This is a genomic window from Acinetobacter sp. KS-LM10 (assembly GCF_036896575.1).
Taxonomy (GTDB): domain Bacteria; phylum Pseudomonadota; class Gammaproteobacteria; order Pseudomonadales; family Moraxellaceae; genus Acinetobacter; species Acinetobacter avistercoris.
On the sequence record NZ_CP145906.1, the window covers coordinates 2,249,189 to 2,306,859 of the forward strand.

At 37.9% G+C, this 57,671-nt stretch carries 49 protein-coding genes, 1 tRNA gene and 5 pseudogenes; 37 read left to right on the plus strand and 18 right to left on the minus strand.

The features are described from left to right. Window positions 1-194 precede the first annotated feature (194 nt). A complete protein-coding gene (locus V5M36_RS10255) occupies window positions 195-332 on the minus strand; it encodes a hypothetical protein (protein WP_338564280.1) in 138 nt (45 codons plus the stop codon). Between the two features lie 464 nt (window positions 333-796). On the opposite strand from V5M36_RS10255, the gene V5M36_RS10260 reads away from it, so the two are divergent. Together V5M36_RS10260 and V5M36_RS10265 are read left to right on the plus strand one after the other, a co-directional pair. Further along, window positions 797-1,099, plus strand: a complete 303-nt coding sequence (locus tag V5M36_RS10260) for a helix-turn-helix domain-containing protein (RefSeq protein WP_338558635.1) — start codon at window positions 797-799, stop codon at window positions 1,097-1,099. Further along, window positions 1,047-1,517 (plus strand): transposase family protein, encoded by a 471-nt coding sequence (locus V5M36_RS10265; protein ID WP_338558638.1) that lies wholly within the window; start codon window positions 1,047-1,049, stop codon window positions 1,515-1,517. Before V5M36_RS10260 ends, V5M36_RS10265 begins: the two co-directional genes overlap by 53 nt. 84 nt (window positions 1,518-1,601) lie before the next feature. Here V5M36_RS10265 and V5M36_RS10270 read toward each other — a convergent pair whose 3' ends face one another. The 3 genes and pseudogenes from V5M36_RS10270 to V5M36_RS10280 all read right to left on the minus strand — a co-directional run. Further along, window positions 1,602-1,997, minus strand: coding sequence for a hypothetical protein (locus V5M36_RS10270; RefSeq protein ID WP_338558640.1), 396 nt, complete (start codon window positions 1,995-1,997; stop codon window positions 1,602-1,604). 1,064 nt (window positions 1,998-3,061) lie between these two features. Next, window positions 3,062-3,415, minus strand: a pseudogene (locus V5M36_RS10275) (PAAR domain-containing protein); the annotation flags it as partial. 71 nt (window positions 3,416-3,486) lie between these two features. Next, window positions 3,487-3,717, minus strand: a pseudogene (locus tag V5M36_RS10280) (hypothetical protein); the annotation flags it as partial. A 111-nt stretch (window positions 3,718-3,828) separates the two neighbouring features. Between V5M36_RS10280 and V5M36_RS10285 the strand changes: the two are divergent. Then, window positions 3,829-4,761, plus strand: a pseudogene (locus V5M36_RS10285) (IS5 family transposase). A gap of 51 nt (window positions 4,762-4,812) precedes the next feature. On the opposite strand, the pseudogene V5M36_RS10290 reads toward V5M36_RS10285, so the two are convergent. Continuing rightward, window positions 4,813-4,980 (minus strand): annotated as a pseudogene (locus tag V5M36_RS10290) (Arm DNA-binding domain-containing protein); the annotation flags it as partial. Window positions 4,981-5,135: 155 nt separating this feature from the next. Next, window positions 5,136-5,211: transfer RNA gene (locus tag V5M36_RS10295), tRNA-Arg, on the minus strand. 176 nt (window positions 5,212-5,387) lie between these two features. On the opposite strand from V5M36_RS10295, the gene V5M36_RS10300 reads away from it, so the two are divergent. The 8 genes from V5M36_RS10300 to V5M36_RS10335 all read left to right on the plus strand — a co-directional run bounded on the left by V5M36_RS10300 (window position 5,388) and on the right by V5M36_RS10335 (window position 12,424). Then, on the plus strand, window positions 5,388-6,320 hold the full coding sequence (locus tag V5M36_RS10300) for an ABC transporter ATP-binding protein (RefSeq protein ID WP_338558642.1): 933 nt from the start codon (window positions 5,388-5,390) through the stop codon (window positions 6,318-6,320). Further along, a complete protein-coding gene (locus V5M36_RS10305; protein WP_338558643.1) occupies window positions 6,320-7,093 on the plus strand; it encodes an ABC transporter permease in 774 nt (257 codons plus the stop codon). Before V5M36_RS10300 ends, V5M36_RS10305 begins: the two co-directional genes overlap by 1 nt. After that, complete coding sequence (queF, locus tag V5M36_RS10310; protein WP_338558644.1) at window positions 7,093-7,905, plus strand: NADPH-dependent 7-cyano-7-deazaguanine reductase QueF; 813 nt, start codon at window positions 7,093-7,095, stop codon at window positions 7,903-7,905. Before V5M36_RS10305 ends, queF begins: the two co-directional genes overlap by 1 nt. 27 nt (window positions 7,906-7,932) lie before the next feature. Next, entirely contained in the window at window positions 7,933-8,583 is a 651-nt protein-coding gene (locus tag V5M36_RS10315; protein ID WP_338558645.1) for a hypothetical protein, read from the plus strand. A 142-nt stretch (window positions 8,584-8,725) separates the two neighbouring features. Next, window positions 8,726-9,868, plus strand: a complete 1,143-nt coding sequence (gene rodA / locus V5M36_RS10320) for a rod shape-determining protein RodA (protein ID WP_338558647.1) — start codon at window positions 8,726-8,728, stop codon at window positions 9,866-9,868. Between the two features lie 21 nt (window positions 9,869-9,889). Next, window positions 9,890-10,891: a lytic murein transglycosylase B gene (gene mltB, locus V5M36_RS10325; protein ID WP_338558649.1), complete on the plus strand. Its 1,002-nt coding sequence runs from the start codon at window positions 9,890-9,892 to the stop codon at window positions 10,889-10,891. A gap of 284 nt (window positions 10,892-11,175) precedes the next feature. Continuing rightward, on the plus strand, window positions 11,176-11,787 hold the full coding sequence (locus V5M36_RS10330) for a septal ring lytic transglycosylase RlpA family protein (RefSeq protein ID WP_338558651.1): 612 nt from the start codon (window positions 11,176-11,178) through the stop codon (window positions 11,785-11,787). 190 nt (window positions 11,788-11,977) lie between these two features. Beyond that, window positions 11,978-12,424, plus strand: coding sequence for an Mpo1 family 2-hydroxy fatty acid dioxygenase (locus V5M36_RS10335; RefSeq protein ID WP_338558653.1), 447 nt, complete (start codon window positions 11,978-11,980; stop codon window positions 12,422-12,424). 50 nt (window positions 12,425-12,474) lie between these two features. Here V5M36_RS10335 and V5M36_RS10340 read toward each other — a convergent pair whose 3' ends face one another. From V5M36_RS10340 to rpsB, 6 genes are all read right to left on the minus strand, one after another. Further along, on the minus strand, window positions 12,475-12,789 hold the full coding sequence (locus V5M36_RS10340; RefSeq protein WP_338558656.1) for an AzlD domain-containing protein: 315 nt from the start codon (window positions 12,787-12,789) through the stop codon (window positions 12,475-12,477). Beyond that, window positions 12,786-13,547 (minus strand): AzlC family ABC transporter permease, encoded by a 762-nt coding sequence (locus V5M36_RS10345; RefSeq protein WP_338558658.1) that lies wholly within the window; start codon window positions 13,545-13,547, stop codon window positions 12,786-12,788. Before V5M36_RS10345 ends, V5M36_RS10340 begins: the two co-directional genes overlap by 4 nt. A 70-nt stretch (window positions 13,548-13,617) precedes the next feature. Continuing rightward, window positions 13,618-14,445 (minus strand): AraC family transcriptional regulator, encoded by an 828-nt coding sequence (locus V5M36_RS10350; protein WP_338558662.1) that lies wholly within the window; start codon window positions 14,443-14,445, stop codon window positions 13,618-13,620. A 131-nt stretch (window positions 14,446-14,576) separates the two neighbouring features. After that, entirely contained in the window at window positions 14,577-15,080 is a 504-nt protein-coding gene (locus V5M36_RS10355; RefSeq protein ID WP_338558665.1) for a DUF3465 domain-containing protein, read from the minus strand. A gap of 107 nt (window positions 15,081-15,187) precedes the next feature. Continuing rightward, entirely contained in the window at window positions 15,188-16,066 is an 879-nt protein-coding gene (gene tsf / locus V5M36_RS10360) for a translation elongation factor Ts (RefSeq protein ID WP_338558668.1), read from the minus strand. Between the two features lie 137 nt (window positions 16,067-16,203). Then, window positions 16,204-16,956 (minus strand): 30S ribosomal protein S2, encoded by a 753-nt coding sequence (rpsB, locus tag V5M36_RS10365; RefSeq protein ID WP_338564150.1) that lies wholly within the window; start codon window positions 16,954-16,956, stop codon window positions 16,204-16,206. A 210-nt stretch (window positions 16,957-17,166) separates the two neighbouring features. Here rpsB and map point away from each other — a divergent pair, with 210 nt between their 5' ends. The 6 genes from map (at window position 17,167) to V5M36_RS10395 (ending at window position 24,152) form a co-directional block, all read left to right on the plus strand. After that, window positions 17,167-17,991 carry a type I methionyl aminopeptidase gene (gene map, locus V5M36_RS10370; protein WP_338558671.1) on the plus strand — a complete coding sequence of 275 codons (825 nt, stop codon included), beginning with the start codon at window positions 17,167-17,169 and terminating at the stop codon, window positions 17,989-17,991. A 302-nt stretch (window positions 17,992-18,293) separates the two neighbouring features. Next, on the plus strand, window positions 18,294-19,379 hold the full coding sequence (locus tag V5M36_RS10375; protein WP_338558674.1) for an OmpW/AlkL family protein: 1,086 nt from the start codon (window positions 18,294-18,296) through the stop codon (window positions 19,377-19,379). A gap of 912 nt (window positions 19,380-20,291) precedes the next feature. Continuing rightward, window positions 20,292-21,410, plus strand: a complete 1,119-nt coding sequence (locus V5M36_RS10380) for an OmpW/AlkL family protein (RefSeq protein WP_338558676.1) — start codon at window positions 20,292-20,294, stop codon at window positions 21,408-21,410. 277 nt (window positions 21,411-21,687) lie between these two features. Beyond that, window positions 21,688-22,902: an MFS transporter gene (locus tag V5M36_RS10385; protein WP_338558679.1), complete on the plus strand. Its 1,215-nt coding sequence runs from the start codon at window positions 21,688-21,690 to the stop codon at window positions 22,900-22,902. Beyond that, window positions 22,895-23,035 carry a hypothetical protein gene (locus V5M36_RS10390; RefSeq protein ID WP_338558682.1) on the plus strand — a complete coding sequence of 47 codons (141 nt, stop codon included), beginning with the start codon at window positions 22,895-22,897 and terminating at the stop codon, window positions 23,033-23,035. Before V5M36_RS10385 ends, V5M36_RS10390 begins: the two co-directional genes overlap by 8 nt. 160 nt (window positions 23,036-23,195) lie before the next feature. Further along, window positions 23,196-24,152 carry a TauD/TfdA dioxygenase family protein gene (locus V5M36_RS10395; RefSeq protein ID WP_338558685.1) on the plus strand — a complete coding sequence of 319 codons (957 nt, stop codon included), beginning with the start codon at window positions 23,196-23,198 and terminating at the stop codon, window positions 24,150-24,152. A 232-nt stretch (window positions 24,153-24,384) separates the two neighbouring features. Here V5M36_RS10395 and V5M36_RS10400 read toward each other — a convergent pair whose 3' ends face one another. Then, complete coding sequence (locus V5M36_RS10400) at window positions 24,385-25,485, minus strand: AAA family ATPase (RefSeq protein ID WP_338558687.1); 1,101 nt, start codon at window positions 25,483-25,485, stop codon at window positions 24,385-24,387. A gap of 290 nt (window positions 25,486-25,775) precedes the next feature. On the opposite strand from V5M36_RS10400, the gene chrA reads away from it, so the two are divergent. Continuing rightward, the gene (chrA, locus tag V5M36_RS10405; protein ID WP_338558690.1) at window positions 25,776-27,041 is read left to right on the plus strand and encodes a chromate efflux transporter; all 1,266 of its coding nucleotides are present in this window, start codon (window positions 25,776-25,778) and stop codon (window positions 27,039-27,041) included. A 232-nt stretch (window positions 27,042-27,273) separates the two neighbouring features. On the opposite strand, the gene sthA is transcribed toward chrA, so the two are convergent. Continuing rightward, window positions 27,274-28,689, minus strand: coding sequence for a Si-specific NAD(P)(+) transhydrogenase (gene sthA, locus V5M36_RS10410; protein WP_338558693.1), 1,416 nt, complete (start codon window positions 28,687-28,689; stop codon window positions 27,274-27,276). Window positions 28,690-28,900: 211 nt separating this feature from the next. Between sthA and lipA the strand changes: the two genes are divergently transcribed. The 17 genes from lipA to V5M36_RS10495 all read left to right on the plus strand — a co-directional run bounded on the left by lipA (window position 28,901) and on the right by V5M36_RS10495 (window position 52,001). Continuing rightward, on the plus strand, window positions 28,901-29,914 hold the full coding sequence (lipA, locus tag V5M36_RS10415) for a lipoyl synthase (RefSeq protein WP_338558696.1): 1,014 nt from the start codon (window positions 28,901-28,903) through the stop codon (window positions 29,912-29,914). 280 nt (window positions 29,915-30,194) lie between these two features. Then, complete coding sequence (locus V5M36_RS10420; protein WP_338558698.1) at window positions 30,195-31,421, plus strand: acetamidase/formamidase family protein; 1,227 nt, start codon at window positions 30,195-30,197, stop codon at window positions 31,419-31,421. Between the two features lie 422 nt (window positions 31,422-31,843). After that, window positions 31,844-32,989 carry an aldose epimerase family protein gene (locus V5M36_RS10425; RefSeq protein WP_338558700.1) on the plus strand — a complete coding sequence of 382 codons (1,146 nt, stop codon included), beginning with the start codon at window positions 31,844-31,846 and terminating at the stop codon, window positions 32,987-32,989. 448 nt (window positions 32,990-33,437) lie between these two features. Beyond that, window positions 33,438-36,032 (plus strand): acyl-CoA dehydrogenase, encoded by a 2,595-nt coding sequence (locus tag V5M36_RS10430; protein ID WP_338558701.1) that lies wholly within the window; start codon window positions 33,438-33,440, stop codon window positions 36,030-36,032. A 294-nt stretch (window positions 36,033-36,326) separates the two neighbouring features. After that, on the plus strand, window positions 36,327-37,508 hold the full coding sequence (locus V5M36_RS10435) for a thiolase family protein (protein WP_338558703.1): 1,182 nt from the start codon (window positions 36,327-36,329) through the stop codon (window positions 37,506-37,508). Window positions 37,509-37,623: 115 nt separating this feature from the next. After that, complete coding sequence (locus tag V5M36_RS10440) at window positions 37,624-38,010, plus strand: carboxymuconolactone decarboxylase family protein (protein WP_338558705.1); 387 nt, start codon at window positions 37,624-37,626, stop codon at window positions 38,008-38,010. A 317-nt stretch (window positions 38,011-38,327) separates the two neighbouring features. Beyond that, complete coding sequence (locus V5M36_RS10445; RefSeq protein WP_338558708.1) at window positions 38,328-38,687, plus strand: hypothetical protein; 360 nt, start codon at window positions 38,328-38,330, stop codon at window positions 38,685-38,687. A gap of 1 nt (window position 38,688) precedes the next feature. Then, a complete protein-coding gene (locus tag V5M36_RS10450) occupies window positions 38,689-40,425 on the plus strand; it encodes a PepSY-associated TM helix domain-containing protein (RefSeq protein WP_338558711.1) in 1,737 nt (578 codons plus the stop codon). Next, entirely contained in the window at window positions 40,422-40,760 is a 339-nt protein-coding gene (locus V5M36_RS10455; protein ID WP_338558714.1) for a DUF3325 domain-containing protein, read from the plus strand. Before V5M36_RS10450 ends, V5M36_RS10455 begins: the two co-directional genes overlap by 4 nt. Window positions 40,761-40,858: 98 nt before the next feature. Continuing rightward, window positions 40,859-41,377, plus strand: a complete 519-nt coding sequence (locus V5M36_RS10460; RefSeq protein ID WP_338564153.1) for a tetratricopeptide repeat protein — start codon at window positions 40,859-40,861, stop codon at window positions 41,375-41,377. A gap of 208 nt (window positions 41,378-41,585) precedes the next feature. Next, the gene (locus tag V5M36_RS10465; RefSeq protein WP_338558716.1) at window positions 41,586-41,810 is read left to right on the plus strand and encodes a DUF6500 family protein; all 225 of its coding nucleotides are present in this window, start codon (window positions 41,586-41,588) and stop codon (window positions 41,808-41,810) included. A 240-nt stretch (window positions 41,811-42,050) separates the two neighbouring features. Then, entirely contained in the window at window positions 42,051-43,433 is a 1,383-nt protein-coding gene (gene ahcY / locus V5M36_RS10470; protein WP_338558718.1) for an adenosylhomocysteinase, read from the plus strand. Between the two features lie 164 nt (window positions 43,434-43,597). Beyond that, on the plus strand, window positions 43,598-44,434 hold the full coding sequence (metF, locus tag V5M36_RS10475) for a methylenetetrahydrofolate reductase [NAD(P)H] (protein ID WP_338558721.1): 837 nt from the start codon (window positions 43,598-43,600) through the stop codon (window positions 44,432-44,434). 32 nt (window positions 44,435-44,466) lie between these two features. Then, a complete protein-coding gene (locus V5M36_RS10480) occupies window positions 44,467-45,177 on the plus strand; it encodes a 16S rRNA (uracil(1498)-N(3))-methyltransferase (protein WP_338558723.1) in 711 nt (236 codons plus the stop codon). 158 nt (window positions 45,178-45,335) lie between these two features. Further along, window positions 45,336-48,197 (plus strand): EAL domain-containing protein, encoded by a 2,862-nt coding sequence (locus tag V5M36_RS10485; RefSeq protein ID WP_338558725.1) that lies wholly within the window; start codon window positions 45,336-45,338, stop codon window positions 48,195-48,197. Window positions 48,198-48,332: 135 nt separating this feature from the next. Further along, a complete protein-coding gene (locus V5M36_RS10490) occupies window positions 48,333-50,612 on the plus strand; it encodes an NADP-dependent malic enzyme (RefSeq protein WP_338558727.1) in 2,280 nt (759 codons plus the stop codon). Between the two features lie 147 nt (window positions 50,613-50,759). Beyond that, complete coding sequence (locus tag V5M36_RS10495; RefSeq protein WP_338558729.1) at window positions 50,760-52,001, plus strand: multifunctional CCA addition/repair protein; 1,242 nt, start codon at window positions 50,760-50,762, stop codon at window positions 51,999-52,001. A gap of 94 nt (window positions 52,002-52,095) precedes the next feature. Here the strand turns inward: V5M36_RS10495 and V5M36_RS10500 are convergent, their stop codons facing one another. The 4 genes from V5M36_RS10500 to V5M36_RS10515 all read right to left on the minus strand — a co-directional run bounded on the left by V5M36_RS10500 (window position 52,096) and on the right by V5M36_RS10515 (window position 56,374). Beyond that, window positions 52,096-52,728: a LysE family translocator gene (locus V5M36_RS10500; RefSeq protein WP_338558731.1), complete on the minus strand. Its 633-nt coding sequence runs from the start codon at window positions 52,726-52,728 to the stop codon at window positions 52,096-52,098. Window positions 52,729-52,961: 233 nt separating this feature from the next. After that, the gene (locus V5M36_RS10505; RefSeq protein WP_338558733.1) at window positions 52,962-54,122 is read right to left on the minus strand and encodes a winged helix-turn-helix domain-containing protein; all 1,161 of its coding nucleotides are present in this window, start codon (window positions 54,120-54,122) and stop codon (window positions 52,962-52,964) included. A 204-nt stretch (window positions 54,123-54,326) separates the two neighbouring features. Then, window positions 54,327-55,337 carry an EF-P lysine aminoacylase EpmA gene (gene epmA, locus V5M36_RS10510; protein WP_338558735.1) on the minus strand — a complete coding sequence of 337 codons (1,011 nt, stop codon included), beginning with the start codon at window positions 55,335-55,337 and terminating at the stop codon, window positions 54,327-54,329. Beyond that, on the minus strand, window positions 55,307-56,374 hold the full coding sequence (locus V5M36_RS10515) for a 4-phosphoerythronate dehydrogenase (protein ID WP_338558737.1): 1,068 nt from the start codon (window positions 56,372-56,374) through the stop codon (window positions 55,307-55,309). Before V5M36_RS10515 ends, epmA begins: the two co-directional genes overlap by 31 nt. Before the next feature lie 457 nt (window positions 56,375-56,831). Here V5M36_RS10515 and V5M36_RS10520 point away from each other — a divergent pair. Further along, window positions 56,832-57,002 (plus strand): annotated as a pseudogene (locus V5M36_RS10520) (XylR N-terminal domain-containing protein); the annotation flags it as partial. A gap of 6 nt (window positions 57,003-57,008) precedes the next feature. Next, complete coding sequence (locus tag V5M36_RS10525; RefSeq protein ID WP_338564282.1) at window positions 57,009-57,230, plus strand: hypothetical protein; 222 nt, start codon at window positions 57,009-57,011, stop codon at window positions 57,228-57,230. Window positions 57,231-57,671 lie beyond the last annotated feature (441 nt).

Below are 57,671 nucleotides of genomic sequence, written 5' to 3' on the forward strand. Positions count from 1 at the left end.
AATACTCAAATACTCAAATACTCAAATACTCAAATACTCAAATACTCAAATACTCAAATACTCAAATACTCAAATACTCAAATACTCAAATACTCAAATACTCAAATACTCAAATACTCAAATACATAGTACACTTAATCTTACTTAAAATTTAAAGCACGATTTTTTAATAAAATTAAGACTGTTTTAAAGTCTTATTTTAGCTCTTTTATTGGGTTTTCAGGTGCTTCATTCGGTTTCTTCTGAGGCTCAGTATGATGATTAGAATCTTTTTCTCCTTTATCTTCATTTGATTCTTTCTGTGGATTTGATTGTTGTTCTTTCTGACTCATGATATTTACTCCATTTAAATTATATTGGTCATTTTTTTCAAAACGATTAATCATCTAAATTTATCGAAGTATTAATTTATATTCTTTTAGCTTTTGAAGTTATATCGTTGCAACTCTGTAAGTTTCTTAATTCTATTTATTTTACAAAATGTAAGAACCATAAAAGCTTAGAAATAAAATACATAAAGGTTCTATATGAGTTTTTCACTATATTTTTATAGGCTGGACTAGCTAATTTAATTTTAATATTTAGAACTTGGCAAAAACTATATATTTTTAAGGCAATAGACCACTTTCATAACTCAAAAAACAGTCAACTTTTTGGTGATTATATGTACTCTTAACTTTTTGAAATTGATGCATAATTTCAGTATGAAATATATCGACTCAAAAAGCTTTCTGACCCGCAGTTTAAGCGTTATACAGGCATCTCATACTCAACTTTTTATTTAATGGTTGAGCAATTGAAAAAGCATTTACCGACTACGGGTAGCCCCGCTAAATTAAGCTTAGAAGATCAAGTCCTTTTGAGTCTGAGCTATTGGCGTGAATATCGAACCTTATTTCATGTTGCGAACAGTTATGGTGTTTCAGAGCCGACAGCTTCAAGAATTGTTCGGCATGTTGAAGGCTGCTTAATCCAGTCTAATCTTTTTAATATACCGAAAAATTTGCCTGAAGGTGAAGGCAGTGATTGGAATGTTTTCATCATCGATGCAACAGAAATACCCATTCAAAGGCCTAAAAAAACAGAAGAAAAGCTATAGCGGCAAGAAAAAGACGCATACGTTTAAAGTACAAGCGATTATTCATGCTAAAACACGAGAAATACTCAGTGTATGTATGTGTAAAGGTGCAGTACATGATTTTGAGTTATTCAAAAGAAACTTAAATTTAATTCCTAAGCATTCATTTGTATTAGCGGATAAAGGCTATCAGGGCATTTATAATATTTATGCAAACAGTCTACTTCCGTTGAAAGCAAAAAAAGGTTGTACATTAGATCCTGAGCTTAAAAAATACAATCGAGAAGTCAATAAAATAAGAATCGTTGTTGAACATGTTTTTGGTGCGCTGAAGTATTTTAAAATACTTGCTGAACGTTACCGAAATAGAGGAAAAAGACTCGGTTTACGATTCAATTTAATTGCTGGATTTTACAACATGGAATTGAGTAAAAAGTGACTTATGAAAGAGATCTATGCATAATCTTAAAACATCTACTTACCGCCAACTCACCAATATATTGACGAATAGCGTAAATAATTCTTACTTTTTCTCTAAGTAAACCTTATCTAGATCTACTGTAGTTTTTACTTCTCGGGAATTAGTCTTAGGTGTTAACTCATAACCATTATAATTTATTCTTTTCATTTTATAACCTTCAACATTAAACGTTACTAAAGTTGGTCTAGATTTATAAATCGATTCAGCTAAAGGTTTTGATTCAATCGCCTCAACGTAAAAGCGTCCATTATTATCTGTCTTAGCTACATTTGATCCATCTTCTTTTATCATAGTAAATATATTTCCTTTATTCACTATGGGTTGATTAGTTTTTTCATCCAATAACTGACCGCTAATCGCTGGAGCTAAATAAATGGTTTTTGCTGAACAACCTACAGCTAAAAAAGCCAATGATGCAATTACAACAAACTTCGTCATTTAAGACCTCCTATCCAGATTAAACTCTTCACATCTTCTTCACTAGCAACTACTCTATCGTAGAAATTAGTTGTTTGATTATTTTCTACATACTTCATAATGTCAATTTCACCAACCATAGGATAAGAAGTACCTTTTTTAACATTTTGTAAAATTGTTGAAGATCCTTTGTGTGTTTTAGAATATCCAGACCCCCCGCCATATTTCAGTATTTCATGACCTATTTCATGAGAAATTGTTTCTTCAAAAGAGGCATCAGCATTGATTTGGTCTAGATAAGCCCATTGAGTTGAATATTTTAAGTACCCAATATTGTAATAAGTAATTCTTGAGAGCTCCCAATTTCTAGAACGTCCAGGCGATTTATTGGTTACATATATCAATTTCATGTCTGGTAAGGCATCAGATTGGGTATCTAAAACTTGAACATTGACTTGATATTTATCTCCGTTTAAATCTATATCAGTACCAACTAATCTAGAATTGTTCCTACCCCAGTATTTTTTCATACCGGATTCAGCAAATTTTTTTAGATCTGCAAAGCTGACAGTCCTTGTAGCTATAGGTGAATGTCCATAATTAGAAACTATGTAAGCAGGAACTTGAGGGCTATTTTGTAAACCCTCTTCACCGCCATCTGACAAAGAAATTCTTATCGTATAATCTACTTCTTTATTCTTTTTATTAATTTTAGTATCAATCCATTTAACTTTCGAATACTTAAGATCGATGTCTTCAGATAGACTAGACTCTTCCTGACCTGATGCGTAACCCTTAATATTTAGTTTAATCGCACCTTTAGTTATAAACTGTGATGAATCATATATATCATTGATAAAACCATCCCATTCCAATTCAATTTTTGAGCCTGCAGCAAAAGACCCATTTTGGTCTGAAATCATTTGAGATCCAATATTACTTGCGACCTCTACTGATACTCTATCAAAGTTACCTTTTTTTACCTTTAAAATAATTTTTATTTTTTCAGCAGATAATTCTCCTGACACATTTGGCAATCCGAAAGGTGAAAAATGATTATTTTCGATTGTTATTTTATCAAGCGCTAAATCATATTGTTTATTACTATCCACAAAATTTGAATTAAGATTAGAAGACAATGTGCTGACTGGTGCTGACGAACCTGAACTAAGTCCAGTGGCACCCACCACTAGATTTTGCTGTGGTAGTAACTTACACCCACAGGACAGCATATCGTTCACCCTTGCTACTGCTTTTCCATTGATCTGCATATAAGGATCACCAGTTACAATAGTTGCAACGGTGTTGTGTTTTGGACAGCTTGCCTTATCACCTACACAAGCTGCAGGTATACCTTGAACTAGAAAGCTACTATCTCCAGATAATACTTTTCCGCCACCTGTCGTTGGACATCCTATAGTTATGTATGGAGTAGCCATAATTTCATTCTTCTAATAAGTTTATTAATATTTAATAATATTAATATAACAAAATAATCAAGAATTACGAATTATCTATAACATATAAAACCATATCGACTATGCAAAGCAGCCAGTCCACACCTAACATCGGAGCGTGCTTCATTTTGAATACGATCAGTCCTTACCATTTGAGACCAAGACCGACCATAAAAATAACGATCCACAAGCGCACTCATCCAATCATCTAATATTTCAGAATGCCCATGCATATCCAAAATTAGTCGTTGTACTGCTCGTGCTTCATTATCATTGATCTTACAAGCGTTATTTGATCGATTGGTTTTAGGTTTATCTTCAATGGTAAAATAGTTCGCAACGGCTTTGTTGCACAAACCTAGCATAGAAGGCTTATTCAGCAATATAATTTCAAAATGAATAAGCCTACCCCTAAAATTTACCGCACAACCAATTGGTCATATTATAATCGAGCCTTAATCAACCGAGGCAATATTTCCATTTGGTTTGATCCAAAGACCCAGTGGTATGCACAATCACAAGGCAAGCAAGGTCGAAATCAAACCTACTCCGATACAGCTATTTAATGCTGCTTAATGATCAAATCTCTATTCCGACTCTCTTTACGCATGGTCACAGGCTTTGTTCTAAGCTTGATTAAACTTTATGGATTAGATTGGATAGCTCCAGATTACACTACGCTTTGTCGTAGACAAAAACATATTGAAATTGCGATTAGCTATCAAAAAAGTAGTGATGGTCTTCATCTACTCATAGATTCTACTGGCTTGAAGGTTCTAGGTGAAGGTGAATGGAAATGCAAGAAACATGGGGCTGAATATCGTCGCCAATGGCGGTAGCTCCATATTGCTATAGATGCTAAAACCCTTCAAATACGTGCTGTACAGATCACCAAAAATAATGTCAGCGACTCACAAGTACTCGAAGATTTACTTACTCAAATTCCCTTAGATGAGCAAATTGATTCTGTTTATACAGATGGTGCTTATGATACAAAGCACTGCCGACAAGTCATTTTAGATCGAGATGCGCATCCGATCATTCCACCCAGGAAAAATGCAAAGCCTTGGAAAGATCAGCAAACGAGGTCTATAGAGCGGAACAAGTTATTGTAAACGATCAAACGGCTAGGAAGATCGCTTTGGAAAAAGTGGTCTGGTTATCATCGTCGAAGTTTGGTGGAAACCAAGATGCATTGCATCAAATTATTAGGCGATAAATTAACAGCAAGGAGTTTTTCTAGTCAGGTGAATGAGACCCATGCACGCATAGCAGTCTTGAATAAATTCACAGAATTAGGTCGCCCTCATACCCAAGTTGCCACTTAAATTTGAATGGCTTGAGGAAAATTCAGCTTTTGAATGTTTATGCAACAAAGCCATTGGACGCACATAATCATAACGCCAGTAAGTGCCGCCTTTTCTATCTATTAATAAGTATAAACCAACACCATCCGACAACTTTGCTGCCTTATCTGGTGATTTTTTATGCTGTGAAATAGCTGATCTAATCTTTGAGTCTGTAAGGCTTACGACGAATTTTGGCATTTTTACGGTACATTCAAATTAGGTTTTGGGCATATACCGCATAAAATACCGTTATCTTTGCGGTAAAACATGAGAAAAGGTGAGATACGATGAGAATCTATTTTTCTTAGAAATATTATATATCAATGTTTATGAGAAGTTATGATAATTGAATTTGGTGCGCTCAGCGGGACTCGAACCCACGCCACAGGCTTCGGAGACCTGTACTCTATCCAGTTGAGCTATGAGCGCGCGTCGACATCATAACAAAAAAAACAATAAGGTAAAGCAACAATCTATAACTCTCCCACTTTATGACTATGCTTTGTACAGCGGCTTAAAAATGAACGACATAATTACTGAGCTAAACTTGGTTTATTAGGCGTTATCGCTCACAATAGAACAATTATTTATGAATTGAGAACTCTATGACTGAAGCATTGACGTTAAGGGAATTATCCAAAACATACCGAAATGGTTTTCAAGCACTTAAAAGCATAGACTTAAGTGTGCCTGAAGGTGAGTTTTACGCATTATTAGGTCCAAATGGTGCAGGTAAATCTACGACGATCAGTATTATCAGCTCATTAACAAAGAAATCTTCAGGTTCAGTTGAAATTTTCGGTCACGACTTAGACACCAATCCATCTTCAGCAAAGCAATGCTTAGGTGTAGTACCGCAAGAGTTCAATTTTGGTCAATTTGAAAAACCTTTTGATATTTTAGTTACACAAGCTGGTTATTACGGTATTCCTCAAAAAATTGCTGAAACGCGCGCAGAAGAATATTTAGAAAAGCTGGGACTATGGGAAAAGCGTAGTGTACAAGCTCGTATGCTTTCCGGTGGTATGAAGCGTCGTCTCATGATCGCTAGAGCGATGATGCATCAACCTAAATTACTTATTTTAGATGAACCTACAGCAGGTGTAGACATTGAGTTACGTCGCTCGATGTGGGAATTCTTGACTGAAATGAACAATAACGGGACTTCGATCATTCTCACCACGCATTATCTTGAAGAAGCAGAAATGTTGTGCCGTCGAATTGCGATTATTGATCGAGGCGTGATTAAAGAAGACACATCAATGAAAAACTTTCTTAATCAATTAAATGAAGAGACTTTTATTCTTGATTTAGCACACCCTATTGAACCGATTCATCTGGATATTATTGGGGTTAAGTTTAATCTTATTGATCCAGTAACTTTAGAAATCACTCTAGATAAAGCACTAAGTTTAAATGATTTATTTCAGCTACTTGAAGCTCACGGTATAACTGTTTTAAGTCTACGCAACAAATCAAATCGCTTAGAAGAGCTTTTTGTGAAAATGGTTGAGAAAAACCTTGAGGAAACAGTGTAATGAATTTTACTCAACTTAGAATTGCCCTGTTTACCTTGGTCAGAAAAGAAATACGTCGTTTTATGCGTATTTGGCCACAAACCTTGCTACCACCTGCAATTACCATGAGTTTATATTTCGTGATTTTCGGTAATTTGGTTGGTTCACGTATTGGTCAGATGGGCGGGTTCAGCTATATGCAATTTATTGTGCCTGGCTTAATCATGATGGCAATCATCACCAACAGTTATGCAAACGTGTCTTCAAGTTTTTTTAGCGCGAAATTTCAAAAAAGTATCGAAGAACTTATTATGAGTCCAGTGCCTTTACACTTGATTCTATGGGGTTATGTGATCGGTGGTGTCTGTCGTGGTGTTTTAGTCGGTCTAATTGTCACGATCATGAGTCTCTTCTTCACAGATTTAGCAATTCATAATATTTTTATTACGATTTATACTGTTGTCATTACATCACTTCTGTTTTCGCTAGGCGGCTTGATTAATGCTGTATATGCAAAATCTTTTGATGATATTTCAATCATTCCAACCTTTATATTAACGCCACTCACCTACTTAGGTGGTGTGTTTTATGCGATTAGCGCTTTAAGTCCATTTTGGCAAAATTTATCGCTGATCAACCCGATCGTATATATGGTTAATGCTTTCAGATACGGTATTTTGGGTCATAGCGATGTTAATGTGACGCTTTCTTTAATTTTTATTACGACGTGTTGTGGCGTGCTTTATGCCATTGCATATTTTTTACTTTCTCGTGGTTCAGGAATGCGTGAGTAATGAGTGTAGAACAATCTTTATTAGGTAAAGACACCAACTATCCAACAAATTATCAACCGGATGTTTTGTTTCCAATTTCACGTGCGCAAGCACGTGAAAATTATGCACATATTGAAGGCATTCGTCAGGGTAAGGATTGGTGGCATGTTTTTGAAATTTCTTGGCTCAATCATAAAGGAATTCCTCAAGTTGCGATTGGTCGTATTGAACTTCCAGCGACTTCTCCTAACTTAATTGAATCAAAATCTTTAAAGCTTTATTTTAACAGCATGAACTTCACCCAGTTCGACTCTAAAGAAGCTTTTGTTCAGACTGTGGAAAAAGATTTATCTGCCGCTGCTGAGGCGGAAGTAAAACTTTATCTTTTACCTGTAGATGATCTTGCGGTTAGCATACCTCAAGGTGTATGTATTGATGAACTTGAACTAGATCGTCTTGAAGAACATCCTGACAAGTCATTGCTTGAATTCGATCAAAACCCTGAAGAAATTGAAGTTCAGCTTTATTCTCATTTGTTACGCAGTAATTGTCCTGTTACAGGTCAGCCCGACTGGGGAACAGTTTTTATTCGATATAAGGGCAAAAATCCTTGTTTTCGTTCAATTTTAGCTTATATTATTTCCTATCGTCAGCATAATGGCTTTCACGAACAATGCGTAGAACAAATTTACGCAGACCTTTGGGAAACATTCAAACCTGAAAAGCTGATGGTATATGCGACTTATACACGACGTGGCGGATTAGACATTAATCCTTGTCGTGTATCTGACTTAGCATGGATGCCAAGCCCAATTCGATTGGCGCGACAATAAAATGCATAAATATTGAGGTTTTCTAAGATGTCCTATTTTGGTTTTGTTCCTTCTGAGTCTCTCTTAAAAAATATTCAGACAGGAATTGAGAAAAAAAATTCTAACGAACCATTGTACCCTTTGCGTGATCAAACAGCGCTTGCAATAAATGATGAAATTATCGATGCGATTTTGGTTGAACTCGTTCGTCGCTTTCCAGTGAGTGATAAACGTGATACAGCTGAAAAATTAGCGGGTTATATTAAATCTACTGTTGCAATGTTGTTAAAACAGCTCTTAAGCAAAGCACCGAATGATGTCGTTAGACAATCTATTGAGTTTTCTGAAAAAAGCTTGTTTAAGGATCCTCAAGGACAATACCGTGTGGGAGCACCCTTAAAACCTGAATTAGTCGCTAACCTCAAAAATAGCTTCGCTGAAATTCGTTCAGGCAACGATGTAAATCGTGCTTTACTTTCTGAACAGTACAAGCAATTTGGTGAAGCTGCTGTGCGACACTTTATGAATGACTTTAATAAGACGCTTGATCTTGGCATGATCAAGCGTAAAGCGTCTGATATAGGTTCAGCTGCTGTCATTAAAGCTGTGCATATTGCGATAGATAAATTGATTCCAAATTTCACCAAAGAGGAATTACTGGCTGCAGCAGAATATCACGATACGCTTTTCATCGAATAATCTTTGTTTGATCCTAGAAAAAGCCCAGTAATACTGGGCTTTTTCTATTTTAGTATCTGAATATTCGTAGTCTTAAAGTCGAGATGGTGTTAGCATCTTTCACGATAAGACTATATTAACCAGAAATATATATTTCACGCATATGCCTCCAAACTCCCAATATAAATTTCTCCGTCACGCACCAAGAGATGGTTTAAGCACTGCTCATATTCCTTCAAAATGGCATCAATTTCATATTGATCCTTGGTTATGCTTATTTTTGCTGTTTAACGCCATTATTGGACTAACAGCACTCTATAGCGCTTCCGCACAAGATGTGCTCTTGGTGTCTAAACAAGCCATGAGCTTCGGCATTGGCTTTATCGTCATGATCGGCTTTGCTCAAATATCACCCAAAGTGTATCAATCACTCAGCCCTATTGTTTATATCATCGGTGTTGTCTCATTGATTGCTGTGATCTTTATTGGTGAAGTTAGGATGGGTGCACAACGCTGGATTGATATTCCTGGTGTTGGGAGTGTACAGCCCAGTGAATTTATGAAAATTGGCATGCCGATGATGATCTCGTGGTTTTTATCGAAATACTCTCTTCCTCCAACACTTCCTCGAATTTTCATTAGTTTGGTGCTGATCACTATTCCCTTCCTCATGATTGCAGAACAACCTGACTTAGGAACATCCGCACTTATTTTAGCAAGTGGCATGTTTGTTCTATTTTTAAGTGGTTTGCCTTGGTGGCTCATTGGTGGCGCATTAGGACTCATTGCAATCAGTATTCCAATTGCATGGCAGTTCTTATTGCATGAATACCAAAAACAACGCGTGATGACTTTATTTGATCCAACTGCAGATGCGCTTGGTTCTGGCTGGAATATTATTCAATCTAAAACAGCCATCGGCTCTGGTGGACTCACGGGGAAAGGTTTTTTAGAAGGTACACAATCGCATTTACATTTTTTACCCGAAGGTCATACAGACTTCATTATTGCAGCTTATTCTGAAGAATTTGGACTACTCGGGGTATTTGTACTGCTCCTGATTTACTTTGCCATCATTATTCGAATTTTATTCATCAGTTTAAATTGCTTCCACAACTATGGACGATTACTCGCTGGCAGCTTTGGCATGGCATTTTTTGTGTATGTTTTTGTGAACGCTGGTATGGTCAGTGGTATCTTACCAGTAACAGGTATTCCCTTACCTTTTATGAGTTATGGCGGTACTGCAATTATAACTTTAATGGCAACTTTTGGCATCGTTATGTCTATTCACACTCATCGATAATAATTTTGGAACATTTTAAATATGTTAAAAACACTTATATCTAGCAAATTTAAGCGTCTCTCTTTAGCTTTAGCTACTTTTACAATGACCAGTTTTTGTCAAGCCAATGATTTTTCTAATCATCCTAGCTATAACAATTTTAAAAATAAGACCATGCAGACCTATGGTCTAAGTGGTGAGCAAATTGATTGGGCAATGAATGGCTCAAAAAACTTACCTAATATTATTAATATTATGAATCGTCCAGGGGAAAGTAAGCCTTGGTATGAATATAAAACTAACTTCTTGGCTGAAAGCACCATTCAAAGAGGTGTGCGCTTTAAAAACCAATATGCAGACACACTCAATAAAGCAGAGCAACAGTTCGGTGTACCCCAAGCTATCATCTTAGGTATTTTGGGTGTAGAGACTGGTTTCGGTAGCAATAAGGGTAATTTTATCACCCGTGATGCATTGGCGACTTTAGGCTTTGGCTATGAACGCCGCGCTCAATATTTCCAAGATGAGTTGAGTGCATTAATTGCATGGTCATATAAAGATGGAATTCCTGCCAATTCTGTAGTCGGATCATATGCAGGCGCTGTCGGCTATCCTCAATTTATGCCGAGTAATATTCCAAAATATGGCGTGGATTATGATGGCAATGGTCATATTGATTTAAGAAATTCTGCGGTCGATGCGATTGGTTCAATTGCAAATTACTTAGCTCAACATGGCTGGCAAAGAGATCAACCGATTGCATTCCCAGCGCGCTATAGCGGTAATAATCCAGAATCTGTGATTGCTAAAGATTTAACCCAACCTACACCATTTGGAGTCATCAAAAATCAAGGCATTTCTCCAATGAATCCCATTGTGAAAATTGATGACTTGGATCTGGTAAATATCATTCAACTTCAAGAAGATTATGGATCAATTTACTATATTACTTACCCTAATTTTCAAGTGATAACGACCTATAATAGAAGTCGAATGTATGCCACTGCTTTATGGCTTTTAGGCACAGAAATTGCGAGTCGATAAAGACCTATCTTAAATACATTCACAAATGTCAACATATTTTTATAGCCAATTGAGCGAAAAACGCACGTTTTAAATTAATTGTTACAATATTGATTATATTTTGATCAGTTATTGTGGTAATTTGTGGTTTTTGCAACTAAACATAAAATAGTACTAGACACTTTTGTATCTGCATGAATATTATCCTCTACCGTTAAATGCAGTTGCATTAGTGAATTTACAGACCTTAAAGCTTAGCTTTCATCAACTTAGAAAGTGAATTTGGGGTTCCCAGGAGTTAAACGATGCATGCTTCGCTTAAATTATTATCATTTTTAACCATAGGTTTGAGTTTATCTCAAACTCATGCTGAACTTGTTCAGTCATCATATTTAAACAATGATGCTGAAAATTCGAGTTTAGCGTCTAGAGTTGTCAGCAAAGATACAACCAGTTTTAATTCACATTTTTCAAACTTAAACAGTTTAGCAATTACTGAACGTTCAGGTGATAAAATTCGCCGTGAAACGATTGCTGCAAAAATTCAAATACCCGTTGAAGAACCTTCAGTCATTGATAAATTAAACGATGTTGCTTCAAATACTGTTCGTCGATTCAGTCAGACAGGTGTCGCTTCTTGGTATGGTCGTCAGTTTCATGGTCGTAAAACAGCCAGCGGCGAAACATTCGACATGAATGCAATGACAGCTGCGCACCGTAGCCTACCGTTGAATTGTTATATCCGAGTTACAAATAAATCAAATGGTAAGAGTGTTGTTGTTAAAGTAAATGATCGTGGACCATTTCATGGTAACCGCGTAGTTGACTTGTCTTATGGCGCGGCTAAAAGCCTCGGTATTACCAGCGATGGCACAGCTCGTGTAAGCATCGAACGAGTGGATGGACCTAACTCTTAATCATTGTGTTTATGCATTTGACGTTAAAGCCACTTCAAAAGTGGCTTTTTTAATGCGTGAGTTTTATAAGCGCTATTGATCAACACAATGAAAAGCACTTGCTTTACAGCCAATCCAATTGTTTTGACCTCAGTTATAATCTGGTCTATATTCAGCTTGAATGATCCAAAAACAAAGACAAGGATTTCGAATGAAAACAATATCTGAGTGGTTAGATGAGTATAGCGAAAGTCATCAAAATGCAACCAACAAATCTATTCATTGGGTATGTGTACCTGCAATCCTTTTTGCACTTATTGGCATTCTTGCCCACTTCAGTGCCCTCCTCACTGCATTAGTCGTCGTACTGACTTTGGTTTTTTATGCACGATTAGACCTCGTATTGGCTGTTGCAATGTCTGCTTTAATTCTCATTATGGCGTGGCTGATCTGGATTCTACCTGTCGGTATTGGCTTTTACATTGGTGTTTTTATTATCGCTTGGATTGGCCAGTTTTATGGCCACAAAGTGGAAGGTAAAAAGCCTTCATTCTTTAAAGACCTCCAATTCCTTCTCATTGGTCCTGTATGGTGCATGGATGCCTATTTAGCTAAAATCATACCTAAATGGAAAAGACGTCAACCAGAAGCGCTTTAAGGCCATTTTAGATAGGCTAAGTATTTTTTAAATATTTAGCCTAAATTTAATCAATGCAAGAAACAACTTAAGAGATAAAAAGCGCATAAACTCAATAAAAGATTCACAAGTATTTTCTTAAATAACACCGCAAAAATAATGCATAAAATGGCTGTTATTAAATAAGGATCTAAAGGCAGTGAACGTAATTGATCGCCATTAAAAAAGATAATCGGTGTGCAAATTGCCGTAAGCAAACAAGGCGCTGAATAACTCAACATCTGTTGTACAAATTTTGGCAATTCAAAGGACACGTTTGGTTCTAGAAAGAAATAGCGATTGAAAAACACAACCACAGCCAATGTCAGCAATAGAATCCAATTCATGATTTTTGCCCTAAAGATTTACGCTGCAATGATTTATGCTTCAAGAGTCTTGCTGTAGACATTGCGGCAAACATCCCTAACAATCCAGCAAGTACAGTGCCCGCCTCTATACGTAGATGATGAAAAACCAGAGCTGATAAAAGTGTCGTCACCACCCCAATCAAAGTTGCTGCGTTTTTAATCATGGGTACAATAATGCAAATAAAAACAGCGACAATTGAAAAGTCCAAATGCAATTGATCCAAATTAGGAATCACATTGGCAAGAAATATTCCAATTAAGCTAAATAAACACCAAGCGAGATAAAAGCATGATCCCGCTCCAAATAAATAGGCAAAAGAACGCTGTGCCTTCTGCGTTATCCCCACTGCAAATAATTCATCTGTCAGTAAGAAACCAAGCAGTACACGCTTCCTTAAAGGCAAACTCATCACATCTTGCCGAAAATTTAAAGCGTAAATAAAATGTTGAGCACTGATGAAAAACACGGTGATGACGATTGTATAAAATGAAGCGCCAGACATCACCAAACCCAAACTGACCAACTGCGCTGCACCAGCAAAGAGAACAGCGGACATCGCGAAAGCTTGTGCAACACTCAGTCCAGCATTGACCGCCATTGAACCCGCTAAAATCGCCCAAGGTAAAACAGCAATCGAGAGCGGTAAAATATCTAAAACACCTTGGTAAAATGCTTTCTGATGAAATGATTTATGGGTTGAAGGATCATCATCCAATTTTTTAATTTCTAGCTGCATGACATACACATAGTTTTAAGAATAAATACGAGTGTCATGATCTTTCAAAAAAGAAGCTTGGATAAAATTGCTATGTAATGATTTTAAAGTTCAGCATATATTGCGAAGGAGTCACTCCCATGGCTTTTTTGAAGTGTCGATTAAAATGACTCTGATCTAAAAAACCACAGCTTTGCGCAGTCATTGTTATATTATGACCCTGCTTCAATAACTGTCTCGCTTTTTGCAAACGCAGCTGCACTAACCAACTATGCGGTGGCAAACCTGTATATTTTTTAAATTCTCTCAAAAAGTGCCAAGGGCTTAACCCTGCATAACTCGCCAACTCTGTCAAAGAGTAGTCATACTCGGGCGTTGCACTTAGTAAATCTTGAATTACTTTAATTTTTTGTTGTGCTTCTGGTAACACCAAATCTGTTAACTTAGCTTTTCCATAGCGACTGATTAATCTCGCGAGAGTCGATAAATACATACTTTCTTTAAGTAATGTATTTTCTTTTTGTTCTAATAAATCAAAAAGTAAACTGAGTTGTTGCGCCAAACCTAAATCATGGATAACCGCAGACGGAAACCATGGCGCACTATTTTTTAACGTAAAAAAATCCTGACTAATATCTAGCAACATCTCGGGTGTAGGATAAATAGCACGGTAGCCCCAGCCTGACTCTACTGCAGATGAGCCTGTATGAATTTCATCAGCATTGACCAAGATAATGTCGCCCTTCGGTGCAGTATGTAACTGCCCAGTGCGGAAAAAACTTTGAGCACCTTCCTCAATCACACCGATGCAATAGCCTTCATGCACATGCTTAGAAAATTGCTTTTGGTGATAACGAGCTTTAAGTAGCTCCAAACCACCCAATTCTCTTACGTGTAAAAAGTCAGCCTGCTCCAACATTTTATTATTCAAATTGATTTAACATTTTTCAAAATACCACGATTGAAAAATTCGTATAGAACAAAATTGCTGTGCTATCGATTCATAAATTTTATCTAAATAAGGAGCTTTTATATATAGCCAAGCTAAAATTATTGATAAATCTTCCCACTGTGCTTCAACCATCCACCCACATGCCGATTTTGTGGATCATGATGCGTCCAATGAATCACACCTCCTTTTTCGCTGTACTCATATTCACCATAAAATTCAACAGTATCACCTTTTCTTAAATTCTCAATTCTTGGCGCTAAATCAATATTATGTGCAACCAGCACGGTCAATCCATTGTCTAAATTTAAAATGAATTTTTGATGTCTTGAACCTTGATTATCATCTGCAAGTATCGCTTTCACTTGCCCCAAAGCTTGAACTTGTAAATCACTTTGCTGTCGATCATACGCTTGACGTATCGATTTCAAACCGTCTTGCAAGTTTTGACCAGAAGATGGTGATCCATCGCTGTGCTTAACCTGAGCACTTTGTGCCACCGAGGCATTTTGCTGGCTTTGCTGATCCTGAGTATTTAAATCTAGACCAAAATATGCAGCGATCAAAAGCACAACAACAGTCACAATACTTATTTTTTTATTCATCGGTTTACTCGGTTATATCTTTCAACATAATTTCATTCATAACTAATCTAAACATAAAAAAAGCCCCAAATGGGGCTTTTTTTAATCTTCACCTATTCAGGCAAAAATTATTGTGCAGCAGCAGCTTGAGCAGCAGCAACTTCGTCAGCGAAGCTCATTTCTGCTTTCTTCTCAATTCCTTCGCCTACTTCGAAACGAACGAATTGAGTCACAGTTGTAGCTGTCGCTTTAAGAATATCAGCAACTTTCTTGTCATTGTCAATTACGTACATTTGACGCTCAAGTACAACTTCATTCAAGTACTTTTCAACAGAACCTGTCACCATTTTTTCAACGATGTTTGCAGGCTTACCAGATTCAATTGCTTTAGCTTCAGCAATTTCTTTCTCTTTAGCGATAAGCTCAGCAGATACGCCTTCAGCTGTAACAGCAACTGGATTGAACGCAGCAACGTGCATTGCAATACCTTTACCAGTTGCAGCATCACCATTGAAAGCAACAACAACACCGATTTTTAAACCGTGTTTGTAAACTGCAAGATTCTCACCTTCAACGATCGTCGCACGACGAACTTGAATGTTTTCACCGATTTTTTGAACAAGTGCAATACGCGCTTCTTCAACAGTAGAACCATCTTCAAGTTTCAATTCAACGATTTTAGCAGCTTCTGTTTCATTTGCAGCTAACGCAGCAGCAGCAACTTTAGCAGAGAAACCAGCAAAGTTTTCGTCTTTAGCAACGAAGTCAGTTTGGCAGTTTACTTCTAAAAGAAGTGCTTTGTTGCCTTCTTGAGCAATTGTGATCGCGCCATCAGCAGCAATATTACCTGCTTTTTTAGCAGCTTTTGCTTGACCAGATTTACGAAGGTTGTCAATTGCTAGCTCAACATCACCATTTGATTCTGTTAACGCTTTTTTGCATTCCATCATCGCTAAACCAGTACGGTCGCGTAATTCTTTTACCATGCTCGCAGTAACTGCAGTCATGTTGTTCTCCTAAATACGGTAGAAAATGAATCTGTTCAACAAAAAACGGCCCAAAGTGTTCTCTGGGCCGTTTTGCTTTTAACGCTTACTTTGCCACCGTTACGTGTCGCAAAATGACAATTCGGCGTCAAATCGCATTAAGCCTCAGGAGCTTCTTTAGCAGGTTCTTCAGCTTTAGCTTGAGCATTTGCTTGAGTTTGAGCATATTCTTTACCAGCAAGAATCGCATCAGCCATAGCAGAAGCATAAAGTGTAACAGCACGGATCGCATCGTCATTACCAGGAATAACGAAATCTACGTTATCTGGGTTAGAGTTTGTATCAACGATACCGATTACTGGAATACCAAGGTTCTTAGCTTCTTTGATCGCAATTGCTTCGTGATCAACATCGATAATGAACAATGCGTCAGGTAAACCGCCCATGTTCTTAACGCCGCCTAAAGAACGTTCAAGTTTATCCATCTCACGAGTACGCTCTAAAGCTTCACGTTTAGTAAGCTTAAGGAAAGTACCGTCTTGAGATTGAGTTTGAAGATCTTTCAAACGATTGATCGATTGACGAAGTGTTTTCCAGTTCGTCAACATACCACCTAACCAACGGTGATCTACATACGGTTGACCCGCACGTTGAGCTTGTTCACGAATGATGTTAGAAGCGGCACGCTTAGTACCAACGAACAATACTTTGTTCTTTTTGCTAGCAAGATTGTTAACAAAGTTCAAAGCATCATTTAACGCAGGAACAGTATGCTCAAGGTTGATGATGTGAATTTTGTTGCGCGCGCCGAAGATGTATTCGCGCATTTTTGGATTCCAAAAACGTGTTTGGTGACCAAAGTGTGCGCCTGCTTGAAGAAGGTCGCGCATGCTTACGTTGTAATCTGCCATTTTCTTTACCTTAAAGTTTTGGGTTAGGCCTCCATATGTCCGCATTATCCACCCCAAAGGGCACCCAGAGTAATGTGACGACATATGTGCGGATTTAGTTGCCCCAGTTTCAAACAACATTCGTGCATTGATACACGAAAAAGCATTTGATAAATTGGGCGGCTATTTATACCATAGTCACACACAAATTTCCAAAAGTTTTTAAAGATCATGAACAGTACTTACGAGGCTCCACGTCGACTTATTAAAACTGCTGACGAAATTGAAAAAATGCGTGTAGCAGGACGACTTGCAGCAGAAGTTTTGGATATGATCAAACCGCATATAGTTCCTGGGGTAACCACCTTAGAACTTGATACGATTTGTCATGACTACATCGTCAATAAACAAGAAGCGATTCCTGCTTGTTTAGGCTACGGTGCAGCTCCAGGCCGCCCTGCTTTTCAACACGTGATTTGTACCTCGGTCAACCATGTGGTTTGCCACGGCATTCCATCTGATGCGAAAAAATTAAAGAAAGGCGATATCCTGAATATTGATGTGACTGTGATCAAAGACGGATATCATGGCGACACCAATATGATGTATGTGGTTGGTGGCGAGACATCTATTCTTGCGGAACGTCTATGTAACGTTGCTCAAGAAGCGATGTATCGTGGTATGGAAACAGTAAAACCGGGCTCTACCATTGGTGATATTGGTCATGCCATACAGCAATATGTTGAAAGTGAGCGTTTCGGCGTAGTTCGTGAATATTGCGGTCATGGTATTGGCACTGTTTTCCATGACGAACCACAAGTATTACACTACGGTCAGGCTAACTCAGGCATGATACTTGAGGAAGGTATGACCTTTACCATCGAACCAATGGTGAATGGTGGAGATTGGAAAACCAAGTTACTTGGTGACAAATGGACGGTGGTGACTAAAGATCATAGTCTGTCTGCACAGTATGAACACACCATTTTAGTTACCAAAACTGGACTTGAAGTTTTAACAGCGCGTCCAGATGAAGATTTGTCTCGTTTTAGCTAAAATCTCTGCATTTAATTTTAATTAAAAATTGAATGCCCTAAAAAAGACTCATTTATGGGTCTTTTTTACAAAATAAATATTAGACACTATTTTTCTGTTCAATGATTCGAGTCACACTAAGCACAACATCCTCAAAATACAGCTCAAAAAAACCATCAAAATAATTACAAATATCAATCAATCACTGTACAAAATCCAAACAATCATTTTTGCAAAATCTTTGAATATCAATGGGTTTTGCGAATACACTCTAAGATGAAAATATAAAACAAAAAACTTATGACCGGACAGGGAGTCCATCAATGAACAAAAAAATTTTGTTGTGTTTAGCTGCGTCGATAGCTTCACTTTCATTTCACAGCCAAGCAGAATCTTCATTTTTCAGTTTAGATCCGAATGCAGATTTCAAAAGATTTTCGATTTCTGTAGGTGGTTTACATGTAATGCCACAAGGAAAAGCTCAAGCACCTAAAATAACTACAGCAGTTAAAGAAGGTGAAGTTGCAAAAAACGGCGACATTACCTTAAGTACTGTCTATGAAAACCTTGACCCAAGCGTGGATCAGCGAGGGCTTGAGTCCGCACTAAGAGTATTAGGATTTGTAACAGGCGGCACCCTACCTGGTGCAGTCAGCGGTTCATCCGTAGTAAACGATATATCCGCTTGGACAATGGATGGTGCAGGCATGGAAGCTGAAGATGTCACCACACTGGGTATTTTGATTAACTACTACTTTAATGACAATATTTCACTTGAAACCAAACTCGGCATTCCACCTAAGGTGGATATCAAAGGTGTGGGCAATATTACCGCCCCATTTACTGCTGTAGCTACACCTGCTTTGGCTGGATTACCGCTAGAGTTTCTAAACATTAAGCTTAAAAATGATCTTCAAATTTCAAATTTAGAAGGCCATGGAAAAGTTGCTGAAGCTAGAGCATGGACGCCAATGTGGGAGCTTCAATATCACTTTGGTCAATCTGGGGTAAATAAGTTTAGACCTTATCTCGGACTCGGCTTAATGGTTGCCTATTTTAATGAACTTGAACTTACACCTGGACTTGAAAAAGATCTCATTAGTGCGGGACATAAAATTGCCAATATGAAAACCGGTGAAGGTGGTGCAGCACTGGCTGGCAAGCTCAGCTCGGCTAATCCAGTTATTGATCTCGAAGCCGATATTAGTTTTGCTCCAATAGCGACTTTAGGCTTCACCTATGATTTAAATCCGAACTGGTTCGCTGTTAGCTCTATCAGCTATGCTCACTTAACGGGTAAAACCACCATTCAAGTTAATGATGCAAAACTAGGAACGCTTTTTGCCTCAGATGTAAAACTGCAGATTAATCCAATTATTGGATATGCAGGTATTGGTTACCGTTTTTGATTTGGTGAGATGTTCATAAAAAAGCGATCTAAGATCGCTTTTTTTGTATAGCTTTTTTTATAGTTTTTTTTGTGGATCAAACCAACGAATATTTTTAATTATTAGAATACTTTTAGAATTCATTATTCACACACCCTACTCATTATGAGTATTCCCTCACCCTAAAATTTCTTCCCAAGGAAGAAGGGATTTTTATAGATCAATTGATTGCTACTCGATGATCATTTTTAAAATTATCAAAATGTTCAATTGTCATTACCTAAGAATCAAAAAAATATTTCAAAAAATAAAAATATTAATTACATAATATCTAGCCCATATGTATCTAAAAATAAGGAAAACCCCCAATTTAACCATTCATTAACAAAGACTAAGATACATCATAAAATCTATTTTATTACAAAATCTCAACCGCAACTGATTGGCTTTTATAACAAGACGATTAAAGAAAACAATTCAAGAAAAGGATTTATTAAAAAATTTAAGTCACTATGCCTAAAGTTTAGTTCTTAAATTATTTTATAAAAATGTACGATAACCTAAGACGAAATAGAGCTCAGCAGATTTTTCCCATCAATTTTAATGAAAATAAGACATCGTTAATTAATTTTAAAATCGATTCAATATTTAATTCAAAATTAAAATTCACTTTATTTAATTCTTATATTTTTTTTAATTCTGTGAGTGCTTTCGTTTGTACAGCATTTATAATCACTAAAAATAATGAGTGATATGTTGCTAGGTTTGCATTACAAAAAGCCATCATTTTGGCAAACAAAATACTACATATTTCCAATATTATTTTATCACCAATATCCAATACTCTGTTTGGATAAATAGTGTGATTTAATTTACTTTTTTATCAGCTATATAAAAACAAGTAATCAGATTGAATGGACATGGAGTCCCGTAATGAAAAAAACTGTGCTTAATACAGCAATGACAGCAGCTCTTATTTCCCTACCGTTAATGAGTCATGCCGACTCACCCTATTTTAGTTTAAAAGATGGTGATGGCTTTAAGCGTTTTTCTGTTTCTGTAGGTGCTTTACACGTCATGCCACAAGGTAAGGCACAACCCATTAATATTAATACAGCTGTTAATGAAGGGCAGAAAAGTAGGGTCGGTGATGTCAAAGTCGATTCAGTATTAAATGCAATTGATGAGTCTAAAGAAGGTGCTACTGCAAAAAAAGGCCTCCTTAAAACTGCTGTTGATTTAGATATATTAGGACTAATTTCCTTTAACAAGGATGGTGATAAGTATTTAAAATCAAATGTTGCAGGTGAGGCTACTTTAACAGGTTTATCAAACTGGCAAGCACAAGGCACTGGCTTAGAAGCAGATGATGTCACTACACTTGGAATTTTGACCAATTACTTTTTTACAGACAATGTCTCTTTGGAAATCAAGGCAGGGATTCCACCAAAAGTTGATATACAAGGTAAAGGTCAGATTTTCGCCCCTCTCTCAGGTGTTGCCTCACCCGAAGGTATAGGTCAAATTGTGGGGGATCTACCGCTTAAAAAAGATATATTTATTACGGACTTATCAGGTCATGGTCAAGTTGCTGAAGCACGTGCATGGACTCCTGCTTTCGAATTCCAATACCACTTCGGTAAAACGGGTGTTAATAAATTCCGACCTTATGTGGGTCTTGGTTTGATGTACGCCTACTTTAACGACCTAGAAATGAATCCTAATCTTGAGAAAGATTTAATTGCCGCAGGTCACAAAATTGCCAATATTAAAAATGGTGCTGCTGGTGCTGCTCTAGACAACAAAGAAAGTACAGCGAATCCAAAAGTAAGTCTTGAAGCAAGTGATGCTTTTGCGCCTGTTGCCACCGTTGGTTTTACATATGACTTCAATGATCGCTGGTTTGCTGTCGGTTCTGTTTCCTATGCGCACTTAACTGGTGAAACGACAATCACTGTCAGAGATGAACAACTGGGTGAACTCATCAACGCCAAATCAGATATCGAAATTAATCCAATATTAGGTTATGCCGGTATCGGTTATCGTTTTTAAAGTTAGCTCTAACTAAATCACAATCTACATAATCTCGATATATATAATCTCAACCTATACCTCATATACAGATAAAGCGACCTCAGGGTCGCTTTATCAATCTTACATTAACAACGAGTTATATGAGCAAAAAGTTTCATTGCCAATGAGTGAAGTGACAAATGCATAACATCAACTTTGGTATATAAGTATTATTTATCAGTTGATAAATGATTATTCAATCGTCATGCTATTCCTATTCTTTTAAAATACGTATAACAACGAAAATGGATAGGACATGTCTGATACACGTTTTTCAAAACCCTTAATTTATATGTTGATTGGTAGTGCTTTTATTCTGGCGCTTTCTTTAGGGGTTAGACATGGTTTTGGACTTTACCTCGTTCCCATGAGTCATGAGTTTAATTGGAATCATGGTGTATTCAGTCTGGCTATCGCTTTACAAAATTTATTATGGGGAGCCGTTCAGCCCTTTACAGGTGCATTAGCCGATAAATACGGCAGTAAAAAAGTCGTTGCAACTGGTGGCATACTGTATGTGATCGGTCTCGTGCTGATGGCTTTTAGCTCAACAGGTTTATTGATCAATTTAAGCTTAGGATTAATCATTGGTTTAGCCTTATCTGCGACTTCGTTTTCAGTGTTACTGTCTGCGGTCGGTCGCGCCGCACATCCAAGTAAACGTAGTATGGCCATGGGTATTGCCAGTGCAGCGGGATCATTTGGTCAATTTATCATGCTTCCGACCACTTTAATTTTGTTGCAAAATTTTGGCTGGTCTGCTGCTCTTTTAATTACTGCCATTATGGTTGCATTAATCGTCCCTTTATCTCTCATGTTAAAGGCACCGATGTATCAAGCCCCGACTGCTATTGAAAATGTGAATAAACCAAGCTTGGGATTCAAGCAAATTTTGGTTATTGCAAAAAATCATAAACCTTTTATTTGGTTAGCACTCGGATTCTTAGTTTGTGGTTTTCAGGTGGTTTTTTTAGGCATACATCTGCCTGGATATTTAACCGATCACGGTTTTACAACTGCAACAGGCACGATTTTTCTGGCTTTAGTTGGGTTGTTTAATATAGTTGGCACCTATACCGCAGGTTGGCTTGGCGACAAATATTCAAAACCAAAATTACTGATGTGGCTTTACGGTTTACGGGGAGTTGCGATCATCGCCTTTCTGAGCTTACCGCTAAGTATTTGGACCATTTACAGCTTTGCTGTCATTATGGGTTTACTCTGGTTGTCTACAGTACCGTTGACGAATGGTATTGTGGCCAATATGTTTGGCGTTAAATACCTCACCATGCTCAGTGGTATCGTGTTCTTTACCCATCAAATTGGTTCATTTTTTGGCGGATGGTTAGGTGGTTTAAATCATGATATAACGGGTAACTACAACATCATTTGGGGTCTTTCAATCGCGCTCAGTATTTTCGGTGTTTTCGTTCATCTCTTTGTCAATGAGGAGCCTATCGTCCATGACTAATACAATGAGTCCCTACTGGTTTAAAGCAGTTATCGCATTTATTATTTTTGCTTTTTTAGCACTGGCTTTAGTCCTTTGGAGCCAAGTCCCTGATCTTTTTATTTACTTTAATCAGGCTTTCTGTGCGCATTAAGCTAAAAAGTGAATAATATTGATCAATTTTATTAAAAGCTAATCATACAAATACTTATGGAAGTCTTTTTTAATTTCATAAGTTTAGAATTATAAATGATTTCTGCGCTTGGCTATTTTCTCTTAGATTATATTCAGATCAAAAATGAGAGAAATAGACCATGACCAGCTTAACCCAGCTATCGCAGGCCATTCATGATGCGCCTCGTTGGCATCAGGCAGATCAATTTCAAAATCCTGCTGATATTGAAATTTTGCCACTTGAGAATGAAGCGCTTGGTGCCGTGGTGATTGGTCTAGACGCACGCAAAGCACAATCTGGGGAAACCATTTTCCGGTTAAAACAAGCATTGGCAGAACATTTAATTCTTATTTTTAAAAAACAAAGTTTGGATGATTTGCAGTATTTGGCTTTTGCCAGTTATTTTGGTGCACTTTTTAAACCCAGTGCAGACAATCCTGTTTTAGCGACTCAATCCGATACAGGTGCTCCACCTGATGTGGTTCCTGTTTCCAATGCAGTGGGACAAGGCGACTATACTGGCCATGGTGAGCTATCACCACATGCAGATCATCAATGGACGCCAACACCATCTTTTGGCTCTATACTCTATGCCATTGAACTCCCTCAGAATGGTGGTCAAACCACATGGTATAACACGATTAAGGCCTATGAGGGCTTGGATCAAAACACCAAAAATCATATTAATTCGCTGCAATTAATTACCTATAACCCCTTTGTTCGCGCCAATAGCAACAAAGGTACGGACAGCTATAACAGCACGCCTTATTATCGTTTTAGTGATCAACCTATTATAGGTCATGCGTATCCACATCCTTTGGTGCGCACACATCCTGAATCTGGACGTAAAGCTTTATGGCTAAATACACGTTCTGAAGTGGAGTTGGTCAATTATGCTGATCAAGCAGGGAGCCGATTGATTTCCGAACTTCGTGAGCATATTTTAAAACCTGAATTCCGCTATGAGCATCATTGGGAACAAGGCGATATCGTATTTTGGGACAATCAAGTCACCCTACACTCACGTACACCCTTTCCTGCTGAGCAACGGCGTTTACTTAAACGTATCAGTCTTGCGGGTGGTCGACCTTATTAGTTATTCCGCTAACTCTATATTTTCCACTAACTCTATATTTTCCACTAACTCTATATTTTCCACTATCTCTATATCAGTCGAGCTTTATGCCGCGGTTATATAAAAATCGAGAAGCGCTTGATGGACACCTATAAAAAATCGATAAAGTTCAGCAAGCGGATGGCTCGCATTAACATGAAAATAATCTGAATTTTTCTCGTTTATATTTTAATTTAATATGTCTAGCTTATTTTTAGTTCGAGATAGAAGTCACGATGGTTTCACCATCTCGCTGATCTAATTGAAAATGTGAAACCTCACAATAGGATTTAATCATTTCAGCCAAAACCACAGAATGACTGGTCACCCAAAGTTGAGTATAACGACTGGCTTCAGCAATCAACATCGCTAATGCAGGCAATAAATCGGGATGAAGGCTATTTTCTGGCTCATTTAAGGCCATAAATTGCGGTGGTCTAGGACTAAGTAAAGCCACGGTTAAACATAAAAATCGGAGTGTTCCATCGGATAACTCTGAGCTATCTAAAGGTCGCAATATGCCCTCTCGTTGCATCATCATTTGAAAACGCCCACGAGACTCTTCTACAAAAAATTGATTATTGGGAAATGCTTTTTCCAGCACTTCATATAGCGTTTCTGTTTGGCCACGTTCTCTTAATGTCTCAAACGCAGCAGCTAAATTACTGCCATCATGCGATAGTATAGGTGAACGAATTCCAATTTGAGGGACACGGATAGGCGAATTTGAACTGACTGAAAACTCATGATAAAAACGCCAATTTTTCATACTTTCGCGAACTTGTGAAACTTCAGGATACAAATGCGGATCTGACAATTGTCCAAAAATTGAGTCTTCTTGTGTCAGCGCCATCGGATAGCTCAAGCGTTCACCATCAATATTTTTTAAAAATGCAGCTTGATTAATACGTTCCATTAATTCGCTCATTTTCCTGCGCTGATAACCTCTTAGCCAAATTCCTTCTTTTTTCACCAGTGGATCTAGCCCGAATAAACTATTTAATGGTTCTGGAAATCCAATTTCAAGTTGATATTCATAATATTCCATTTCAACGGCAAGAATCATCCGTTTTGGATCCTTAGCCCGATCGCCTGCTCTACGTCCACCCGCCCACATGGCTTTCTGAATCCCGCCTTCGTCTGCTAGAGCTTGCGACAATTGTCCTCTTGCTGCTTCATGCAATAAGCGTACAGCTTTATATAAATTTGATTTACCACAACCATTTGCACCGCTAATAATATTCAGCTGTGACAACGGTAATGTGATGTTTCGAACTGAGCGAAAACCTTGAATATGAATAGAATGAATAGCCATCAATGTTCCAAACTTCAAACTTAAATAATGAAGAAAAAATGACTGATCACTTGATCGTTGTCCTACAGCAATCAATCAAATGCTCAAATCGTTCTAGTTATGGTTATAAGATTTATTTTCCAAAAAGTGATCATATCTTATGCGATCTTCTATTTCCAAATCTGCAATAGACTGAAGCAAGATAAAAACTTTTCACACACTCCAACAAAATATATTGATATCTGAATTTATTCAATACAGTGTCACACAGCATGTATAAGATCACAGGATATTAATCATCTTTGTCTCATATGAGAAAATCCCAAGCACGCTTCCCTCATTTAGAAATTTTCTTTATTTTTCTAAAATTAGGCTGTATCTCCTTTGGTGGTCCTGCGGCTCATCTGGTTTTCTTTCATCAAAAATTTGTTAAGCAACTCAAATGGATGACTGAGTCTGAATATGCGCAGATGGTGGCTTTGGCTCAAATATTACCTGGTCCGAGTAGTAGCCAAGTGGGGATCGCCATAGGCTATTTACATCAAGGTTACCGCGGCTCAATCTCAGCTTGGCTAGGCTTTACACTACCTTCATTTATATTCATGACACTGGCCGCAATGCTTGGCCAATACTTTATACAGTATCTCTCTGCACAATTTTTTCATGCGATTCATCTTATTGTTTTAGCGATTGTCATTTGGGCTTTTTGGCAGATGCTACAAAGCTTTTGTAAAGAAATTTGGCAATATATTCTGATGCTCTGTAGCGCCTTTTTTATTTACTCAAGTTCATTGGATTACAATCAAGTCATTCTGATTGTCTGCGCTGGTATCGTAGGTCTGCTGTTCTCAAGCAAGCCCAATCTTAAAAAATCAAAACGCTCAAATGCCAAAAATATTTTAGCCAAATCACAAAATAGCGGTCTACCTGAAGAAACTGAGCTAAAAGTTCAACCTCTTAAAGTTAAAAAAAATAAAGCATATCTTTGGCTACTCTTATTTGTACTGCCATTTTTAATAACACCCATTATTCAAAACTATGCTCCAAGCGAATTGGCTCAAAGTATCCAAGGATTTTATCAAAGTGCTTCAATGGTCTTTGGTGGTGGACATATTATATTGCCTTTGCTTTATCAGGACTTTGTCAGTACAGGACTCATTTCAAATCAGCAATTTGATTTAGGCTATGCCATCGCACAATTAATGCCAGGTCCTTTATTTAGTTTTGCCAGCTATTTGGGTGCTTTACTGAATTTCACTGACTCAATGTTCGTCAATGCCATGATTGCGACAGTGATTATTTTCCTGCCCTCATTTTTCCTCATTTGGGGCACATTACCCTACTGGACATGGTTAATGCGGCAGCACAAAATCAGTCAAGCCGTGATGGGGATCAATGCTGCTGTCAGCGGATTATTACTCTGCCTCGTTATTCAAATGTCTGAGAAAAGTGTATTAAGCTGGATGGATGTCATTTTTGTAGGATTGGTCATCTGCTTGTTTAAAACCAAACTTCCCATCGCGATGACCCTGTTGATGAGCTTCTTTGTATATTATGGAATTTTACTGTTTTTTTAGATTATCGTTCTTAGATTATCTATTTAAATTAAGGAATATCTAAGATGGCTTTTTAAGATCAACCTGTATTGAATGAAATATCCATAGCGTTTTTTAAAACAGTAAAGATCTGAAACCAGCAATAAACACATAAAAAAACCCGCAAGCATTTCGCTTACGGGCCGACAAAATCTTGGCTTGGCTTGTTTTAAATTAATTTAACTTAATTTAACTTAATTTAATTTAATTTAGCTTAGAACAAACGGTTCATCCCATTTAATGTCGCAACACGATACGCTTCTGCCATCGTTGGATAGTTAAATGTGGTTTCGACGAAATATTTAATCGTATTGTTCGGGCTATTCATCACAGCTTGACCAATATGAATAATTTCCGAAGCATTATTACCAAAACAATGCACACCTAAAACTTCTAAAGTTTCACGATGGAATAAGATCTTCAACTCACCCATCGTATCACCAGTAATTTGAGCACGCGCCAAATGACGGAAAGACGCTTGACCCACTTCATATGGAATCTTTTCTTCAGTCAATTGTTGCTCATTTTTACCAATCGATGAAATTTCAGGAATGGTATAAATACCTGTCGGGATATCTTTGACTGGAGCAACGTCAAGTTCACCAGTCATATTTGCACCTGCACAGCGACCTTGGTCATATGCAGCTGAAGCAAGAGATGGCCAACCAATCACATCACCCGCAGCGTAAATATTTTCCACTTCAGTTTGGTATTGATCATTCACTGTGAGCTGACCACGGCTGTTTGGTTTAATACCCACATTTTCCAAACCTAAACCATCGGTATTCCCCGAACGGCCGTTACACCATAAAATAGCGTCGGCTTTGATTTTCTTACCACTTTCTAGATGCAGAACCACGTGGTCATCAAAGGTTTCTAAATGATCAATTTGTTCATTATGACGAATCAGTACACCTTGTTCACGTAAGTGATAAGACAAAGCGTCGGCAATTTCATCATCTAAATAACTCAGCAATTTATGCTGTGTGTTAATAAGATCAACTTTGTGATCGAGTCCAATAAAAATTGAAGCATATTCACAGCCAATCACACCAGCACCGTAAATAATAATTTTTTGAATCGAAAAATCAAGATCCAAAATTTTATCTGAATCAAATACACGTGGATGATTAAAGTCGAGAATACTTGGACGATATGGACGACTACCTGTCGCAACCACCAATTGTTTAAATACAATCGTTTCTTGGATGCCATCTGCTCCAAAAATGATGACTGTATTACTATCTTGAATGTAAGCACGACCATAATAGATATCTATACGATTACGGTCATAAAAACGTGAATGCGTATCCACTTGAAGTTGGATCACTTTATGCGCGTGACGTAGCACTTGCTTCATGGTGAATTGTTTCCAATCGCCCACTTTTTGAAACATTGGATCACGCTGATAACGAATAATACTTGATACGGTTTGACGTAAAGCTTTACTCGGAATAGTCCCTACATGCGTACAGTTACCACCCAGTTGATCTCTTACATCTACCACTGCAACACGCTTGCCTGATTTAGCAAGCTTCATTGCTGCGCCTTCTCCAGCTGGTCCAGAACCTAATACTACAGCGTCATATTTAACAAAGGTTCCACTCACGACCTCTTTCTTACGCGGCATGCAATGCTCCTATTCTCTCGTATCATTTCATTTATATTTGCCTATTATGAACCAGTTTAAAGGAATTTACCGTATTTCAATATCATATATTACTTGATGACCACATTTTTTAAATGAATATCGTTTTTGCCCTATTTAAGCTTAACTTCGCTATAATAGTGCATATATTTATTGGTTATCTCCCCCGTCTCAAACAGTGGATTAGTTGAATATGTCTGAAAACCGTAAACCAGTACAGGGTGAAAAACTTCGCGGCGCTGAAAAAGTTGCACGTATACCTGTAAAAGTTATCCCTACGGTTGATACGCCACGAAAGCCAGATTGGATTCGGGTTAAAATGGCTGCGCCAGACGAAGTTCAGCGTATTAAAACAACTTTACGCGCGCAGAAATTACATACTGTATGTGAAGAAGCAGCATGTCCAAACCTACCTGAATGTTTCGGTGGTGGTACAGCAACCTTTATGATCATGGGTGACATTTGTACACGTCGTTGTCCATTTTGTGATGTGGCACATGGTCGTCCCAATGCACTTGATGCAGATGAACCACGCCATATGGCAGAAACCATTTCGAATTTAGGTTTGAAATATGCGGTTATTACTTCGGTCGACCGTGATGACCTACTGGATGGTGGTGCACAACATTTTGTCGATTGTATTAAAGAAGCACGTGCATTAAGTCCAAATACTTTACTTGAAATTTTGGTGCCTGACTTCCGTGGTCGTATGGATATTGCATTACGCATCATGACGGAATGCCCACCAGACGTGTTTAACCACAATATTGAAACTGTGCCACGTCTGTATAAAGCCATGCGTCCAGGTTCAGATTATCAACACTCTTTAACACTATTAAAAATGTTTAAAGAATACTGCCCTGAAATTCCAACCAAATGTGGTTTGATGGTCGGTCTTGGTGAAACTGAAGAAGAAGTATTGGCATTACTAGACGATTTAAGAGCACATGATGTGGATTACATTACCATCGGTCAATATTTACAACCGTCAAAAGAACATGCGCCATTAGATCGCTTTGTGACACCAGAAGAATTTGAGCGTTATACCGCTCACGGTCAAAAACTCGGTTTCCGTAATATCTGGGCTGCACCAATGGTACGTTCAAGCTATTTCGCAGATCGTCAGTATTACGGCGAACCTGTTCCAGCTGTACGTCGTAAAGCTGATCCTGCTAAAAAAATCGCAGTTCAAGCCATCGAAGCTTAATCATTCAAGATTCAAAACATGGTTAAAAACAACATTAAAAAAAATCCCTCATACGCATGAGGGATTTTTTTTGTACTGTATTTTTGCTCTGTGTTTTGCAATCTTGTACCGCACTATACTTTTGCACCATGTTAAAGCATGGTGATATTTTAACGTGTTAAATCCTGCTCTTTTACACAAAAAAATTGAACTTCATAACATAAAAAATCAACAATACAATGTGGCATGTAATTTGCTAAGTATCTATTGATTATCAATTTTTAGTTATTTGGGAATTAATATGTTCAAGCGATCTTTTCTTTCTTTTCTCATTTTGGGTGCTTTGTCTTCTACACAATCTTATGCAGAAGAGTTTAAAGTCTTAAATCAGATTCACTATAAACCCACACTACTTAAAGAAGGAGAATATAAAGGTCACTATTATGTTCCCTCAACTTTAGAGACAATTACATGGGGTTATTTACCCAACAAAAATAGTCAACCTGTACTGACTGTTCCTTCAGGCAGTGTCGTGACATTCGATACAGTTTCACATGAAGGCTTATTGGAAGATCAAGGACGTAATGCTGAAAAATATTTTAAATCACATCATGTTCAATCGAGTCATATTTTAGAAGAAGCGAAAATCATTACTCAATCTAAGCTCAAACATGATTTTCATAAAGATGGCCCACATATCATCACCGGCCCAGTTTTTATTGAAGGCGCGGAAGCAGGTGATATTTTAAAAGTAGAGGTCATTAATGTTGCCCCTCGCGTTCCTTATGGCGTGATTTCCAATCGACATGGAAAAGGTGCATTACCGGGTGAATTTCCAAAACGTGTAAAACATGCAGATGCTTCACCAGAACATCCTGAAAAATATGGCAATGTTTCTGTATTCACCCCCATCGAAAAAAATAGCCAAGGTGAATATGAAGGTGTCATTAAAACCGCTTCTGGAAAATCCATCCGCTTCCCTTTATTTCCTTTTATGGGTGTGATGGGCGTCGCTGCCAATACTGCGGATCCAGTTCACTCAGTACCACCTTCATTTTATGGCGGTAATATTGATATTAATGAATTAGGTGCAGGGGCAACCGCGTATTATCCGATTCAAGTTAAAGGTGCGTTGTTCTATACAGGTGATAGTCATTTTGTACAAGGGGATGGTGAAGTTGCTCTTACTGCACTAGAAGGCTCAGCCCGTGCAACCTTAAAACTTAGCGTTTTAAAATCGGGTAAAGATAAAATCCCAGGCAAAGAAATCAAGCAACCTTTGGCTGAAAATGCTGAGTTTTGGATCACACCCGGCTTGGATGAAGATTTAGATGAAGCGATGAAAAAATCTACACGTGAGGCAATTCGTTTTCTGGTAGAAGAGTATGGGATTGAAGAAGAACTCGCTTATGCTTATTTAAGCGCTGCGACTGATTTTCAAGTCTCACAAGTGGTTGATAAGACCAAAGGTATTCATGCCATGATTCGAAAAGCAGATTTTAAAGAGTTTAAGTCGGATACAAAATAATCCTTAATGCCATATGACTTAAAACATACCAGTCACTTAAAACATGCCAGTCAGTTAAGTCATTGACTGGCATCTTATTGGGCATTTCTATGCTTGTATTTCACAAGCGTTAAAACAATTCTTTTTCTAAGCTACCTCAATAAATACTTATAGACCTGTAATAGACTGATTACACTCAGCGCTCTACTTCAATTCATTATCTGCTCTAGAAATCAACAACGTATATGCAACGTACAAGCAATTAAAACCATTCTTTAGCGCGTGCAGCGCACGTATTTCTGAATTATAAAACCCTTGCAGTCTACAATGGCGTCATTTTTAGAATTTACGCTATATAATACCCTTAACTTAATCTCCCCATCCTTCCTCGTTAATCACCATCAAAATTTGGTGATCATCTCCACACATCATAAGGTTTTATTATGAAAATCAGCACCCAGACCCTGTTTGGCTTATCTATTCTTGGTATCAGCATTTCACTGAGCCACGCTGCAACTATTTCAGAAAAAACTGTAGCAAAAATGCCCAATGGCGACAATATTAAAGAATATACCCTCAGCAACAAAAATGGCATGACGGTCAAAATCTTAGATGTCGGTGCAGTGATTGCTCAAGTGATTGTTCCCGATCATGAAGCTAAGCTTGAAAATGTGGTACTAGGTTTTGCCAATCCTGCTGATTATGCAACTTTAAATAAATCCAACTTTGGTGCTGTAGTTGGGCGTTACGCGAACCGGATTGCAAAAGGTCAATTCACTATCAATGATAAAACTTATCAATTACCCATTAACAATGGTGAAAACAGTTTACACGGTGGTTCACCTACTTTTGCTCAAGATTTGTGGCAGTCTAAAATTGTAAAATCAAAACAAAAAGACACTGCCGCAGTTGAGCTTAAATATCTATCGCCGAATGGACAAAATGGCTTCCCAGGAAATTTAACCACAACATTGGTTTATAGCTTAAATGACGCCAATGAATTAGCCTTACACTACACCGCTAAAACTGATCAAGACACTGTGATTAACTTGACCAACCACAGTTATTTCAACTTGGCTGGCGAAACCAGCGGTTCAGTTGAAGACCAAGAAGTTCAATTATTAGCGTCACATTTCACCCGAACTGATGCAGCATCAATTCCTACTGGTGAAATCACACCTGTTACAGATACCCCAATGGACTTCCGCAAGATGAAACCGATTGGTCAAAACATTCGTGATCAATATGACCAACTGCAAAATGCCAAAGGTTATGACCATAATTGGGTTCTCGATAACTACAAGCCCAATGCCACTCAACCCGCTTTAGCAGCCAAAGCATTTGATCCAAAAACAAAACGTACCCTTGAAGTTTATACTACTCAACCAGGTATTCAATTTTTTTCAGCGAATGGCTTTAACGGCACTGTCATAGGCACATCAGGTAAGGCTTATCGTGCAACTGACGCATTTGCTCTGGAAACTCAACATTTTCCGAACTCACCTAACACACCAAACTTTCCTTCGACATTATTGAAGAAAGGTCAAACTTTTAATCAAACTACAATTTATAAACTTGGTGTGAAATAACCCATAGATCTTTCGCTATAGATTTATAAACTGAAAGTCAGTTCACCAAACGAACAAAATGAGTGTATGTAAATACGCTCATTTTTTTAACCTAATTTTAGAGATTGAGTCGGATACGAAATAATACAGCAATACAAATCATATAAAAATATCATTTTTATGGTCACATAAATCCCTCATAGTTTTGAGGGTTTTTTTCTAAAACATTAAAAAAATTCATTACTTAAATTCACATTTCTTTTCTTGATCACTCTTGAAATGCGTTTATTAATCAACCAATCTAAGAACACAATATTAGATTAATTTAGCGCTCTTTTGTTTTTCCGAGCATATCTAGCATACTTTCTTTACATATTGAGCCACGCTAAATCGCTAAAAAATTAACTACATTTTAATTCCATAGGGTTTTGAAGGTCTCAAGAATGTAAGTCACTGGAGCAATATAATAATGTTATTCATCCTCAGTGTACTTTTGATTTTATTCACTGTTTGGGCGGTTTTCTTTTTTGAACTCAACCGTAGTACTGGTGCAATCGTCAGTATCATTGCTGCCATCGTTATTGCATTTATAAGTCCATGGTCTCTTATTTTAGGCATTCCATTAATCGTTATTAGTGTAATCCTAATGATTGATTCTTTACGAATGTCAATCATCACCAAGCCTGCTTATAAAACTCTTGCCAATGCTATGCCGACGATGAGCACTACGGAACGAGAAGCTTTAGATGCAGGCACCAGTTGGTGGGAAAAAGAATTATTTATGGGTGCTCCGAACTGGGAAACCTTTGATGAATATCCATATCCAGAATTATCTGTAGAAGAACAAAGCTTTTTAGACCACGAAGTTGAACAGCTCTGTAGTATGTTAGATGAATGGGAAATTCATCACCATCTCAAAGATCTTCCACCTGAAGTTTGGCAATTTATTAAATCCAAAGGCTTTTTAGGTTTAATTATTCCAAAAGAATATGGTGGTAAAGCCTTTAGTTCATTTGCGCAAAGTCGAATCATGAGCAAAATCGCCTCACGTTCTTTGACCACTGCGGTGAGCTGCATGGTGCCTAACTCGCTTGGACCGGGTGAATTACTTCTACACTACGGCACCGAAGAACAAAAAAATCAATATTTACCCGGCCTAGCCACTGGTGAGGAAATTCCTTGTTTCGGTTTGACCAGTCCTGAAGCTGGCTCTGATGCTGGTGCCATTCCAGACACAGGTGTGGTTTGTTACGGACAATTTGAAGGTCAGGAAGTACTTGGCTTACGCATGAATTTCTCAAAGCGTTGGATCACGCTTGCACCTGTCGCAACAGTGGTCGGCTTAGCCTTTAAACTCTATGATCCTGACGGCTTGCTCGGAGATAAAAGCAAAACAGAATATGGGATTACCTGTGCACTCTTACCTGCAACACATGAAGGTGTTGAAGTTGGTGCACGTCACAATCCAGGTTCCCCGTTCATGAATGGTACGGTGGATGGTAAGGATGTTTTCATTCCACTCGATTGGATTATTGGTGGCGTGGAAAATGCGGGTAAAGGCTGGCGGATGCTCATGGAATGTTTAGCCGTTGGTCGTGGTATTTCTCTGCCAGCATTGTCTACTGCAGCGGGTGAAATGAGCTATTTAACGGTCGGAGCATTTGCAAAAGTTCGTCAGCAATTTAAAATTTCAGTGGGTAAATTTGAAGGTGTTCAGGAAGCAACCAGTGATATTGCAAGTGATACTTATATGCTGGAGGCGTTCCGTTATTTAGTTACCTGTGGTTTGAATCAAGGCGGTAAACCCGCTGTTATGACTGCAATGGCAAAATACTATGCGACTGAAACCATGCGTAAGGTCGTGAATCATAGTATGGATGTTGTCGGCGGTCGTGCCATTCAAATGGGACCACGCAACTTCTTAGCACTGATCTATCAGGCAATTCCCGTTTCTATCACAGTGGAAGGTGCAAATATTCTGAGCCGTTCATTGATGATTTTCGGTCAAGGGTCAATGCGTTGTCATCCTTATCTTTTTGAAGAGTTACAACTCTTGCAAGCGGACAATAAAGAAGATGCGCTAAGCACCTTCAATGAGATGCTGTATCAACATTTAGGTTATACCTTTAACCGTACAGCGCGCTCATTCCTGTATGGTTTTACAGGCGGTTCGAGTGATGCATCCCAACATGCGGATGATTTTACTCGCCCCTACTTCAAAGTGATTAATCGTCTAAGTGCCAATTTTGCACTCACTGCAGATATGTGTTTAGGTCTACTGGCTGGAGATATTAAACGCAAAGAAATGCTGTCTGGACGTTTAGCTGACATTCATGCGCATTTATTTATCGCAACAGCAATTTTAAAATTCTATAGCAAAGGCAAAAAAACTGAAGCGGAACAAGCGCATGCTCAATTGGCGTTGGATAAAGCTTTATTTAATGCCCAAGAAGCATTCTATGGATTGTTTGATAATTTCCCAATGGGCGTCGCGGCTGGCTTAGTTAAATTCATTTGTTTCCCATTCGGCCGTCCGGTGAAGAAACCAAGCGATCAGCTTAAGTTGAAAGTCGGTGATTACTTCATGGAAGAAAATGCATTCCGTGATCAATTAAAACAACACGTATTTTATAATACTGATCCAGAAGATGTGACTGGTCGTATGGAATCTACATTCTTAATGCTGCTAGAAGTAGAGGAGTTATGGAATAAGTTTAAGAAAGCCGAATCTAAAAACCGCTTCAAAGGTCTAACTTTTGAAGAACATATTCAAGATGCGCTTGATACGAACTTTATTGATCAACATGAAGCAGATCAGTTAACTCGCTATAATATTAAGCGTTTTGACAGTATGTTAACGGATATTTTTGATACTCAACTTGATCAAGCTTTAGATTTAGAAAATCCACACCAACAAAACTCATCTACGTCACAGCATGATCCATTAGTTGAACAGAGTGCTGCAAATATTGATCAAGAATCTGTTTCATCTTCTGATCTTGGTGAAACAGAAATAAGTGAGACAGATCCAGTTAAGCCTTCAAATGATCCATTTCGAAGTTAGGCATTTCTGTTCCCATTGATCATCAATCTCGAAACAAGGCGCATAAGCGCCTTGTTTTTTTTATTATAAAAACATCATGGTATGGACAAAGGTTGAATAGACCTGAGTTAAAATCGTGAGAAAATAAATGAAGTTTCAACTAATCAATAGTTTAAATTGTAGATTGAAACTCAACATATAATGGTGTTATTAATGATCACAGGACGTTGGATCATTTGTTTAAACATCGAATTTTAAAAAGCCGATTAAAGTAATCAACATCAATCACATAAATGATTAAACAGGGAAATAATAATGAGTCAGGATATCGTTTTAGTTGCAGGAAGCCGCACCCCAATGGGAAGTTTCCAAGGTGGATTAGCAAGTCTTTCAGCGCCAGAACTTGGGGCTGTCGTGATCAAAGAATCACTAAAACGTGCCGATATTGCAACTGATCAAGTCGATGAAGTCATCATGGGCTGTGTTTTGCCTGCGGGTTTAAAACAAGGCCCTGCTCGTCAAGCAATGCGTTTAGCCAATCTTCCTGATTATGTCGGTGCGACAACGATCAATAAAATTTGTGGTTCTGGTATGAAAGCTGTGATGCAAGCAGCAGATGCGATCAAAGCTGGTTCAGCAAATATCGTCGTTGCTGGTGGTATGGAGTCGATGTCGAATGCGCCTTATCTTTTGGATAAAGCTAGAGCCGGATATCGTATGGGGCACGGCAAAATAACGGATCATATGTTTCAAGAAGGCTTAGAAGACGCAGAAACGGGTCTTTCTATGGGTGTTTTGGCACAAGAAATGGCCAATAAAAAGAATTACTCTCGTGAACAGCAAGATGACTTTGCGATCCGCTCTTTAACACGTGCCCAAACTGCAATTCACAATGGTGATCTTAAAGAGGAAATTATTGCGGTAACGATTAATAGTCGTAAAGGCGAAGTTACTATCGATCAAGATGAAAATCCATTTAATGCAAAGATTGATAAAATTCCCACTCTTCGACCTGCCTTTGCAAAAGACGGTACGATTACTGCAGCAAATTCCAGCTCCATTAGTGATGGTGCTTCGGCATTTGTTTTGACATCAGTACAATATGCACATGAAAAAAATCTTAATCCATTGGCATTGATTAAAGCTTATGCCTCTCATTCACAGCATCCTACAGAATTCACTATCGCCCCTGTGGGCGCGATTGAAAAAGTGTTGAAGCAAACAGGTTGGAATGTCGCCGATGTTGACCTCTGGGAAATCAATGAAGCCTTTGCGATGGTCACTATGGCTGCGATAGATGCATTTGATTTAGATGCAGAGAAGGTCAACATTCACGGTGGTGCATGTGCATTGGGTCATCCGCTAGGTTCCTCAGGTTCACGTATTATTCTGACCCTGGTTTATGCTTTGAAACGTTTGGGTAAAACCAAAGGTATTGCAGCGCTGTGTATTGGTGGTGGCGAAGCAACTGCTATCGCCGTTGAAATTCCTGCTTGAACTTTGCAACGCATTTGAAGATGATGTAAATCTGTAGAAAAAAGGTCTCAATCTGTTTGAGTCCTTTTTTTCTAAGCGAAAGTCTAATTAAAATAACCTAAAAAATGAGTCAACAATGTCAGAACAAAATTATGAAAATGGTTTAAAAGTTCGTAAAGAAGTCATGGGTGAATCTTTTGTTCAGCGTGCCCAAGACAATACCGTTCCTTTTACGCAACCTTTGCAAGATTGGATTAATGAACATGCGTGGGGTTCGACTTGGCAACGTGAAGGTGTATTGCCACGTAAATATCGCTCACTCATTACCATTGCATTTTTAACGGCGCAAAAGAGTCCAACTGAATTGAAAGGCCATGTTCGTGGCGCTTTGAATAATGGTGCAACAGTTGAAGAAATCCAAGAAGTCTTGCTCCATAGTCTTCCCTATTGCGGAGCACCAGCGACACAAGAAGCTTTCAGAGCTGCATTAGAAGTGATTAATGAGTATCAAGCAACGAAATAAAAACTCAGGCAGTAATGAATATATTTTATTGCTGCTTTAATTCCTCAAACCAATTCATAAATTTTTCACATCAATTCATATTTTAGAATGTAGCACTTTATAGAACGTGACACTAATCACAGAATAATTAAGTTTCGAGTTCTTATCTTATTTTTAAGGTCATTAACAATACGTTCATTTTCTTCAATTTAATTTTGCTAACTTCATTATTTTTTTAATTATTTTCAAAAAATGATCATTCCTTGTATTTCAAACTGTAATAATAATTGTTATCATTTGCATTAATAACACTTCATTTACATATTGAATATCCGACTATGTCTAGTACTGAATTTGACATGCAGGCTGCTGCCTCCATAAGCAATGCGAATGCTCGCGCTAAGAAAAAACCTATAGAAAAATCCACAGTACTGGCTTATAGAGTCATGATCGCCTATCGTTTTTTACTGGCGACCATGGGTGGTTATTTACTGGCATCACTCTGCGCAATCGTAATTGGACAGTATTTTGTCGAATATCGCTCAAGTGCTGCTATGGCAGCCACGCTTGTGGCTTTTTGCCTTCATTGCGCTGCTTTTATTTGGGTCTTTATGGTGAATAAAACCTTAAAAGCGAGTCTAGGCATTCTTGTTCCCTGCTTAATCTTATTCATTATTTACAAAGTCATGGGAAATTAAGATGAGAGTCGATGCAAAAGTTGAAGGCCCTCGTCAATCTATGTCTTGGTTACACACCTGGGCAAGTTTAGTCCTCGGTTGGCTGCTGTATGCCATTTTTTTAACAGGTACACTCAGTTTTTTTCAAACTGAAATCACCAATTGGATGAAACCTGAGTTTCATCAATCCGTTCCAAGTGATTCACAAATAGAGCAAACTCAAGTCGCTTTAAATTATTTACAAAAAAATCATCCCAATGCAGGCAGTTGGACGATTCAACTTCCAAACTCACGCCAAAACACCACGCAATTAAATATCCGTAAAGAAGGTGAAGATCCACGTGCAAGACGTGGTGGTGAACGTGTGACCATTGATAGTTCAACAGGTGAAGTTCTTGAAGCACGTGAAACTCGTGGCGGTGGATTTTTATATCGTTTCCACTTTGAACTCTATGGTATGCCACGCATTTGGGCACGTTGGATTGTTGGTTTAGCCACCATGTTTATGTTTGTTGCGATTATCAGTGGCGTGATCACACACAAGAAAATATTCAAAGATTTCTTTACCTTTCGCTCAGGCAAAGGACAACGTTCTTGGTTAGATGCACATAATGCCACTGCTGTTTTTGCACTTCCCTTTCACATTATGATCACTTTAAGTGGTCTGTTGCTGTTGCTCTTTACACTGATGCCTTGGGGAGTCAATCAAGTCTATGAAAGTCGCGGTCAGTTCTTACAAGATCAACGAAAATCATTAATTGAAGCGCCGACTGAGGATTCAAACTCAGCTCGAGGTCAAGGTGGTCAACGTGGTGAAATACAGGGACAAGCACGTAATGAAGCCCGTGCTGAACGCGGTGAAGGACGTGGCAATCGTGGTGAAGGTCGTAATAAACGCCCCGAAGCTCAAGCCGCACCAATGGCTGACTTAGCACCAATTCTGGCTCAAGCAAAAGTCGAATGGAAACAAAACCCTGTAGCCAATATTAGTATTGTGGCACCCAACACAGATCGAGCAACTATTGAATTACGTGCTTTAAATGCTGCAAGTGTTGCACACCGTGGTGTTTATGAAACTTTAGACTTTAATGGCGTCACTGGAAAAAATATAACCGATGATTCTGCGTCTTTACGTAATCCATCTATTCCCAATGCCATCTATAACATCACGACAGTACTGCATGAAGCACGTGGTGTTGATTTAGCCTTACGCTGGATTCTGTTTTTATCAGGTGTGATGGGTACGATGATGATTGCTACTGGTCTAATTCTATGGTGTGTGAAACGTGCACCTCAACAACAGAAACAAGGCTATAAATCATTTGGTTATCGTCTGGTTGAAGTCACGAATATCGCGGCAATCATTGGTTTACCGATTGCATGCGCAGCCTTTTTCTACGCCAACCGATTTATTCCAGCGGACATGGAAATGCGTTTAAATTGGGAAATCCGTAGCTTCTTCATCGTTTGGGTACTCACTTTAATTTACGCTATGTTTAGAACACATCGACAAGCTTGGTTAGAGCTGTTGATGTTTGCCACGATCGCTTTCGCACTGTTGCCGATCATTAACCCACTCACAGGCGGTCAAGCTTTGTGGAATACCATTGCCAATGGTCAATGGGTCATCGCAACCTTCGATTTAGCCATGTGGGTTTTAGCGATTATTTTCTACTTTGCTTTCCGCAAAGTAAAAAATCATAAAGGTTTAACGCCAAAAAAAGCTAAGGCACAAGTCGTACAGGAGACTGAAGCATGATTTTTTTCATCTTAGTTTGGTCACTGACAGCCCTTGCCTTTTTTGCTTTGGCAAGTTCAATCGCTAAACATCAAAAACAAATCTTTGGCCATGAGTTACTTGCTAATCAAACACGCTTAGCGACTATTTCAGGTTGGCTATTGTTAACCATTTCAGTGATTATTTGCATGCTGAATGGTCAACTCAGTAATATGATCAGCTATTGGATCGGCACATTGTCGTTCTCCGCGTTATTTGTTGGTTTATGCTTCAGTTATTTTGAGCGTAAAATTCGTAAGATTGCGATAGCCATCGCCGTGATCTTTCTGATCAGTCTTATCTTGCATCTCATGTAAATCTTAGATTCTCAAACGAAATGCAAAAAAGCCAATCTCTCGATTGGCTTTTTTGTGCCAAAGCTTTAGGCTATACCCAGTTATTACTTGGATATATTATGTCTGAATCTCCGCAAATCCCAACAGAATTGATAAACCGTGCAACAGCAGGTAATGCTGAGGCGCAATTCGCCTTAGCTGAACTGTATATGCAAAGCGAAAATGAAGATGATATTGAACATGCTGAAGAATGGGCACTGAAAGCAGCTGGGCTAGGCTATGTCGAAGCGATGTATTGGCTTGGTGAAGGCTATGCTGTCTATGCTAAAGATCTTTTAGAAGAAGATCCTGAAGAAGCCAAAACTTATTTCGAACATGCTCATAATTGGTTAAAACAAGCCAGCGATTTAAAGCATCCTACAGCGCTTTTAGAACTTTCCAGTTTCTATCGTCGTGGCTATGTCGTAGAAATTGATGTTGCAAAATCAATTGAGTTGTTACAACAATCTGCTGAATTGGGGGAAGTTCAAGCGATGCGTGATTTAGCTTGCATCTATGAACATGGTTTAGGGATCGATGTCGATGATGCGAAAGCGGATTACTGGAATTCTAAAGCACAAGATGCTGAGAAAGAATAATCTAGTATTTAAGCCCATCGTTTGATGGGCTTTTTGCTCACTCGTTTATTCATTTCGTTGTTTATAAAAAGGTGTATTTCAATCAAAATAGCCTGTAGATATACCTTTTTTTAAACTTGGCAACGCAAGCAGGCCTAACTGTAAAACCATTATCAAAGCATTCTAAACATCCGTTAAAATAAGTAAAATCTAGAAGAGCAACTCAAAAATGAGAACTGAACTCCAGCAAAAAATTATAAAAATTTGTGATGAAAAAATTCAGAAAAAGGGGAAAAACGTTGGACTTTCATTTTATGCTTTCTTTGCAAATAAAAATGATGATCCTGAATGCCTGATGGAGATGGCACATTGGTGGATTATTAAACATCAGTTCGATCATTTTGAAAAAGCAGAAAAGATCAAAAAAATAGCATTAAAAGAATTCAAACTCTAAATCTTCTTTTTCTGTAAGAAAAATAAACAACTCACCATTGGAACCTCATCTATTTACCAGTACAATATCCGACTAGTCGAGGGGTGCTGCGACTTTCTTACACGCTGATTGTCAAAACAGTAAATGTAAGATCGCTAGGCTCGACCATCGGTTCATTCATTTCAGAAGAACCAAAAACGGCATCCGCGAACATCATGATCCTATCTAATATTATTGTTATTAAATAACAAGGAGATCCTAATGAACGCGGTTAATGCTTCATTCACAGATTATAAAGTTGCAGATATCACTTTAGCGGACTACGGTCGCAAAGAAATCAAACTTGCTGAAGCAGAAATGCCAGCACTTATGGGTTTACGTAAGCGCTATTCAGCAGCTAAACCACTTGCAGGCGCGAAAATTCTCGGCTGTATTCACATGACCATTCAAACTGCAGTTCTAATTGAAACGCTAGTTGAGTTAGGCGCTGAAGTTCGTTGGACGTCTTGTAACATCTTCTCGACTCAAGACCACGCTGCTGCTGCAATCGCTGCTTCTGGTGTTCCTGTTTTTGCTTGGAAAGGCGAAACAGAAGAAGAGTATTTATGGTGTCTTGAACAACAAATCAATGTGAATGGTACGCCTTGGGATGCCAACATGATTTTGGATGATGGCGGTGATTTAACAGCTGTTGTGCATGAACAATATCCAGATTTGATTGCTAAAATCCACGGTATTACCGAAGAAACAACGACAGGTGTACAACGTCTTCTAGAAATGTGGAAAGACGGTTCACTCAAAGTTCCAGCAATCAACGTTAACGATTCTGTGACTAAGTCTAAAAATGACAATAAATATGGCTGCCGTCATTCACTGAATGATGCGATCAAACGCGGTACGGATATGTTAATGTCTGGACGTCGTGCGCTCGTCATTGGTTATGGTGATGTGGGTAAAGGTTCTGCTCAATCGCTTCGCCAAGAAGGCATGATTGTACGTGTAACTGAAATTGATCCAATATGTGCGATGCAAGCATGTATGGATGGTTACGAAGTCGTTTCTCCTTACAAAAATGGCGTACAAACAGGTAAAAAAGAAGATGTGAATGCAGATCTTCTAAAAAATACAGACTTGATCGTTACGACTACAGGTAACTACCATGTTTGTGATTCAGCAATGCTAGATACCTTAAAAGCAGGTGCGGTTGTATGTAATATTGGTCACTTCGATACTGAAATTGATACCAACTATTTACGTGGTTACAAATGGGTTGAAGTTAAACCACAAGTTCATCAAGTCTATCGTTCAGAAAATGAAAATGATTACCTGATCCTGCTTTCTGAAGGTCGTCTGGTTAACCTAGGTAATGCTACAGGTCATCCTTCGCGTGTCATGGATGGTTCTTTCGCAAACCAAGTATTAGCGCAAATGCATCTTTTCGCTGAAAAATTTGCTGATCTTCCTGAAGATCAAAAGCAAGCAACGATTCGCGTTGAACTTCTTCCGAAGAAACTTGATGAGGAAGTTGCTGCGGCGATGGTTGTTGGCTTTGGTGGTGTACTCACTCAGCTTACTCAAGTTCAAGCAGATTACTTACGTGTTCCTGTTGAAGGTCCATTTAAGTCTGAGACTTATAAATATTAATTGATATTTCTCCCTTTCCCTCATGCTCTCCTTTACGGAGAGAACATTCAAGATCATTTATATTCTTGATCTTGAATGTTTTCGAGGCGAAGACCTCTCCTTTGTGGAGAGGTCTTCGTAAAGGGAAATCAAACTTTACAGTATTTATAAAAAGGATTTGAAAAATGACCAAGCGTGTTCCTATTTCTTTTGAGTTTTTCCCGACCAAAACTGATGTTGGTGCTGAGAAACTTAAAGTGGTGCATCAAGAACTACAACTACTAAATCCTGAATTCTTTTCAGTGACTTATGGTGCGGGTGGTTCTACACGTGAACGCACATTGTCCGCGATTAATGATTTTAATGGTAAAGGTACCCCTGTTGCACCTCACCTGTCTTGTATTGGTGATGACAAAGCACGAATTGCTGAACTATTAGATTTATATAGATCACAAGGGATCAATCGTATTGTCGCATTACGCGGAGATTTACCTTCAGGTCAAGTCGGCTTAGGTGAGCTTCCTTATGCATCTGACTTGGTGGCGTTTATTCGCGAACATTCAGGTGATCATTTTCATATTGAAGTCGCTGCTTATCCTGAAATGCATCCTCAAGCGGATAGCTTTGATAAAGATATTCAAAATTTTATTACTAAAACAAAAGCCGGTGCAAATGCCGCTTTGACTCAATTTTTCTTCAATCCAGATGCGTATTTCTACTTTGTTGACCGTCTTCAAAAAGAAGGGATTGATATTCCAGTTGCGCCAGGTATCATGCCGATCACCAATGCGAGCAACTTAATTCGCTTTGCCGATGGTACGGGTGCTGAAATTCCGCGTTGGATTCGCAAACAATTGGCAACCTATGGTGATGATTCTGCAAGTATCAAAGCCTTTGGTCATGAGGTCGTTGTTAAACTGTGCGAACGCTTAATTGCAGGTGGAGCGCCAAGTTTGCATTTCTACACCATGAACCAAACTGAACCAAACCGTAAATTGGTCTTAGATTTAGGTTTAGCTTAATTTCAACTTGCTTTTTGCTATGAGTAATACGTATGCCCCGTTTTTTTATTGAAGCTGATTTAACCGTCGATACAGTGACTGAACTGACTGAGACTGTGTTTCATCATTGGGTAAAAGTATTACGTGCTAAAGTAGGCGAAACTGCCACCTTGTTCAATGGGCAAGGTGGTGATTTTCAGGTTGAACTCACGGAAGTTAATAAAAAAACGGCTTTGGTTAACGTCCTTAGTCATAATCCAGATAACCGCACTCCTGCTTTTAAAACGCTACTCGGTCAGGTCATGAGTAAAGGCGATCGTATGGACTATGCCATACAAAAAGCAGTAGAACTCGGCGTTTCTGAAATACAACTACTGACCTCTGAACGTTGTGAAATGCGTTTAAAGTACGATCGAGATCAAAAGAAAATAGAGCATTGGCAAGGAATTGCAATCGCGGCTTGCGAACAGTGCGGTATGAATATTGTTCCTAAGATTCTTGCACCATTAAGCTTACAGGACTGGCTTGCATCAGCTTTACCTGAAACCAAACTTGTATTGGCTCCTAATAAAGATCAAGCCAATATTTTAGACAATGCGACAGCAGATATTGCTTTGTTAATTGGACCTGAAGGTGGTCTCAGTGAAAGTGAAATTTTGGCTGCGAATCAGGTCGGCTTTATCAATTGGTGTATTGGAGCACGGGTGTTACGCACAGAAACGGCACCGATTGTCGCGCTGTCTATATTGAATTTCCATTTTTAAATCAAAATAAAATGTAAACTGCATCACATAAATCTTGATTTTTATGGTGATTAGCAGTAATTTATGAGTTATAAGTGATGAATAATATTTAGTTAAGTTTAATAATTTTAATCAATATTTTCTAAAAACCATAATAACACGCACAGGTACTCACCACTATGAATGACGTTCCAGAAGAGCATCTTTCTCCAGGTGAGAATGTGTTACAAATTGAAAGTGCAGCATTCTACTTACGCTTTTTCCTGATTTGGGTGGTGTTTGCAAGTTTTTATAATGTCATTATGTACCATCAATATTTTGATGATTTTTCTAATTATTATAATATTTGGTTTTTAGTCAACAGCATTATTAATATTTCAGCTTGGGTATTCACACAAAATTTTCTTGATTCTAAAAATAATCGTTTATTCAATCTTGATGCTTGGTGTCAGTTAATATGCTTGATTAATGGTATTAGTATCGGCATTGGTGTTTTAATCATTAACCACTTTCTGATGGTTGAAAATGCTCAAATTACGGGCATCAATGTTGTGCTTTCAAGCCTCATGACGTCTAGTATTTATATCATTGGTATTGTTTATCTGACTCAAAGATTACGATACTTTCTGTTCATGTTTATTCCTTCGATCCTACCGATTATTTTATCAAAATACATTTTTGAACCTGATGCTCCAAATGTCTATTATTATGTGTTTTATGCATGGTTTATCGTGGTTTTCACTAGTGCAATTTTAATGCATAAAATTCATCTTCGATTAAATCGTTTGAATGTGCATAATCAAACTTATTTGGAACAATCAAAACAACATATAGATGAATCGATTATCTTACAAAATAAACTACAGCGAGAAATCGATAAAAGTAAATATATTGAAAATGAGTTGCAGCTTAGTAATCAGCTCTTAGAACAAAAAGTAAAAGAAAGAACTTACGATATCAATAAAATCAAAGATCGACTTGAAAATCATCAAGCCAACCTAGATTTCGCCCATGAAGTTGCAGGTATTCATTCATGGTTATGGAATATTGAAAAAAGAACGGTCGAACTCTCTGGTGTAAAAAATGGTATTCAAGTTTTGCAATATGAAAATGCAACTGAGCAATTGAATGCTTATATTCATCCAGATGATCAACCGCAATATAACCGCTTGCTCAAGCTTCATCTACGAGGTGAAACTGATCGTTTTGAAGCCATTTACCGAACGCGTAAAAATGATCAATGGTTTTGGATTAAAGACGTTGGAAAAGTTATTTCTAGAGATCCCGTCAGCAAAAAACCTTTAAGAATGGTTGGAATACACCGCGATATTGAACAAGAAAAAAAGGATCAAGAACAACTGAAACTAGCTGCAAATGTATTTAAACAGGTCGCACAAGGTGTGTTTGTTCTGGATAATAATTTATGTTTTTTAGAGGTTAATCCTTATTTTTGTGAATTGGTGGGTCTGTCTTCAGATCAAATTATCTCTAAACATATGTTCGAAATTACAATCAATTCACTATTCGATTTACGTGAAAGACATAAAGATATCACGCAAAAAGTTTTTCTAACGGGTTCTTATGATTCTGAAGTCACTGAAGATTTTATTTCTGGTAAAAGACTGACAGTCTGGCTTCACATTAATGCCTTAAAAGACGAAAAAAATCGTGTACTTAATTACGTAGGTGTGATTTCCGATTTAACTGAACGCAAGCATCATGAAGAGCGTCTTGCTTACTTAGAGAACTTTGATTTACTTACAGATCTTCCTAATCGTATTTATTTTAATTTACAGCTCCAGCAATATCTATTGAATAAATCGAAGCCATTGAGTCATTTTGCAATCATTCGACTCAATATCGATCGTTTTAGGCATTTTAATGAGTTTTTAAATCAACAAGCTGGGGACGAAGTTCTTAAAGAAGTGTCTAAGCGCCTAAAAATGGTGTGTTCGGATGCTTTATTGATTTCATATTTTAATAATAATGACTTTGCCTTGATCTATAACTTAAGTCACCCTCGCCCCCCGATTCACCAAACCGTGAACTATATTCTAAATACCTTTGAAGATTTCTTCGTGATTCAGGAGCAAGAATATAAAATCAATATTTCATTGGGTATTGCGATTTATCCAGAACATGGACGTCAAATTGGCAGTCTTAGTAATCATGCAGAAATTGCTTTGGCTGAAGCAAAAAAACTGGGTGGAAATACGGCATATTTCTATGCCAACAAACAAGATTCAGTTTTTGAAAATGATATTGAACTTGAGCGTGACTTAAAAAATGCACTTAAAAACAACGAGTTTGAAATTTATTATCAAGCCAAAATTGCTCATCCCACAATGAGCTTATACGGTTTTGAAGCCTTAATTCGTTGGAATCATCCTAAATACGGCATCATCACTCCGGATCGTTTTTTACCGATTGCTGAAATTACCAGTTTAATTTCAGATATCGGGAATTTTGTTATTTTTCAAGTGTGTCGTCAAATTCAAATCTGGAAAAAACTGGGATACCATAATATTCGAGTCGCCATAAACGTGGTTGCTCAACAAATTTTACGTGGCGAATTATTAAATCAAATCAATCTAGCTTTGGCTGAATATCAACTGCAACCAGATTGCATTGAATTAGAACTTACCGAGTCTTCTTTATTAGATAAATCTACTCAAGTGATTGAGTTATTACATCAAATTAAAAATAAAAACATCAGAATCGCACTGGACGACTTTGGGACAGGCTATTCATCATTGGCCTATTTGGCAGACTACCCGATAGATACACTGAAAATAGATCGTGCTTTCATTTCCAAAATTGGATCAACCAAGGACAATGCGATTGTTTATGCAATTATTGCCATGGGCAAAGCAATGGGCATGAAAATCGTGGCTGAAGGTGTCGAGCATTGGACTCAAATTCAATACTTGCAAGAACTCGGTTGTGACTATTTCCAAGGCTATTATTTTTCAAAACCGCTGAACGCTGAAGACACCACTCAATATATACAAAATCAGAATCGGCTGATTCTTTCTCATTAATTTAATGATTGAAATTCCAATATAGTGCAATTTTTCAACTTTTTGACTGTGCTCAAGCCTTAAGTAGTGGTATATTCAAGCAAAACTAGTCACCACAAAGCCAGCATGCTGGCTTACGTAATAATTGGGATTCTGATGGACGATCAATCTTTAAAAGAGCAAGCACTTTATTATCATGAATTTCCAACTCCTGGAAAAATTAGCGTAACGCCAAGTAAACAACTCATTAATCAACATGATTTAGCACTCGCTTATTCACCCGGTGTTGCAGCGCCATGTTTAGAAATTGAAAAAGATCCGTCAAAAGCGGCACTCTATACAGCACGTGGTAACCTAGTCGCAGTCATTACCAATGGTACAGCTGTTCTTGGTTTAGGAAATATTGGTCCACTGGCTTCAAAGCCTGTGATGGAAGGTAAAGGCGTTCTCTTCAAAAAGTTTGCTGGTGTTGATGTATTCGATATCGAAATTGATGAAAATGATCCAGATAAAATTGTCGATATTATTGCGTCTCTAGAACCAACGTTTGGTGGAATCAATCTAGAAGATATTAAAGCGCCGGAATGTTTCTATATTGAACAGAAACTTCGTGAGCGCATGAATATTCCTGTATTCCATGACGATCAACACGGTACGTCAATCATTGTGGGTTCTGCATTATTAAATGCGCTGCAATTAAATGGTAAAAAGATTGATCAAATTAAAATTGTAGCATCAGGTGCAGGTGCTGCTGCTCTTTCATGTTTAGATTTACTTTGTGCTTTAGGCGCGAAGAAAGAAAATATTATAGTTGCAGACTCTCGTGGTTTGATTACGACCAAACGCCAAGGTTTAGATGCGTCTAAACAACGTTATGTTCGTGATATTGAAGCGTCACAAATTGCCGATGTTATTGCTGGTGCAGATATGTTCTTAGGACTTTCAGCAGCAGGGATTTTAACCAAAGAAATGGTTAAAGTGATGGCTGAAAATCCAATCATCTTTGCTTTGGCCAATCCTGATCCAGAAATTCTTCCTGAACACGCGCACGAAGTTCGTGATGATGTGATCATGGCGACAGGTCGCTCTGATTATCCAAACCAAGTAAACAACGCACTTTGTTTCCCTTATATTTTCCGTGGTGCTTTAGATGTTGGTGCAACCACGATTAATGAAGAAATGAAAATTGCATGTGTCTATGCAATTGCGCGTATGGCACATGTAGAAGCAGATGCTGCTTCTTATGGTGAGAAATCTGCAACATTTGGTCGTGATTATTTAATTCCACGTCCACTCGATCAGCGTCTGATTCTTGAAATTGCACCAGCGATTGCTCAAGCCGCGATGGACTCTGGTGTTGCAACGCGTCCAATTCTAGATTTTTCTGCATATCGCCAACGTTTGTCTGAATTTGTGTATAACTCAGCATTCATCATGAAGCCTATTTTTGCGCAAGCAAAATCTGATCCTAAACGTATTGTCTATGCGGAAGGTGAAGATTTACGCGTATTACGCGCTGTGCAAATTGTGATTGATGAAGGTCTAGCTAAACCAATTTTGGTCGGTCGTACAGCAGTCATTAATGCGAATATTAAGAAATTAGGTTTACGTCTTCAAGACGGTGTAAATATTACGATTGTCGACCAAGAAGCAAATCCAAATTACGAAAAATTTGCAGATGATTACTACACGATTATGCAACGTAAAGGCGTTACGCCTGAGTATGCACAACGTGAAACACGTCGCCGCTCTACGCTAATCGCAGCAATGTTACTTAAGCATGGTTTAGCTGATGGTATGTTGTGTGGGACCTATTCAAGCTATGACATTCATTTAGACTTCGTGCGTAATATCATTGGTCAAAAAGAAGGCATGACCAATTTCTTTACCTTGAATGCGCTCATGCTTGAAGACCGTAATATCTTCATCGCAGATACTTATGTAAATACCAATCCTACTGCTGAACATCTTGCAGAAATGACGATTTTAGCAGCAGCTGAAGTACGTCGTTTTGGTATTACACCACGTATCGCTTTGCTTTCTCATTCAAGTTTTGGTTCTGACCAACATGATCCAAGCGCTCAAAAAATGCGTAAGGTTTATGAAATCTTAAGCAAAATTGCACCTGAATTAGAAGTTGAAGGTGAAATGCATGCAGATGCAGCATTAGATGAAAATATTCGACATTTTGCATTCCCAAATTCACGTTTCAAAGGGCCTGCAAACTTGTTAATTATGCCGAACCTAGATGCGGCTAATATTTCATTTAACTTGTTGAAATCAACCTCTGGTAACAATGTCACCATTGGTCCTATTTTATTGGGTGCTGCGAAGCCTGCTCATATTTTAACCCCAACGGCAACAACTCGTCGCTTGGTTAATATGACTGCTCTAACCGTAGCTGAAATTCAAGAATATGAGAAAGATTCACTTTAATTAAACGAACAAACTGTACTTGGCTCAAGCATGTTTTGAGTACATTATTAAGTTCTATTTTTAGTTTAAAGTTATCTAACTCACATCTTGTGACTTGAGAAAACCTCTATTCTGTAGCATGATTGCTTGAAGAATAGAGGTTTTTTCATGCAAGTTTATTTAGTAGGCGGAGCCGTCAGAGATCAATTACTCGGTCATCCCTATCACGAAAAAGATTATGTCGTTGTGGGTGCAAAGCCCGATCAACTTTTGGCTCAAGGCTATCAACCTGTTGGGAAAGATTTTCCTGTCTTTTTACATCCTCAAACCAAAGATGAATATGCTCTTGCACGCACTGAGCGCAAGTCTGGTCAGGGCTACCATGGCTTTGAATTTTATACGGACATCAGCGTCACACTCGAAGATGACCTCATTCGTCGTGACCTGACGATCAATGCGATGGCTATGGACGATGAAGGAAATATTTATGATCCTTATCATGGTCAAAAAGATCTAAACGATAAAATTCTTCGTCATGTCTCTGATGCTTTTGCAGAAGATCCTTTACGGGTATTACGTGTTGCACGTTTTGCTGCGCGCTATCATCAGTATGGTTTTAAAATTGCAGAAGAAACGCTTATATTGATGCAAAAACTTTCTGATTCTGGCGAGTTACAAGCGTTAACGCCAGAGCGCGTATGGAAAGAAACTTCACGTGCTTTAATGGAAAAAGATGCGGATATATATTTTGAAGTATTACGCTCATGCGGCGCTTTAAAGGTATTATTCCCTGAAATTGATGCCTTATTCGGCGTTCCACAACGTCCTGAATATCACCCAGAAATTGATTGTGGTATTCATACCTTAATGTCGCTTCAACAGGCATGTAGAGCAAATTATTCTCTCGAAGTACGTTTTGCCGTTTTGGTTCATGATTTGGGTAAAGCACTTACACCTAAAGATGAGTTACCACGTCATATCATGCATGAAGAACGGGGTATTCAACCTGTTACAGAGGTCTGTGATCGCTTAAAAGTACCGACCAATATTAAGCAATTGGCATTGGCTGTATGTAAGGAACACTTAAAGAGTCATCAGGCTTTTAGCTTGAAAGCAGGCACATTATGGCGATTACTACAGCGTTTAGATGTACTCCGTCGTCCTGAACGTGTGGAAGCATTTATTCAGGCCTGCGAATGCGATGCTAAAGGCCGACTGGGTTTAGAGGACCGTGATTATCCGCAAGCGCGTTATTTATTAGATGCGATGCAACTGGTTCGTGGAATTAAAGCATCAGACTTACCATCAGATGTGAAAGGTCCAGATATTGGTGAGATGCTCATTCAAAAACGGATTGAAGCTTTAGGTGAATTAAAAAAACGCCAAATCGAAAGTTCAGTTTCTCAATAAACGCTGTCTATAAATAACAAACTGATTCCTTCCTGACTTTAAAACGAGGAAGGAATCAGTATATTCTTTTGTGCTTATACTTCGCTTCACTTAATTAGAGATAATTCCGAATCGTTAAGAAAAATATAAATGAATCTTTAATCGGTTTAAGCACAGACAACACCAATAATATTGCCATTACAGTATTAAATGTTTTTATTTTCTTATCATCATGAATATACTTCTGCAATTTTTCTCCGAGAAAAGCCCATACACCTGTGCTTGGAATTCCGATTATTCCATAGACAAATCCTATAATTAAATACCAATAGAATTCACTATTTGCAGCCAAATAAGTCGTCACCGCACCCATTGCCATGACCCAAGCTTTAGGATTTACCCACTGAAACATCGCTGCTTGAATAAATGAAAGAGGCTTAACCTGAGTAGGTTCTGTGTTTACAGAACCTACCTGATAAATCTGATAAGCCAAATAAAGTAAATAGCCAATACCTAAAACCTTTAATAGTTCATAGAGGATGATATTTGAACTGAGTAATGTGCCAACGCCAAGCCCTACAATCGAAACCATAAAGCCAAAACCAAATCCAATACCAAGAATATGAGGTACGCTCCTCTTGAATCCAAAATTAACACCGGATGCTGCCAGCATAATATTGTTAGGTCCTGGTGTAACTGATGTCACAAAAGAATAAATCATGAAAGAAAAAAATACTGCCAATGTCATTTTTAAACCTTGTTATTTCTAGTTTTAAATTGAAATTTAATATTGATATTTTTTAATCTAAGAATTTAAAAAAATACTCATATTCTAAATTTTTGAATAATTTTAATCTTCCAAACAATGAAATCGCTTCTCAAAAATCAAGCTAATTAGATTCTTTCAATATATTTACTCTATTTTTTATTAACTGAAAATTGTAAATAAAAAATAACTTCGAATCGATTTTCACCCTTGATTCAAACTAAATTTTGCAAAGATTGAATTGAAATTTTATGATTTAATTCACATTGGTTAAACTTAGCAAACCTTTGTAATTCTTGGTACAAATTCAAAAAAAATGTCTCAACATGAGTGATATTTTTTTCAAGATGTATGCTTATAACATCTAATTCTTTTTTCATGCGATATGCCTTACAGTTTACACGAGCGACCAGTTGATCTCCGAATAGAATCGGCAAACTAAAATATCCGTATATCCTTTTTTCGAGTGGCACATAACATTCTAAACGGTATTCAAAATCAAATAATAAGCTCATCCGATCACGATGAATCACAAAATTATCAAAAGGAGATAAAATTTTCACGCACGGAGTGATCGTGGCTTGATCTTCTAAATTGGCACAGTTGACATAAAAAGTCTGTCCATCTAAATCTACGTAAGTTTTGATTAATCCTGCTTCAATTTGCTCATCAACAGCTTTACGCATCGCAGCACGGATTTCAGCACCAACTTTCAAATGGAGTAGCTGTTTCCATGTAAATACGCCATGTGACCTGCGTGTTGTATCGAGTAAATGTAAGGCATAATCTGCGAAACTTGATCTGCTTAAATCGACATGATTAGGTAAAAAATTTTCCGTTAAAGTATATATTTTTTCCATTCCATGACGTTCGCATACCATTAAATCTCCCTGCATAAATAATTGTTCAATAGCACGACGTCCGGGTGCCGAATTCCACCAACCTTGCTTTTGGACTTTAGCTCCGCCTACAACATCGCGTAAACGAATAGTTCCCTCCGCTTTTACTTGAGCCAATATTTCCTTCATGAAGTGAGAATCGCCTCTACTAAAATATCGACTTTTCCCCTGACGTATCAAATCCATATTGGCTAAGCTAAAACGATAATCACGAATGGGAAGATAAGAAGCTGCATGATACCAATATTCAAAAATTGATTTTTCTTGAAGAAGCTTATTTAAATGTGAGCTATCGTAATCACTTACTCGATTCAACAATACATGGTGATGAGCACGCTCAACGACAGAAATCGTATCAATTTGAACATAACCGAGATGTTCGATCGCCTGTCGTGTTCCGCGAAGCCCTTTACCAAAAATATTGTACTGCGCTAAACCTTGATGTTGAATAGCCATACGTCTTAGTTGAGATTTCATTAAATTTTATTCTTCTTTTCAAACGATTAAATAAACGATTTTATGAATATCATCTGTTGTTATTTACTGATTTCTTCATCGTGTATCTGTATATTTTTATCATAAAAGATTCAAACAAAAGTGTTTGAATCTTTTATTTTAACCCAACTGATCATTCATCAATGGAGTTAGACAAACGCAAAATTTTGTTTAACCCATATCAGCTTATGACACATCCGCCGGAAAGGTAATCACGTTTTCTAATCGCATTTTTTCTGTAGCAACCATCAACAAACGATCTATACCCAATGCAATACCCGAACATTCAGGCATATGCGGCAATGCGGCAAGTAAATATTCGTCTACAGGCATCGTATGTAAACCCAGCTTGGCACGCTCTATATTATCGGCTTCAAAACGACTTCGTAATACATCCGCATCGATGAGTTCATCATAAGCATTAGCAAGCTCTAAACCTTCGATATATAACTCAAAGCGCGCTGCAACCAACTCCCCATCCTCATCAACTTTTGTTTTAGCCAATGACGCCATTTCTGGTGGAAAATCAGTTAAAAAAACAGGTGTATCAAAACCAAGACTTGGCTCAACCATATGTGAGAACAATAGGTCGATATAGCCCAATCGATCACCTCCTAAATCTAGATTCAAACCCACTCGATTACAGCAATCCTTCAATGCTTTCAAACCGGCTTGCAGCGGATTAAGATCCAAACGATCCATGAAGGCATGTTTATAACTCAACACTGTTGGACGAACATCGCCATAACAAGCAGCTAAAGTTACATTAAGTAAGTCACTTACTTCAAACATTAAATCTTTTAAACTAAACCCTGGTCTATACCATTCCAACATCGTAAATTCACTGTTGTGTTTGCGACCATGCTCATCATCACGGAATACTTTACAGATTTGATAAATGGGGCCACTACCGCTCGCCAAAAGACGCTTCATGGCAAACTCAGGTGAGGTTTGCAAATAATGTGTTTGCGGACGCCCACCCAAATGTCTGCTGGCTTGTACCGAAGCTAAATGTACATCGGTTACACCTGCTTGAGATAAAACAGGCGTTTCGACCTCAAGTACATTACGTTCAGCAAAAAATTGACGTAATTGTGCATACATTTTAGCTCGTGCTTTTATAGTATCGAGATCACATGTCGGTTGGTATTTTAAAGATGTCGTATTCACGCTTTTGGTCCACCATGTGATGCCCATTCACGACGTAATGGATAGGTCTTTCTGAGCTGATCAAAAGATTTTTGATCAACCTGACCATCGATTAAACATGCTCTTAATTTGCGATCATCACGGGCGATATCATAGATATCTTTTAGCTGATCACTGATTACTTTTTTAAAATCTTGCGATACGAAATATTGCTCACACTCTGGAAGTTGAGTCTGAAAGTTTTTATTAATTTCAAAATTAAATTTTTGACAAAACGCATCATAAATCATTTGTGTACCACGCGCCTTGCCTTCTAAGCTGTAGCCAGCAATATGTGGTGTGACCAACGCCAGTAAATTGATTAATTCAGCAGAAATCACTGGTTCATGCTCAAACACATCTAAAACAACTAGACGCTTTGTCTTTTGGATATCTTGAATCAAATCTGCTTCAGCTATAACAGCACCACGTGCAGAATTAATTAAAATTGTGTCAAGTTTCATAAGCGCCAGAGTATTGGCATTGATCATATGGTGGGTAGCATTATCACCCCATTGTGTGATCGGGACATGCATCGAGATCGCATCTGCATTTTGCAATAAGGTATCGAGTTCAACTTGTGATACACCTTCAACGACTACAAATGGATCATATCCAATTACGCTCCAGCCCAAAATTTTTGCCATTTTCACTAGACGAGAACCGACATTTCCTAATCCAATAATCCCTAAAGTAAAACTATCACCAGCATCAATCAATTCAGGTTTTAAATGCAGTAATGCGGTAATGACATATTCAGCAACGGCTTGAGCATTGCAACCTGCTGCATTAGACCACGCAATATTGTTTTTCTCTAAGATTGAAATATCTAAATGATCTGTACCTATCGTGGCGCTACCCACAAATTTCAACGTAGAGCCTTGTATTAATTCTTGGTTCACTTTGGTCACTGAACGTACCAATAGAGCATCAGCATCCTGAACATCTGCATGCGTGAGGGTACGACCTGCTTTATGCTGAATTTCACCAAATTCTGAAAAGAAATAGTCTGTAAATGCCAGATTTTCATCTGCGATGATTTTCATATGCTCATCCAAAGATCAAGTCTGCATATGATAGCGCTTAGGGCTCCTATTGACTATGCGTAAAGCCTTAACTCCGTTACTTACACCTTATTGCTCATTCTAATAAATAACTGTCCTAGATGATGAGTATTTTAATAATTAACTTCATTCATCCTAAATTTATCCCAAAATAAAATTGAGTTATCACTTTTAAATTCAATTAAAATCAGCCCTAGATGTGATCGCGAATAAAAATACAAAAACAATCTATTAGCTATTGGACAATTGAATTATATGCTTGTCATCGTATGCTGAAAGCTATTGAAGGATATGAATAAGAAAGTCGCCCCCAATGACTCAAAATATACCTCTCAAGGATTGGGACAAAAGTTCAACAGGCATTGCTGAAATTTCATCGAGATGAAGATTCTCATTTGAAACGGGACAGATCTGGTTAGATGAAGAACGCATGAGGCTCATGCATTCTTCAGCTTTAACTGTTTTATGAAAAGAACTCATTAATACTTTAGGCATCGAACGTACCCGAGGAATTTTAACTCGAATCGGCTATGCCGCTGGTTTACGTGATGCCGAAATCGTTAAAGCCAGTTATCAAGATTTATCAGATTTAGTGCTTTTACATAAAGGCCCTTTATTGCACGCGTTAGAAGGCATTGTCAAAGTTGATTTACACGATGTCGAAATCGATATTAAACTTGGAAAATATTATATCGATGCCATTTGGCGAAACTCTCTGGAACATCAAATTTATCAAGGACTCATTGGAGCAGCGCACTACCCAATTGCTTGGAATGAATTAGGCCACGCAACGGATTATGTCAGTGGCATTAAGAACCGCTTTATACTTCATAATTAGGTTAAAATTACGCCGACACGCCCACGATTTATTAGTATGCCTATCGAAGAATAGATGAACGAGAAAAGAAGTATAAGAAAAGTTGCATTATAAGATAAATCACCATCTTGGCTGTTTGAATCAGGATCTTTAATAGAGCTGTTTTAATAGAAAAGGGACTAAGAAAGCCAACTTAAAAACAAAAAAACGCAGTCATGAAGTCGTCTGACTGCGCACAAACACTCTACTGTCTGGAGATTCAGAGAGCGTTAAAAACAGCTCTTAAAAACAAAGATAATCTTAACATAATATAGATATGGGGTTTAAAAAATTCTTTTCAATTTGTGATTATTGATTCTATATAAATATTTGAATTTAGTGAGATATAAGCTCATAAAGAAAACAGATTAATCAGATTAGATTTAATAAATAAAAAACCATTTGGGGGCAATAAATTGATAA

Excerpts from the sequence above, each read along its gene's own strand:
- V5M36_RS10255 (WP_338564280.1), bottom strand. The coding sequence starts at position 332 with ATGAGTCAGAAAGAACAACAATCAAATCCACAGAAAGAATCAAATGAA.
- V5M36_RS10265 (WP_338558638.1), top strand. The coding sequence starts at position 1,047 with ATGCAACAGAAATACCCATTCAAAGGCCTAAAAAAACAGAAGAAAAGC.
- V5M36_RS10270 (WP_338558640.1), bottom strand. The coding sequence starts at position 1,997 with ATGACGAAGTTTGTTGTAATTGCATCATTGGCTTTTTTAGCTGTAGGT.
- V5M36_RS10300 (WP_338558642.1), top strand. The coding sequence starts at position 5,388 with ATGACTGAAGCATTGACGTTAAGGGAATTATCCAAAACATACCGAAAT.
- V5M36_RS10305 (WP_338558643.1), top strand. The coding sequence starts at position 6,320 with ATGAATTTTACTCAACTTAGAATTGCCCTGTTTACCTTGGTCAGAAAA.
- queF (WP_338558644.1), top strand. The coding sequence starts at position 7,093 with ATGAGTGTAGAACAATCTTTATTAGGTAAAGACACCAACTATCCAACA.
- V5M36_RS10315 (WP_338558645.1), top strand. The coding sequence starts at position 7,933 with ATGTCCTATTTTGGTTTTGTTCCTTCTGAGTCTCTCTTAAAAAATATT.
- rodA (WP_338558647.1), top strand. The coding sequence starts at position 8,726 with ATGCCTCCAAACTCCCAATATAAATTTCTCCGTCACGCACCAAGAGAT.
- mltB (WP_338558649.1), top strand. The coding sequence starts at position 9,890 with ATGTTAAAAACACTTATATCTAGCAAATTTAAGCGTCTCTCTTTAGCT.
- V5M36_RS10330 (WP_338558651.1), top strand. The coding sequence starts at position 11,176 with ATGCATGCTTCGCTTAAATTATTATCATTTTTAACCATAGGTTTGAGT.
- V5M36_RS10335 (WP_338558653.1), top strand. The coding sequence starts at position 11,978 with ATGAAAACAATATCTGAGTGGTTAGATGAGTATAGCGAAAGTCATCAA.
- V5M36_RS10340 (WP_338558656.1), bottom strand. The coding sequence starts at position 12,789 with ATGAATTGGATTCTATTGCTGACATTGGCTGTGGTTGTGTTTTTCAAT.
- V5M36_RS10345 (WP_338558658.1), bottom strand. The coding sequence starts at position 13,547 with ATGCAGCTAGAAATTAAAAAATTGGATGATGATCCTTCAACCCATAAA.
- V5M36_RS10350 (WP_338558662.1), bottom strand. The coding sequence starts at position 14,445 with ATGTTGGAGCAGGCTGACTTTTTACACGTAAGAGAATTGGGTGGTTTG.
- V5M36_RS10355 (WP_338558665.1), bottom strand. The coding sequence starts at position 15,080 with ATGAATAAAAAAATAAGTATTGTGACTGTTGTTGTGCTTTTGATCGCT.
- tsf (WP_338558668.1), bottom strand. The coding sequence starts at position 16,066 with ATGACTGCAGTTACTGCGAGCATGGTAAAAGAATTACGCGACCGTACT.
- rpsB (WP_338564150.1), bottom strand. The coding sequence starts at position 16,956 with ATGGCAGATTACAACGTAAGCATGCGCGACCTTCTTCAAGCAGGCGCA.
- map (WP_338558671.1), top strand. The coding sequence starts at position 17,167 with ATGAACAGTACTTACGAGGCTCCACGTCGACTTATTAAAACTGCTGAC.
- V5M36_RS10375 (WP_338558674.1), top strand. The coding sequence starts at position 18,294 with ATGAACAAAAAAATTTTGTTGTGTTTAGCTGCGTCGATAGCTTCACTT.
- V5M36_RS10380 (WP_338558676.1), top strand. The coding sequence starts at position 20,292 with ATGAAAAAAACTGTGCTTAATACAGCAATGACAGCAGCTCTTATTTCC.
- V5M36_RS10385 (WP_338558679.1), top strand. The coding sequence starts at position 21,688 with ATGTCTGATACACGTTTTTCAAAACCCTTAATTTATATGTTGATTGGT.
- V5M36_RS10390 (WP_338558682.1), top strand. The coding sequence starts at position 22,895 with ATGACTAATACAATGAGTCCCTACTGGTTTAAAGCAGTTATCGCATTT.
- V5M36_RS10395 (WP_338558685.1), top strand. The coding sequence starts at position 23,196 with ATGACCAGCTTAACCCAGCTATCGCAGGCCATTCATGATGCGCCTCGT.
- V5M36_RS10400 (WP_338558687.1), bottom strand. The coding sequence starts at position 25,485 with ATGGCTATTCATTCTATTCATATTCAAGGTTTTCGCTCAGTTCGAAAC.
- chrA (WP_338558690.1), top strand. The coding sequence starts at position 25,776 with ATGAGAAAATCCCAAGCACGCTTCCCTCATTTAGAAATTTTCTTTATT.
- sthA (WP_338558693.1), bottom strand. The coding sequence starts at position 28,689 with ATGCCGCGTAAGAAAGAGGTCGTGAGTGGAACCTTTGTTAAATATGAC.
- lipA (WP_338558696.1), top strand. The coding sequence starts at position 28,901 with ATGTCTGAAAACCGTAAACCAGTACAGGGTGAAAAACTTCGCGGCGCT.
- V5M36_RS10420 (WP_338558698.1), top strand. The coding sequence starts at position 30,195 with ATGTTCAAGCGATCTTTTCTTTCTTTTCTCATTTTGGGTGCTTTGTCT.
- V5M36_RS10425 (WP_338558700.1), top strand. The coding sequence starts at position 31,844 with ATGAAAATCAGCACCCAGACCCTGTTTGGCTTATCTATTCTTGGTATC.
- V5M36_RS10430 (WP_338558701.1), top strand. The coding sequence starts at position 33,438 with ATGTTATTCATCCTCAGTGTACTTTTGATTTTATTCACTGTTTGGGCG.
- V5M36_RS10435 (WP_338558703.1), top strand. The coding sequence starts at position 36,327 with ATGAGTCAGGATATCGTTTTAGTTGCAGGAAGCCGCACCCCAATGGGA.
- V5M36_RS10440 (WP_338558705.1), top strand. The coding sequence starts at position 37,624 with ATGTCAGAACAAAATTATGAAAATGGTTTAAAAGTTCGTAAAGAAGTC.
- V5M36_RS10445 (WP_338558708.1), top strand. The coding sequence starts at position 38,328 with ATGTCTAGTACTGAATTTGACATGCAGGCTGCTGCCTCCATAAGCAAT.
- V5M36_RS10450 (WP_338558711.1), top strand. The coding sequence starts at position 38,689 with ATGAGAGTCGATGCAAAAGTTGAAGGCCCTCGTCAATCTATGTCTTGG.
- V5M36_RS10455 (WP_338558714.1), top strand. The coding sequence starts at position 40,422 with ATGATTTTTTTCATCTTAGTTTGGTCACTGACAGCCCTTGCCTTTTTT.
- V5M36_RS10460 (WP_338564153.1), top strand. The coding sequence starts at position 40,859 with ATGTCTGAATCTCCGCAAATCCCAACAGAATTGATAAACCGTGCAACA.
- V5M36_RS10465 (WP_338558716.1), top strand. The coding sequence starts at position 41,586 with ATGAGAACTGAACTCCAGCAAAAAATTATAAAAATTTGTGATGAAAAA.
- ahcY (WP_338558718.1), top strand. The coding sequence starts at position 42,051 with ATGAACGCGGTTAATGCTTCATTCACAGATTATAAAGTTGCAGATATC.
- metF (WP_338558721.1), top strand. The coding sequence starts at position 43,598 with ATGACCAAGCGTGTTCCTATTTCTTTTGAGTTTTTCCCGACCAAAACT.
- V5M36_RS10480 (WP_338558723.1), top strand. The coding sequence starts at position 44,467 with ATGCCCCGTTTTTTTATTGAAGCTGATTTAACCGTCGATACAGTGACT.
- V5M36_RS10485 (WP_338558725.1), top strand. The coding sequence starts at position 45,336 with ATGAATGACGTTCCAGAAGAGCATCTTTCTCCAGGTGAGAATGTGTTA.
- V5M36_RS10490 (WP_338558727.1), top strand. The coding sequence starts at position 48,333 with ATGGACGATCAATCTTTAAAAGAGCAAGCACTTTATTATCATGAATTT.
- V5M36_RS10495 (WP_338558729.1), top strand. The coding sequence starts at position 50,760 with ATGCAAGTTTATTTAGTAGGCGGAGCCGTCAGAGATCAATTACTCGGT.
- V5M36_RS10500 (WP_338558731.1), bottom strand. The coding sequence starts at position 52,728 with ATGACATTGGCAGTATTTTTTTCTTTCATGATTTATTCTTTTGTGACA.
- V5M36_RS10505 (WP_338558733.1), bottom strand. The coding sequence starts at position 54,122 with ATGAAATCTCAACTAAGACGTATGGCTATTCAACATCAAGGTTTAGCG.
- epmA (WP_338558735.1), bottom strand. The coding sequence starts at position 55,337 with ATGGGCATCACATGGTGGACCAAAAGCGTGAATACGACATCTTTAAAA.
- V5M36_RS10515 (WP_338558737.1), bottom strand. The coding sequence starts at position 56,374 with ATGAAAATCATCGCAGATGAAAATCTGGCATTTACAGACTATTTCTTT.